A 41,389-nucleotide genomic window follows, 5' to 3' on the forward strand; every position below is an offset into this window, starting at 1 on the left:
CCGTGCGGGCTGGCTGAGGAGCGGATGCGGCATCGCCTGGCCACGGTAGCGGGCCCGTTCTGGCGGCACGGCCTGAAGACAATCGCGGGTGAATGGCCTGTTTTTGTTGATACTTCGTCATGAACGGTAAGCGACGGGTTTCAGACTCGAAACCAAATCCCGACCCGCTCCTGCCTGCCGCCGGCAGTCGCTCCTGCTACAATCTGGCGCCCTCACCCCCGAGCCCGTGCCGTGACCAACGCCTTTTCCTCCCTGCCACTGCCCGCCTCGATGCTGGCCAACCTCGATGACCTCGGTTATCGCGAGATGACGCCGATCCAGGCCAGCAGCCTGCCGTTGATCCTCAAGGGGCGCGACCTGATCGCCCAGGCCAAAACGGGCAGCGGCAAGACAGCGGCCTTCGCGATCGGTCTGCTCAAGCCGATCAACCCACGCTTCTTCGGCTGCCAGGCGCTGGTACTGTGCCCGACCCGGGAACTGGCCGACCAGGTCGCCAAGGAGATTCGCCGCCTGGCCCGCGCCGAAGCCAACATCAAGGTGCTCACCCTGTGCGGTGGCGTGCCCTTCGGCCCGCAGATCGGCTCGCTGGAGCACGGTGCGCATATCATCGTCGGCACACCGGGGCGGGTGCAGGAGCATCAGAACAAGGGCACGCTGAAGCTCGACGGCCTCAACACCCTGGTCCTCGACGAAGCCGACCGGATGCTCGACATGGGCTTCATCGACAGCATCGCCGCGATCATCGAGCGCACCCCGGGTCGCCGCCAGACCCTGCTGTTCTCCGCCACCTACCCGGACGCCATCGAGCAGCTCGCCGCCCGTTTCCTGCGCGATCCCGAGCGAGTCGAAGTAGAGAGCGTGCATGACGAGGGCCAGATCAAGCAGCGCTTCTACGAGATCGACGGCAAGCAGCGCGAGGAAGCGGTGATCGCCCTGCTGCGCCATTTCCGCAGCCAGCCGACCGTCGCCTTCTGCGCCACCCGTCAACAATGCGACGAAATCGCGGCCCGCCTGGAAGCCGAGAAGATTTCCGCCGCGGCGCTGCACGGTGACCTGGAGCAACGCGAGCGCGATCAGGTGCTGACACTATTCGCCAACCGCAGCCTGAGCGTGCTGGTGGCCACCGACGTGGCCGCCCGTGGCCTGGATATCGCAGGCCTGGAGGCAGTGATCAACGTCGAGCTCAGCCGCGACCCGCAGGTCCACGTGCACCGCATCGGCCGTAGCGGCCGGGCCGGGGCCAAAGGCCTGGCGCTGTCGCTGGTCGCCCCAGCCGAGGCATCCCGCGCCCAGGCCATCGAAACCCAGCAGGGCGCGCCGCTGAGCTGGCACCTGCTCAACGAACTGCAGCCCCATGCGCAGGCCCTGTTGCCACCGATGCGCACCCTGTGCATCGGCGCCGGGCGCAAGGACAAGCTGCGCCCCGGCGATATTCTCGGTGCGCTCACGGGCGAAGGCGGCATCAGCGGTGCACAGGTCGGGAAAATCGCAATTTTCGATCATCAGGCCTATGTTGCAGTGGATCGGGAAGTGGCCAGCCAGGCATTGCAATGCCTGACCCGAGGCAGGATCAAAGGACGCGGTCTCAAGGTACGAGCCGTATAGATAGATGACCTTCTCCATCGGAAACGGTCGGATTTGACGCAGGATGGGTGAATCTTCCAGCAATGCTGTGCCATGATCGCCCCGAGTTTTGGAGACCCCCGTGCGCAACATTCTCGTTGTCGAAGACAGCCCCCTGGTGTTGAAGATCCTGGAGCATCTGTTTCGCCAGGAACCGACCCTGCAACCGTTGTTCTGCGCTTCGCTGGCCGAGGCGCAGGTGATGCTGGAAACCTCGCGGGAACTGTTCTTCGCCGCCATCGTCGACCTCAACCTGCCCGATGCGCCGAATGGCGAGGTCGTCGATGTGGTGATGCGCGCCAAGGTGCCCTGCATCGTGCTTACCGGTTCCTATGACGAGCATCGCCGCGACGAATTGCTGCTCAAGGGCGTGGTCGACTACGTGCTCAAGGAAAGCCAGCACTCCTACGAGTACGCCTTCCGCCTGATCCATCGCCTGGAAAGCAACTGCAACGTGAAGATCCTGGTCGCCGAGGACTCGGACGCGACCCGCCACTTCATCCGCCGCGTGCTCACCCCGCACCTGTACCAGATAATCGACGCCTGCGACGGCGACGAGGCGCTGCGTATTCTCCAGGAGCAACCGGACATCGACCTGTTCCTGGTCGATCACAGCATGCCGGGCATCAGTGGCTTCGAGCTGGTCAAGTTGCTGCGCCAGAAGATGCGCCGCAACGAACTGATCATCCTCGGCCTGTCCGCCGACGCCAAGGGCTCGCTCAGCGCCCTGTTCATCAAGCATGGCGCCGATGACTTCCTGCGCAAGCCGTTCTGTTCGGAAGAGCTGAATTGCCGGGTCATGTCGACCCTCGAGCGGCGCGACATGTTGCGCGCGCTGAAGCAGGCGGCCCTGTTCGACTCGCTCACCGGGCTGCTCAATCGCCGGGCCTTCTACGAGCAGGGCGTGCAGCAGTTCCGCCTGGCCCAGCGCGGCCAGCAGGCCCTGAGCGTGGCCATGCTCGACCTCGATTTCTTCAAGACCATCAACGATGAGCATGGCCACGCCAGCGGCGATGCCGCCCTGGTGGCCTTCGCCCGCAGCCTGCGCGCGGCATTGCCGGATGCCCTCATCGGCCGCCTGGGCGGTGAGGAGTTCGCCCTGGTCAGCCAGATGGATGCCGCCAGGCTCGGAGAGGCGCTGGATACGCTGCGAATCGAACTGGCCAGCCTGCGCTATGCCGGTAACGCCCCGCCCCTGTCCTTCAGCGCCGGCATCTTCCACGCGCCCGCCGAAGACCTGGAATCCTTCCTCCACGAAGCCGACCATCGCCTCTACCAGGCCAAGCGCAGCGGGCGCAGCAAGACAGTGGCGGCATAAGGCCGCGCCAGACCTGGCGCGATGCGCTTCGCCTTGCGGCTCGTGACTGTGGCCGCTATTGCGTGGGGGTCAGCCCATGCTGCTCATAGATGCGCAAATAGGTGCCATCGGCCTTCATCGCGGCGATTTCGCGGTCGAAGTCAGCGACTATCCGCTCGCAGTCGGGCAGGCTGCGCCTCACCAAGATATGCAGGCCATTGCTTTTCAGCAGCACCGGCAGGAAGACCAGGTCATCCTTGATGGTGCGCGTGTCGAGCTTGAGATAATGCTCAGCCACCAGCTCATCCTCCAGCACCAGCCTGACCCGGCCGGCAGCCAGCATCCGCGAGGCCATGGTGAAATCCATGACCGGCACCTTGTGCAGACTTTCATTGCCATCGAATGCGGCCGAGTAACTGTAGCCACGCACGACGGCGATGCTGTAGGGCAGCATGTCGGCCATGCTGTCGATGCGTATCGGCTCGTCGGCACGCCGCTGCAGCAAGCGGATGCGGTTGAACAGGTAGGGCTGCGAGAACAGGCCGTAAAGGGCCCGTTCATCGCTGTACCAGGCGCTGACGATCACGTCGTAGTCACCCTGTTGCAGGCCACGCAGTGCCCTGGCCCAGGGCACCTCTATATAACGCGAGTCGTGTCCGCCGCGCCTCAGGGCCGTAGCGACCAGGTCAGTGGCCAGCCCACCGTTGAGCAGGCCCTGGTCGGTAAACGGCGCCCACGGGTTGGCGACCAGGCGCAACGGCTCGGCACGGGCGTAGAGACTTGAGCAAAAGACCCAGGCCAACAGTGCCCACGGAACAACAGCCTTCATTCCCTCTCCAATCCGCGTACCTCAAGAGTACTGTCGCTATGGGTAGAACGCGCACGTAGCCGCGCCATCGCCCGGCCGTTCGGTAATAGAACAGGAGCGCTAGGGTCTGTTGCCGTTTCGTCGCGACCGCGCCGGAGCCAGTTTTTACACGAGGCGAGGCGCGAGATGCGAAGTTTAGTGGGCTAAATGAGCCATCGAGTAACGCTGCATCGTGTAAAAACTGGCCCGGCCCTGCGGGTTGTGCGAGAAATAACCCCCGCTGTCGTTGCAGGACTTGCCAAGGGAATGACCATTGCCTGCGTCCTGCGCCTAACCGGGGGTTATTTCTCGCGACAACGCGGCTTGCGCCGAAACGGCAACAGACCCTAGATACCTGTCTGTAACCTTCATCGCTTCGCTTGCTAAGATCGTGCCTTATTCGGTATTCGTGCCGTCTCCCGCTCACCACATTCGCATCGACGGGTAGCCTTCGCCCCATGTCGTCAACCTTCAGCAATACCCTGCGGCGCCTGTGGGCGCGCGAGAAGTTCACCTACGGCATCCGGGTGCTGATATCCCTGTCCGGCTCGATGGCCCTGTGCTGGCTGCTGGACCAGATCGAGTTCGTGATCCCGCTGTTCCTCGGCTGCATCGCAGCGGCCCTGGCCGAGAGTGACGATCACTGGCGCGGTCGCCTGCAGGCACTGCTGGTGACCCTGGTGTGCTTCGCGGCGACAGCCGTTTCCGTGCAATTGCTGTTTCCCTACCCCTGGCTGTTCGTCATCGGCCTGGCCCTGGCGGCATTCAGCATGACCCTGCTCGGCGGCATCGGCGAGCGCTATGCCGCCGTGGCCCAGGCCACGCTGATCCTGGCGATCTACACGGCCATCGGCCTGGAGCACCGTGGTGGGGAAATCGGCAGTTTCTGGCAGGAACCCCTGCTGCTGATCTCCGGCGCGGCCTGGTATGGCGTGCTGGCAGTAGTCTGGAGCCTGCTGTTCAGCCAGCAGCCGGTACAGCAGGCGCTGTCCAGGGTGTTCTTGGAGCTGGGTAGCTACCTGCGCCTGAAATCGTCGCTCTTTGAACCGCTACGTCATCTCGATGTGGAACAGCGTCGCCTGGAACTGGCCCGGCAGAACGGCAAGGTGGTCACGGCGCTGAACCTGGCCAAGGAAATCATCCTCAGCCGCATGAGCCGCAAGCGCAGCGGGCAGAAGACCAATCGCTACCTGAAGCTGTACTTCATCGCCCAGGATATCCACGAGCGCGCCAGTTCCTCGCACTACCCGTACAACGCCCTGGCGGAAGCCTTCTTCCACAGTGACGTGATGTTCCGCTGCCAGCGCCTGCTCAGCCAGCAGGGCAAGGCCTGCCAGGGACTGAGCCGGGCGATCCGCATGCGCCAGCCGTTCGACTACAGCGAAAACAGCGAGGCGATGACCGACCTCGATGCCTCGTTGAACTACCTGCGCGAACAGAACAACCCCAACTGGCGGCGCCTGCTGCGCTCGCTGGCGGCGCTGACCGGCAACCTGGCGACGCTGGAGCACAAGCTGGCCAGCGCCAGCAATCCCGACGCCCTGGCCGACGAGCAGGACAGCGCCCTGCTCGACCGCTCGCCGCAGACCTGGCGCGAAGCCTTCGACCGCCTGCGCCAGCACTTCTCGGTAACCTCGCTGGTGTTCCGTCACGCCCTGCGCCTGTCCATCGCCCTGGCCGCCGGCTACGGCCTGCTGCACCTGATCCATCCCAAGCAGGGCTACTGGATTCTGCTCACCACCCTGTTCGTCTGCCGCCCCAGCTATGGCGCCACGCGCCTGCGCCTGATGCAGCGGATCAGCGGCACCCTGGTCGGGCTGGTGGCCGGCTGGGCGCTGATCAGCCTGTTTCCCGACCCGCGCCTGCAATCGCTGTTCGCGGTGCTGGCCGGGGTGGCCTTCTTCATCAACCGGGTCGACCGCTATACCCTGGCGACCACTGCCATGACCCTGGTGGTGGTGCTGTGCTTCAACCAGGTCGGCGACGGCTATGCGCTGATCCTGCCGCGCCTGGTGGATACCGTGCTGGGCACGCTGATCGCCGGCCTGGCGGTGTTCTTCATCCTGCCGGACTGGCAGGGCCGCAAGCTCAACCAGGTGCTGAGCAACACCCTGGCGTGCAACAGCCGCTACCTGGTGCAGATCATGCAGCAGTACGAATCCGGCAAGCGCGACGACCTCAGCTACCGCATCGCCCGGCGCAACGCGCACAACGCCGATGCGGCGCTGTCGACCACCCTGTCGAACATGCTTCTGGAGCCCGGCCAGTTCCGCAAGGATGCCGAGACAGGCTTCCGCTTCCTGGTCCTGTCGCACACCCTGCTCAGCTACCTGTCCGGTCTCGGTGCGCACCGCGAGGCACTGGTCGAAGATGCCAGCGATGCACTTCACGAGCGCGCCGCCGAGCACATCGCCCGCAGCCTCGACGAGATCGCCGCCTGCCTGCGCGACAACCGACCGGTCGAGGTCTACGACGAACTCGATCAATCCCTGTCCGAGGAACTGGAACAACTTCCGGATGAAATAGACGAAGGCCATCGCCTCGTTCAAGTGCAACTCAGCCTGATCTGCCGCCAATTGGCGCCACTGCGCACCCTGGTGGCGCATTTGCAGAAGAGCCATGCGGAAGAGCCAGCGGCGGCTTGAGGCAAGGTCAGCAAGGAGGCAACTGCGGACATTCGTTATTCCTCCGTCATTCCCGCGAAGGCGGGAACCCAAATAAAAAAGCGCTTCTGGGTTCCCGCCTTCGCGGGAATGACGGCTAAACACACCGTGCAAGAGCGATAATCGCGTGTACGTCCGTTTTTGCCTCACAGCAGCCCATCGCCTCATCACAAGCACTGCTCGCCTAAGCGCCCCGGCAACCCTAGAATGCGCGCCTTTCCCGTCATCCAGAGGTCCATGCCGTGGCGTTCTTCCCGGTCATCATCATTGGCGCCGGCGCCGCAGGCCTGATGTGCGCGGCGCAGGCCGGTGCCCGTGGGCGCCAGGTCTTGTTGCTGGACCACGCCAACAAGCCGGGCAAGAAGATCCTCATGTCCGGTGGCGGACGCTGCAACTTCACCAACCTCTATGTCGAGCCAGCCAACTTCCTGTCGCAGAACCCGCACTTCTGCAAATCGGCCCTGGCCCGCTACACCCAGTGGGATTTCATCGGCCTGGTCGCCGCCCATGGCGTGCCCTACCACGAGAAAAAACTCGGCCAGCTGTTCTGCGACAACAAGGCCAGCGACATCCTCGACATGCTGCTGAGCGAATGCGCGAGCGCTGGCGTCGACCTGCGCATGGACACCCGCATCGAGACCATCGAAAAGACCGATGACGGCTATCGCCTGGCCAGCAGCGCCGGCGCCTTCACCTGCCAGTCCCTGGTGATCGCCACCGGCGGCCTGTCGATCCCGACCCTCGGCGCAACGGGCTTCGGCTACCAGGTCGCCCGCCAATTCGGCCACGACCTGCTGCCCACCCGCGCCGCCCTGGTGCCCTTCACCGTCACCGATCCACAGCTCAAGGCGTTGTGCACGGAATTGTCCGGCACCTCGGTGGAAGACTGCGTGGTGAGCTGCAATGGCCAACGCTTCAAAGAAAACATCCTGTTCACCCATCGCGGCCTGTCTGGTCCGGCGATCCTGCAGATATCCTCGTACTGGCATCCCGGCGATGCCATCCATATCGACCTGCTGCCGCACCTCGACCTGCCCGAGTGGCTGCTCGACCAGCAACGCGAACGGCCCAACAGCGAACTGAAGACACTGCTCGGCGAACTGTTCACCAGGAAAATGGCGGCGCTGCTGGCCGAGCACTGGTTCGCCTGCAAACCCCTGAAGCAGTACACCCCCGCCGAATTGAAGGCCATCGCCGAAACGCTGTCGAACTGGACGCTGGTGCCGGCCGGCACCGAAGGCTACCGCACCGCCGAAGTCACCCTGGGCGGCGTAGACACCCGCGAAGTGTCGTCCAAGACCATGGAGTCGCTGAAATCCTCCGGGCTGTACTTCATCGGCGAGGTGCTCGACGTCAGCGGCCACCTGGGCGGCTTCAACTTCCAATGGGCCTGGGCTTCGGCCCATGCGGCCGCGCAATACGTGTGACGCGCCAGCAGGCCGGGCGGTAACACTATGGTTATCTGAAGCAGACAGCATGAGGCGCGTTTAGCTGCCATATTGACAAGCATTCTGCCACTATATGCCGCGTGCGCCGGGGAAGGCGCCTGTTCGCTGAGTTTACGAATGTCCAGCCTGCTTAAATCGGTAGGGTCGCGTCTCGTTGCGATCCTGGCCTTCTTCGTGCTGTCCTGCTCATTGCTGGCATTGCCCGGCCATGCGGCCGTGCGCGTCGATCAGGAGCAGGCGCTGGACCTGCTCGGCCATGCCGACTACCTGATCGATCCCACCCAGGAACTCGACCTGCAGACCCTGATCGCCAATCCGCAACGCTTTCATAGCAGTGCCGGGCTGCACGACCTGAGCTTCGGCTATCTGCGTGGCGCCGTGTGGCTGCGCCTGGAAGTGACCTCCGCCGAGGCGAGCCCGGCGACCTGGCTGCTGGAAGTGGACTATCCCTCGCTGGACCACGCCCAGTTGTTCGACGTCGGTGCCGATGGCGTACGCCACGGCGAGGCTGGCGATATGGTCGCCCTGAACCAGCGTAGCGTCAGCCATCGCAACCCCTTGTTCAAGGTGCGCTTGCAGCCAGGCGAGAGCCGTACCCTGTACCTGCACGCCACTTCCGAAGGCAGCATGACGCTCAGTGGCAAACTGTGGCCAGACGCCGCCTTCGAGCAGCACAGCCAGAATGGCTACGCGGTGCACTCGGCCTACAGCGGTATCCTCTTCGCCCTGGTCTGCTACAACCTGCTGCTTTTCATCGTCCTGCGCGAGCGGCCATTTCTCTATTACGTGCTGTTCGTCGCCGCCTTCGGCACCGGCGTGCTTTCACTCAACGGCCTCGGCCCGCAATACCTGTGGAGCGGAGCTGGCTGGTGGACCAACCGCGCCTTGCCGATCGGTTTCAGCGTGTCCGCGGCGATCGCCATCCTGTTCACCCGCAGCTTCCTCGACACCCACCGCTGGGTGCCGCACTGGGATCGCTGGCTGCGGCGCGTGTTCTTCGTCCTCGCCATCGCCGCCATTGCCACGGTGCTGCTGCCGGTCCAGCGCGCCCTGCAGACCATGTCCCTGGTCGGCATCATCGGCACGCTGGTGCTGCTCAGCGCCGGTTTCGTCTGCGTACGCCACCGAGTACCGGGGGCCAGTCTGTTCGTGCTGGCCTGGGGCTTGCTGCTGCTCGGCGTATCGCTGCTGGCCCTGCGCAACTTCGCCGTGCTGCCGTCGAACTTTTTCACCCTGCACGCCATGCAGATTGGCTCGGCCCTGGAAATGATCCTGTTGTCGTTCGCCCTGGCCGCTCGCTTCAACCAGCACAAGCGCCTGCGCGAGGAAGAGCTGCAAGAGCATGAGCGTGAGCTCGAACAGCGGGTGGCCGAGCGCACCGAGGCGCTCGAAGCGGCCAATCAGCGTCTGCGCGCAATGGCCATGAAAGACCCGCTGACCAGCCTGCCCAATCGCAACTCGCTGCAACGACAGATGGACATGGCCCTGCGCCGTGCCCAGCGCCGCCAGGAGTTGCTCGGCGTGATGCTGATCGACCTCGACGGTTTCAAACCGATCAACGACCAGCTCGGCCATGCCGCTGGCGACCTGGTACTGGTCGAAGTCGCCCGGCGCATCCAGTCCTGCTCGCGGGAAACCGATACCCCGGCGCGCCTGGGCGGCGATGAGTTCGTTCTGGTCTGCGAAACCATCGCCAGCAGCGAAGATGCCCATTATCTGGCCGAACGCATGCGCGAGGTCATCAGCCGCCCCATCGAGCTGGAAGATGGCCAACCGGTAACGGTCGGCGCCAGCATCGGGGTGGCCCTCACCCTTGGCGAAGAAGACAGCAAATCCCTCATGCGCCGGGCCGACGAAGCCATGTATGCCGCCAAGTCCGCCGGGCGCAACCGCGTGCATGTCGAGCAACCGTAGCGAGGACTGCGGCCGTGGCGCTACCATCTCGCTCCCCCTTTTCAACACACGCCGATGAACATCACCTGGACCTTCAAGCATAACCACGACCTCGACAAACACGAGTTGTACGCGGTACTGGCCCTGCGAACAGCAGTCTTCGTCGTCGAACAGAACTGCCCTTACCAGGAAGTCGACGGCAAGGATCTGGAAGGTGATACCTGCCACTTGATGGCCTGGCGCGATGGCGAACTGATCGCCTACCTGCGCCTGCTCGACCCGCAGCGACACGCGGGCCAGGCCACCATTGGCCGGGTCGCCACCGCAGCCAACGCACGCGGCCTCGGACTGGGCCATCGACTGATGGAGCGCGCCGTGGCGATCTGCGCCGAGCGCTGGCCCGGCGCCGGCTTGTATCTGTCAGCCCAGGCGCACCTGCAGAACTACTACGGCCGTCATGGTTTCCAGGCGGTGACCGAGGCCTATCTGGAAGACGGGATTCCTCATGTCGGCATGCGCCGTGACTGACAAGCTGCTCTTGCAACGCCAGGTCATCGAACGCCTGGAAGCCGACCTGGCCAATGCCATCGCCGCTGCCGACAGCGCTCGCCAGGCCGCGACCAATGAAGAGAGCAAGGCCGAGAACAAATACGACACGCGCGGCCTGGAAGCCTCCTACCTGGCTGCCGGGCAGTCACGACGGGTCGAGGAAATCCGCCAATCCCTGCAAGCATGGCGTGCCCTGAAAATGCGCGACTACGATGAAGGCCTGGGTATCCAGCTCGGCGCCCTGGTCTGGCTGGAAAACGACCAGGGCCAGCAGCAATGCCTCCTGCTCGGCCCGGACGGCGCGGGAATCAAGCTCGTCCATGGCCAGCAGAGCCTCATGCTCATCACGCCACAGGCACCTCTCGGCCAGCAACTGATTGGCCAAGGCATTGGAGACAGGGTCAACAGTGGCAACGCAGCCTGGGAAATCCTCGACATCCGCTGATCGTTATCCAACCGCCAGCCTGCACGATCTTTCGATTCAACGACTTACGCACCTTTAGCGTGGACCAACCTGTGGATAACGAGGGGACGGATGGCTGTATCCCGGTCTGCACGTGCCTTGCGGGCAATTGCCTGTTTTTCGAGCTAAAAGCCTCTGCCCTGCATTTATCGGGTCTTTAAAAGTTATTCAGGATCAGTCACTTACACACACAGGGCGGGGATCACTCTGTGGATAAAACGGGGATTAAGCGCTACAAGCCAGGCAAGATGAGGCCCGCAGGCAATCGATCACTTTTCGTACAACCGCCAGGTTTTCCCAACTATCCACTGGCAGGATAAAAAATCCATGGAGATCAGATAATTACACACAAATGCCGGGGATCGATCTGTGGGTAACACGGGGATGGATAGCGATAAGCGAGGCACACCGGGCCTCTGCGCACTGTGATCATTTTTCCGGCAGTTCACGCCAGGTCAGATAGACCCGCAGGTCGAACTCCAGTTGCTGATAACCCGGCAGCATGTATTCACAGAGCTGATAGAAGGCCTTGTTGTGGTCCGGTTCCTTCAGGTGCGCCAGCTCGTGCACCACGATCATCTGCAGGAATTGCGGCGCGGCGTCACGAAACAGCGAGGCGACACGGATCTCCTTCTTCGCCTTGAGCCTAGCGCCCTGCACCCGCGATACCGCCGTATGCAAACCCAGGGCCCGATGCGTCAGGTCGAGGCGATTGTCATACAGCACCTTGTCGATGGCCGGCGCATTGCGCAGGTGCTCCTGCTTGAGCTGGCAGACATAGGCGTACAGGGCCTTGTCGCTCTGAATGCCATGACGCTCGGGATAACGCCGCTGCAGATAGTCGCCGATACGACCACTGTCGATGAGCTGGCGAACCTGCTCCTGCAACGCAGCGGGATAGGCCTGGAGATACTTCAAGCGACTCATGGCTGGAGCAGACGCCTTGGCAGTGGCAAAAGGGATTCAGGCTGTGGCAGATGCGCAGCAGCCGTGCGCCTGGCATTACAACGCAAAAGCGCGCCTCTCGGCGCGCTCCTGCTTGTAGCGTGAAGCTCAGCGCAGCATCAATTGATCTTCGGGTCCAGCTCGCCGCGCGCATAACGGGCGAACATCGCGTCCAGCGAGATCGGCTTGATCTTCGAAGCATTGCCAGCGGTGCCGAAGGCTTCGTAACGGGCGATGCACACGTCGCGCATGGCCGTGACGGTCTTGGCCAGGTATTTGCGCGGGTCGAACTCGCTGCGGTTCTTGGCCATGAACTCACGGATCGCGCCGGTGGAAGCCAGACGCAAGTCGGTGTCGATGTTGACCTTGCGCACGCCGTGCTTGATGCCTTCGACGATTTCCTCGACCGGCACGCCGTAGGTTTCCTTGATGTCGCCGCCGTACTCGTTGATGATTTTCAGCCATTCCTGCGGAACGGACGACGAACCGTGCATCACCAGGTGGGTGTTGGGGATGCGCTTGTGGATCGCCTTGATCTGCTCGATCGCCAGGATGTCGCCGGTAGGCGGCTTGGTGAACTTGTAGGCGCCGTGGCTGGTGCCGATGGCGATGGCCAGGGCGTCGACCTGGGTCTTCTTGACGAAATCGGCGGCCTCTTCCGGGTCGGTCAGCATCTGGCTGTGGTCGAGCACGCCTTCGGCGCCGACGCCGTCTTCTTCACCGGCCAGGCCGGTCTCCAGGGAGCCGAGCACACCCAGCTCGCCCTCCACGGAAACGCCACAGGCATGGGCGAAGGACACCACGCGGCGGGTCACTTCGACGTTGTACTCGTAGGAGGTCGGGGTCTTGCCGTCCTCACCCAGCGAGCCGTCCATCATCACCGAGCTGAAGCCCAGCTGGATCGAGCGCTGGCAGATGTCCGGGCTGGTGCCGTGGTCCTGGTGCATCACCACCGGGATGTGCGGGAATTCTTCCACCGCAGCCAGGATCAGGTGACGCAGGAACGGCGCGCCGGCGTATTTGCGGGCACCAGCGGAGGCCTGCACGATGACCGGCGAATCGGTCTTGTCGGCGGCTTCCATGATCGCGCGCATCTGCTCAAGGTTGTTGACGTTGAAGGCCGGCACGCCGTAGCCGAATTCGGCGGCGTGGTCGAGCATCTGGCGCATGCTGATAAGTGCCATTGGTTTCCTGTCTCCCGCTGTGGAGTTCGTTGATTCGCAAGCCTGCCGAAGCGGCAGGCGATATTCAAGCCAGGCGGCCAAAAGCCGCCAGCGGCACCACCAGGCGGCACCGCGTTTACTGCATTCCTGTCTCCGACCACAGCCTGAGCTGTCCGTTTAACGCTGCCGCGTGAATCGCGCGTTACTGACTCATTTCAGCGTGCGCATCACGGACAATGCTGCTGCCCCGCGTCGCGGCGCGCGGTCGGGTCACCACTGCTCTGCGCCTCGACCCGCTGGTCATCCTGCGTGGTCGGCAGGATCACCTCGGACGGAGTGAAAATCTCGCACGCATCGGGACCGCCCCCGTCGCTACTGCAACCGGCCAGGCCGGCACATACCAACATCATAATCACTGGATTACGCATGGCTCGACTCCTTCCTCTGTGTGTCCTCTTGGAGCCGGTTTACGCTCTGTTAGTCCCGTAGGGTGGACAACGCTTTTTTGTCCACCATTTCGATCGCAGAACGGTGGACGGATAGAGCGTCGTCCACCCTACGAACCACTTTGCTGCTATCTCAATAAACGGGTCGCCTAAAGAGCGTGAACAGGTTCTTTGCAAAAGACCATGCAGATGAAGGAATCGTTTAGACCAAAGCGTTACTTCGCCGCGCGCTGCTCCAGCACCTCAACGGCAGGCAGCACCTTGCCTTCGACGAATTCGAGGAACGCGCCGCCACCGGTGGAAATGTAGGAGATACGCTCGGCCACAGCATATTTATCGATGGCCGCCAGGGTATCGCCCCCACCGGCGATGGAGAATGCCGAACTGTCGGCGATGGCTTCGGCCAGCACCTTGGTGCCGTTGCCGAACTGGTCGAACTCGAACACGCCGACCGGGCCGTTCCACAGGATGGTCTTCGACGACTTCAGCAGTTCGGCGAACTGGGCAGCGGTCTGCGGGCCGATATCGAGGATCATGTCGTCGTCGGCAACGTCGGCGATGGCCTTGACCGTGGCTTCGGCGTCTTCGGCGAAGGCCTTGGCCACCACCACGTCGACCGGCAGCGGCACGCTGACCTTGGCCGCGATGGCCTTGGCGGTATCGACCAGATCGGCTTCATACAGTGACTTGCCAACCTTGTGCCCAGCCGCCGCGAGGAAAGTGTTGGCGATGCCGCCACCGACGATCAACTGGTCACAGATCTGCGCCAGGCTGTTGAGCACGTCGAGCTTGGTCGACACCTTGGAGCCGGCGACGATGGCCGCCAGCGGACGCTGCGGGTTGTCCAGGGCCTTGCCCAGGGCATCCAGCTCGGCCGCCAGCAGCGGGCCGGCAGCGGCGACGGCGGCGAACTTGGCCACGCCATGGGTCGAGCCTTCGGCACGGTGGGCGGTGCCGAAGGCGTCCATCACGAACACGTCGCACAGGGCCGCGTATTGCTTGGCCAGCTCGTCGGCGTTCTTCTTCTCGCCCTTGTTGAAACGCACGTTCTCGAACAGCACCAGGTCGCCGGCCTGCAGCTCGACGCCAGCGAGGTAGTCGCTGACCAGCGGCACGTCACGGCCCAGGGCCTTGCCCAGGTACTCGGCGACCGGCTTGAGGCTGTTCTCTTCGCTGAACTCGCCTTCGGTGGGACGCCCCAGGTGCGAGCAGACCATCACCGCCGCGCCTTTTTCCAGGGCCAGCTTGATGGTCGGCAGGGAGGCGAGAATACGTGCATCGCTCTTCACCACGCCGTCTTTCACCGGCACGTTCAGGTCCTCGCGGATCAATACGCGCTTACCCTTGAGGTCGAGGTCGGTCATTTTCAAAACGGTCATGCTGTCAGTCCTTTAAAAAGGCCGGTTGATGGTTTTTTGTTCAGTGCAAACGCCAAGAAAATGCCCGGCGACATCGAGCATCCGGTTGGCGAACCCCCATTCGTTGTCGAACCAGGCCAGCAGGTTGACCAGGCGCGGGCCGGAAACCCGGGTCTGGCTGCCGTCGACGATGGCCGAATGGGCATCATGGTTGAAGTCGCAGCTGGCGTGCGGCAATTCCGTGTAAGCCAGCAAACCTTGCAGCGGGCCCGCCTCGGCGGCGCCTCTCAGGATCCGGTTGATTGCCTCGGCCGAGGTATCGCGCGCGGTCTGCAAGGTGATGTCCAGGCAGGAGACGTTCACCGTCGGCACCCGAATGGCTTTGGCCTGGATTCGTCCGCCAAGTTCCGGAAGCAGCCGCTCTATACCGCGCGCCAGCCCCGTGGAAACCGGAATCACCGACTGGAAGGCCGAGCGCGTGCGGCGCAGGTCTTCGTGATGATAGGCGTCGATCACCGGCTGGTCGTTCATTGCCGAGTGGATGGTGGTGATGGAGATGTATTCCAGCCCCACCGCCTCGTTCAGCAGCTTGAGCAGCGGCACGCTGCAATTGGTGGTGCAGGAGGCGTTCGACAGCAGCCGCTCGCTGCCGTCGAGTACCTGCTGGTTGACGCCGTAGACCACGGTAGCATCGATATCCGCTTCGCTGGCCATCGGCTGGGAAAACAGCACCCGTGGCGCGCCAGCGGCGAGGAAACGCTCGCCATCGGCGCGTGTGTGGTAGACGCCGGAGCATTCCAGCACCAGATCGATATCCAGGCCGCGCCAATCGACCGACTCCGGCTGGGCTTCGCGCAGCACCTGCACGCACCTGCCGTTGAGATGCAGGCAATCGCCATCGACCCGCACCTCGCCGGGGAAACGGCCGTGGGTGGAGTCGAAACGGGTCAGGTATTCGATGCTGGCCTGGTCGGCCAGGTCGTTGAGCGCGACGATTTCCAGCCCAGCCGCCGCCCCACGCTCATGCAGCGCGCGCAACACGCAACGACCGATCCGGCCGTAGCCGTTGAGGGCGACTCTATAGGGGCGTTTGGCCATGGCGGTCTCGATGGAGAGCATGCATAGACGCAGGGCGGGTCGGGCCTGCGATACCCATCGATGGGTATCGCTTCGCTCAACCCATCCTACGCGTCCAGCAGCTCTTCGGCGGTGTCGACGACGTTATCGAGCGTGAAGCCAAAGTGCTCGAACAGGGCACTGGCCGGGGCGGATTCGCCGTAGCTGTCCATGCCGATCACCCGGCCTTCGAGGCCGACGTACTTGAACCAGAAGTCCGCATGCGCGGCTTCGATGGCGATACGCGCGGTGACCTGCAACGGCAGTACCGATTGCTTGTAGCCGGCATCCTGCTGGTCGAACACGTTGGTCGACGGCATCGACACCACCCGCACCTTGCGCCCGGCAGCAGTCAGTTTGTCCGCCGCCTGGACCGCCAGGCCGATTTCGGAGCCGGTGGCGATCAGGATCAGCTCGGGCTCGCCGGCGCAGTCCTTGAGCACGTAGCCGCCACGGGCGATGGCCGCTTCGGTCTCGTGGTCACGCAGGTTATGCGGCAGGTTCTGGCGCGAGAAGATCAGCGCGCTCGGGCCGTCCTTGCGCTCGATGGCATGTTTCCAGGCCACCGCAGCTTCGACGGTATCGGCCGGGCGCCAGGTGTCCAGGTTCGGCGTGGTGCGCAGGCTGGTCAGTTGCTCGACCGGCTGGTGGGTCGGGCCGTCTTCGCCCAGGCCGATGGAGTCGTGGGTGAACACGTACAGCACGCGCTGTTTCATCAGCGCGGACATGCGCACCGCGTTGCGCGCGTATTCCATGAACATCAGGAAGGTCGCGCCGTAGGGCACCAGGCCGCCGTGCAGGGCCACGCCGTTCATGATCGCGCTCATGCCGAACTCACGCACGCCGTAGTGCATGTAGTTGCCCGAGGCATCCTCGGCGGTCACGGCCTTGCAGCCTTTCCACAGGGTCAGGTTGGAACCGGCGAGGTCGGCCGAGCCGCCGAACAGCTCGGGCAGCAGCGGGCCGAAGGCATTCAGGCAGTTCTGGCTGGCCTTGCGGCTGGCGATGGTCTCACCCTTTTCAGCGACGCTGCGGATGAACTCGCTGGCCTTGGCCGAGAAGTCGGCCGGCAGCTCGCCAGCCATGCGGCGCTTGAACTCGGAGGCCAGTTCCGGATGGGCGATCTGGTAGGCGGAGAACCGCTGGTTCCACTCGGACTCGGCGTTGATGCCAACCTTCTTCGCGTCCCACTCGGCATAGATGTCGGCGGGGATTTCGAACGGCGCGTGGTTCCAGTTCAGGGCCTCGCGGGTCAGGGCGATTTCGGCGTCACCGAGGGCGGCGCCGTGGGATTCTTCCTTGCCCTGCTTGTTCGGCGAGCCGAAGCCGATGATGGTCTTGCAGCAGATCAGGGTCGGCCGCTCGCTGGACTTGCGCGCGGTCTCGATGGCGGTCTTGATCTCTTCGGCGTCATGCCCGTCGACGTTGCGGATCACCTGCCAGCCGTAGGCTTCGAAGCGCGCCGGGGTGTCGTCGGTGAACCAGCCATGGACTTCGCCATCGATGGAGATGCCGTTGTCGTCGTAGAAGGCGATCAGCTTGCCCAGGCCCAGGGTGCCGGCCAGTGAGCAGACTTCGTGGCTGATGCCTTCCATCATGCAGCCGTCGCCGAGGAAGGCGTAGGTGTAGTGGTCGACGATGCGGTGATCTTCGCGGTTGAACTGCGCGGCCATGACCTTTTCCGCCAGGGCGAAGCCCACGGCGTTGGCGATGCCCTGGCCGAGCGGGCCGGTGGTGGTCTCGACGCCTGGCGCGTAGCCGAATTCCGGGTGGCCCGGGGTCTTGCTGTGCAGTTGGCGGAAGTTCTTCAGGTCGTCGATGGACAGTTCGTAGCCGGTCAGGTGCAGCAGCGAGTAGATCAGCATCGAGCCGTGGCCGTTGGACAGCACGAAACGGTCGCGGTCAGCCCACTGCGGGTTGGTCGGGTTGTGCTTCAGGTAGTCGCGCCACAGCACTTCGGCGATGTCCGCCATGCCCATGGGGGCGCCGGGGTGGCCGCTGTTGGCCTTTTGCACGGCATCCATGCTGAGGGCACGAATGGCATTGGCTCGCTCACGACGGCTGGGCATCGTTGAATCTCCTGCGGGGGCTGCTTCTGAATGAAAGGGCGAAAAACAGGCTGTGTGAAAACGTAGCGAGCGACGGTCAGGCAAGGCAAAAACCGGCGAAAAAGCGCAGTTTACGCGTTGTAAATGAGCATTTTGAGCCGGCTTTTAACGCCGTATGACCGAGCGCAGTAGTTTTCACACAACCTGAAAAGGCGCGCATTTTCGCCCAGCAGGCGCCGCCGGGGCAATGACAGATGATAACTGGCTATCAGTCAGTGGACAGAACACCCCTGGCCGGCATCGCCGAACCGCCCAGGCAAGGCGCGCGAAACAGTTCGCCATGCCAGACGCCAAGCAGGGTGCGCTGCAGCACCAGCAGCCAGATCGCCATCAGCAACAGGCCCAAGCCGCTACCGATCAGAGCAAAGAAATTCAGCCCGGTCAGCCGTCCCAGCTCGAGGCTGGCGAGAACGAATACCCCCAGCGGGAAGGTGAATCCCCACCAACCCAGGTTGAAGGTCATGTCGTCGTGCAGGTAGCGACGCGTGAATAGCAGGGCGATCACCAGCCACCACAATCCGGCGCCCCACAGCATCAGCCCGCCGACCAGGCCGAGGCCGTGGGCGTTCTCGGCAAGCGCGGCCAAGGGCGTGCCGGCAAACGCCGCCGGCGCCTGCTGGCCCATGCCCAGCAGCCCCAGGCAACCGGTGGCCAATGGGCCGAGCGGCAACCAACTGGTGGCGGCAAAGTCGGTATCCGGCAATTTGTGCAGGGCCAGGCGCAGCAGCACCAGCGTGATCAAAGAGAACGCCAGGGCCAGCGACATGCCCCAGAGCAGCAAGCCGACCACCAGCACCTGCCGTGCCGCCTCGCCATGCAGATGGGGCAGGAGCAGGCTGGAGGTGGCGGACGCCACTTCCGGAGCGACGATGGGCAGCAGCCAGACCGCCGTGAGCTTGTCCAGCGCGTGGTTCTGGCGGGTGAACATCAGATACGGCACCCACAGCGCACTGAACAGTGCCAGCCCGGCATCCAGCCACCACAAGCCATGGGCCAGTCGCACGACGCCCTCGCCCCAGCGCGGCAGGCCGAACAGCAACAGGCCGCTGATCTGCATGGCCAGGGCCATGGGGATCGCGCCGAGGAACATCGACTGCACCGGGTGCTCCAGCAGCGGCCCCACGCTGTCCCGGAAAATCAGCACGCGCGCCAGGAACAGGACACTGAACAAGCCGAACAGGCCAAGGCCGAACCACCACAGCGCCTCGGCCAGGGCCAACTTGCCAGGCAACGCCCAGGGCCAGTGAGCGACGACCAGGGCGAGCACGCCGGTGCCCATGTTCACCGCGAACCAGTTGGGCGTGAAATGGCGAACGAAGGCCCAGGGTTCGGGCAAGCGGCTGAAAGGACAAGGCATGACGGCTCCGGTCGGGTGATCCCGTTACTGAGGCACCCAGGCTACGAAGGCGCTTGCCATATTAAAAATACATATTCAGCATGCTTTGAATACTTTTTATCTATGTCAATACACCATGAACCTGCACCACCTGAAAGTCTTTCTCGCCGTCGCCCAGGCCGGCAGCATCAGCGCCGGAGCCGAGCGCCTGCATATCAGCCAGCCAGCGGTGACCCGGGAAATCCGTGAGCTGGAGAACAACCTCGGCCTGGCGCTGTTCGACCGTCGGCCACGCGGAGTGACGCCAACGGAAAGCGGCCTGCGCCTGGTTCAATTCGCCGAGCGCATCTTCGCCCTGGAACAGGCTGCCGAACGCGAGTTGCGCAGCCTGGCCAACCTTGACCAGGGCGAATTGCTGATCGGTGCCAGTGCCACCCTCGGCAGTTATTGGCTGCCGGCCTTGCTCGACGACTTCCGCGTCCGCTACCCGAACATCCTGGTCAGCCTGCAGGTGAGCAACACCCGGGACGTGCTGCAGCAACTGGACGATGCACGTATCGGCCTGGGTTTTGTCGAGGGCGCCTTTCCCACGGAAGATTATGCCCACCACTACCTGGCGACAGACCGGCTGCTGCCAGTCGTCGGCAGCGGCCACCCGCTCGCCCAACGGCAGAACCTCAAGGCCAGCGACCTGCTGGCGCATGACCTGTACCTGCGCGAACCCGGCTCGGGCACCCGCGCCAGCGTCGAGCACGCCTATCAGGCGCATGGCCTGGGCGTGCAACCACGCATGGCCGTGGGCAGCACCGAAGCGCTCAAGCGGCTGATCGCAGGCGGCAATGGCATTGCCTGGTTGTCGCAGCAGGCGGTTGGCGACGAGTTGGGCGTAGGCCGATTGATAGCCCTCGACCTCGCCGACCTGAAGATCGAACGCAGCCTGCACATGCTCTGGCGCAATGACAGCCAGCTCAGCCCGGCACCGGCGGCGTTTCGTGCGCTCACACGCCAGCGCTACGATGGGCACGCGGCGGCAGCCTTTTCAGCCAGTGCCCAGTCTTCATCGCCAGCCAATATCAAAAAACTTTGATATTGATCTTCCAGGCATCTAGACTGCGCAACCTATGAACATGCGCGCCCCTCAACTCGACTTCGAGCCCGCTGACGATCTGGCCGTCCTGTGCAAGGCTGGCGGCGACCCGCTGCGCCTGAATGTATTGCGCGCCCTGGCCAACGACTCGTTCGGCGTGCTGGAGCTGGCGCAGATATTCGCCATCGGCCAGTCGGGTATCAGCCATCACCTCAAGGTGCTGGCCCAGGCCGGGCTGGTGGCGACACGGCGCGAAGGCAACGCGATCTTCTATCGCCGCGCCCTGCCCCACGGCGCCCTGCATGCCGCGCTGTTGCAGGATGTCGACGCGCGGGCGCTGCCCGCCGAAGTCCAGGTGCGCATCAGCGCGGTGCATGGGCAACGCGCCCAGGCCAGCCGGATGTTCTTCGACAAGGCGACGGACAAGCTCCGCGCCCAGCAGGACCTGATCGCAGGACTGCCGCAATACCGTGACAGCGTGCTGGCCCTGCTCGATGCCCTGCGTTTCGAGACAGGCGCCAGCGCGCTGGAAGTGGGGCCGGGTGATGGCGGTTTCTTGCCCGAACTGGCGCGGCGCTTCGCCCGCGTCACCGCCCTGGACAACAGCACCGCCATGCTCGAACTGGCTCGCGAACGTTGCCGACAGGACCACCTGGACAACGTCGAACTGCGCCTCGCCGACGCCCTCGGCGCCGATGACATCGAGGCCGCCGACTGCGTGGTGGTGAACATGGTCCTGCACCATTTCGCCGCACCGGCCGAGGCCTTGAAACAACTGGCGCGCCGGGTGAAACACGGCGGCAGCCTGCTGATCACCGAGCTGTGCAGCCACGACCAGGGCTGGGCGCGGGACGCCTGCGGCGACCTGTGGCTCGGCTTCGAGCAGGAAGACCTGGCCCATTGGGCCGAAGCCGCGGGCCTTGCCCTCGGCGAAAGTCTCTACATCGGCTTGCGCAACGGCTTTCAGATTCAGGTACGGCACTTCGCCAGACCGGATGCGAAGCAAGCACCCTCAGGAATAGATAGGAACCCGCAATGAGCGAATACGCGCTGTTTACCTCCGAGTCCGTGTCCGAAGGCCATCCGGACAAGATCGCCGACCAGATTTCCGATGCCGTCCTCGACGCCATCATCACCCAGGACAAGCACGCCCGCGTGGCCGTGGAAACCCTGGTCAAGACCGGCGTGGCGATCATCGCCGGCGAAGTCACCACCAGCGCCTGGGTCGACCTCGAACAGATCGTCCGCGACGTGATCTGCAATATCGGCTACACCAGCTCCGACGTCGGCTTCGACGGCGCCACCTGCGGCGTGATGAACATCATCGGCAAGCAGTCCCCGGACATCAACCAGGGGGTCGACCGCGCCAGGCCGGAAGACCAGGGCGCCGGCGACCAGGGCCTGATGTTCGGCTATGCCAGCAACGAGACCGACGTGCTGATGCCGGCGCCGATCCGCTTTTCCCATGCCCTGGTCGAGCGCCAGGCCGAAGCACGCAAGTCCGGCCTGCTGCCATGGCTGCGCCCGGACGCCAAGAGCCAGGTCACCTGCCGCTATGAAAACGGCAAGGTGGTCGGCATCGACGCCGTGGTGCTGTCCACCCAGCACAACCCGGAGGTCAGCCTGAGCGACCTGCGCGAAGCCGTGATGGAACTGGTGATCAAGCACACCCTGCCGGCCGAACTGCTGCACAAGGACACCCAGTTCCACATCAACCCGACCGGCAACTTCGTCATTGGCGGCCCGGTGGGCGACTGCGGCCTGACCGGGCGCAAGATCATCGTCGACAGCTACGGCGGCATGGCCCGCCACGGCGGCGGTGCGTTCTCCGGCAAGGACCCGTCCAAGGTCGACCGCTCGGCGGCCTACGCCGGTCGCTACGTAGCCAAGAACATCGTCGCCGCCGGCCTCGCCGAGCGCTGCGAGATCCAGGTGTCCTACGCCATCGGCGTGGCCCTGCCGACCTCCATCTCGATCAACACCTTCGGCACCAACAAGGTGCCGGAAGCCACCATCATCAAGCTGGTGCGCGAAGTATTCGACCTGCGCCCGTACGCCATCACCAAGATGCTCGACCTGCTGCACCCGATGTACCTGCCGACCGCCGCCTACGGCCACTTCGGCCGCGAGCCGCGGCAACTGACCGTTGGCGACGACAGCTTCACCAGCTTCACCTGGGAGAAGACCGACAAGGTCGCCGACCTGCGCGCCGCTGCCGGCCTGTAAGCCAGAGCGTTGCAGACGAAGCCCCGCCCGAGCGATCCGGCGGGGCTTTTTCGTTGCCGCGCGCCAGCTTGCGAAGCGTGCCTCGTTTCCTGGCGCCGACGTTCGCTAGTCTGCGCGGCACATGAATCGAGCAAGGACGCTCTGTATGAAACGCCGGACCGCGTTACCCCTTCTATTCGCCTGCCTGATCGAAACCAGCCTGGCCTGTCCCCGCTGGTCGCCCACGCAGGCCGGGCAGGAACTTGCGGCGCTGGGCACCCAGCTCGCCGCCTGGGACGACAGCTATCAGCGCCTCGGCCAGTCGCCGGTCAACGATGAACTCTACGACCAGGCCCAGAATCGCCTGCAGCAATGGCGCAACTGTTTTCCCGGCCAGGCAGCGGCGGCTGAAATACCAGGCTCCAGCGTCGGCGCCCAGCTCGAACATCCCGTGCGCCATCCGGTCCCGCAGACCGGCCTGGGCAAGTTGCCTGACGAACGCGCGGCGAGTGAGTGGATCGCCAGGCGCGACGAAGTATGGATTCAGCCCAAGGTCGATGGCGTGGCTGTCACCCTGGTCTATCGCGACGGGCAACTGGTACAGGCGATCAGCCGTGGCGACGGCCGCAGCGGCGAAGACTGGACCGACAAGCTGCGCCAGTTGCCAGCCATTCCCCGGACGCTATCGCGCCGCGATGAACTGATCCTGCAAGGCGAGCTTTACTGGCGCCTGCCACAGCACGTCCAGGCGGAAAAAGGTGGCCTTGGCGCGCGTGGCAAGGTCGCCGGGCTGCTGAACCGAAATGCGCCGCCAGCCACGGACGCGGCGGAAATCGGCCTGTTCGTCTGGGACTGGCCGAACGGTCCATCGACACTCCCCGAGCGCCTGGCCGGACTGAGCGAGATGGGCTTCAGCGATCCACAGACGTACAGCCAGCCAATCACCACGCTGACCGACGCCAAGCGCTGGCGTGAGCACTGGTATCGCTCGCCCCTGCCTTTCGCCAGCGACGGCGTGGTTCTGCGCCAGAGCACGCGCTTGCCCGCCTCGCGCTGGAAGGCCGAAGCGCCGAATTGGGCCATCGCCTGGAAGTACCCGCTCGCCCAGGCCCTGGCCGAAGTGCGCACGGTCGAGTTCACGGTCGGCCGCACCGGCAGGATCACGCCCCTGCTGATGCTGCACCCCGTGCGCCTCGACGAGCGCACCATCACCCGCGTCAGCGCCGGATCGCTGCGCCGCTGGCAAGCGCTGGATATCCGTCCCGGCGACCAGGTCGCCATCGCCCTGGCCGGGCAAACCATCCCACGCCTGGATGAGGTGATCTGGCGCAACCGGCAACGTGTGCCACTGACGGTGCCTTCCGCCAGCGATTACCACCCGCTCAGTTGCTGGCGGGCGACCCCAGGTTGCGCAAGCCAGTTCCATGCGCGCCTGCAATGGCTCAGCGGCAAGCAGGGGCTGGCGATGAGCGGGGTCGGCCCCGGGACCTGGGCTCGGCTGCAACGGGCCGGCAAGCTGGATGGGCTGCTCGACTGGCTGGCCCTGGATGCGCGCGAGATCGCTACGGTTCCCGGCTTCGCTTCGCGCAGCGCGGGGCAACTCGCCGAGCGCTTCGCCAGCGCGCGCCAACAGCCATTCAGTCGCTGGTTGAAAGCACTGGGCATGCCGCCAAGCGGTTCCGCGCCCCTGCCGCAGGATTGGCAGGTGTTGGCGCAGCGCAGCCAGGACGATTGGAAGGCGTTACCCGGCGTTGGCGCGAAACGCGCGCGCCAGTTGGTCGAGTTCTTCAACCACCCCGAAGTGGCAGGCCTGGCCCAGCGGCTCGCGCAGCACGGCGTCGCCGGCTTCACTGCGCTGCTGGCGGAAAATCAATAGGCGCGAAATTCGCGGTGGCAGGCCTCGCAGGCATTCTCGACAGCCCGCACCAAGGGCTCTGCCGTCTCGGCGTTCAGGGGCTGGGCAGGCGTGGCCAACGCGGCGGTCGCCTCTTCGAGCTGCCTCGCCAGAAGCTGGAAACGTGCCTGCTGCTGCCAGACCTCGGTTCGCGCCTCGCCCTGCTTGCCGTCGCTCGGCTCGGGAAAATACTGCCAGGGTTGCCGCGACAGTTCATCGAGCCGGGTCGCTCCGGCGTTGAAGCGCACGCTGTCGAACGCGATGCGCCCGCGCAGCATGCCACCCAGGTCTTCACTCTCGTGCAGCATCTGCTTGAAGATTGCCTCGCGCCTGCCCTGCGGCGAATTCGGATCGACGCCACCGCAACCGGCCAGAACGACGGCAAGGAAGAACAACAGGGTGATACGGCGGATCATGGCGACCATCACGGCAATCGGAACGCCGGCCAGTATCCGCTCATGGCCGGCGAATGCCAGATGGGGCGACAGTTTGTCGCCCCGAACGGGCTCAGATCTCGTCCTTGAACTGATCCTTGATGTAGGTGATCTCGGTCTTGCCATGCGGCGCCGGCAGGCCATCCTCGCCCATGTTGACGAACACCATCTTGTCGATGGTCAGGATGCTCTTGCGGGTGATCTTGTTGCGCACTTCACAGCGCATGGTGATCGAACTGCGGCCGAAATCGGTCGCGGTGATACCCAGTTCGATGACGTCGCCCTGGCGAGCGGAGCTGACGAAGTTGATCTCGGAGATCAGCTTGGTCACCACACGCTGGCTGCCGAGCTGGACGATGGCGTAGATCGCCGCCTCTTCGTCGATCCACTTCAGCAGGCTGCCACCGAACAGCGTCCCGTTGGGGTTGAGGTCTTCCGGCTTCACCCATTTGCGTGTGTGGAAGTTCATGCGTACTCCTTGTCCATCGCTAACGTTCGGCCAGCATGATCGCAGACGAGAGCGGCGCTGTCGCGGCACGCGGGTCAATAAGGTTTATCAATTCCGTACATGGTCAGTGCAGGCTTTTGATACGGCGTCCCCACGAACAGCTGCTACGAGGCAATTGCGGACGTTCCACGAACACCCGGTCCACACTCAATCGTCATTCCCGCGAAGGCGGGAATCCAGAAGCGCCTTTTTGGGTTCCCGCCTTCGCGGGAATGACGAGGATATAAACCGATCATCGGACAAGTGTCCGCAATTACCTTACTACTGCCCTCAAGCCGAGGCCACGAACAGGCTGACGATGATGCCCAATCCGGCGAACCACACCAGCGAGCGCAACGTCGCCCAGTCGAGCACATAGCAGATCAGGTACAGCACGCGGCTGATGACGAATGCCACGGCCAGGGCATCCACCGTCGATTGCGCGGCACCGCCGGCCAGGTGGGCGATGATGACCGCGGCGAAGAACGCCGGGTTGGTCTCGAAACCGTTGAGCTGGGCACTGTTGGCTCGTGCGGCGCGCCCTTCGAGCCCCGCGAGGAAGGCTCGCGGATGATGGTTATGCTGCGGCGCCAGGCCACCGGCGATGGCCTTGGCCGTCAGCGTGGCGACGTAGGGCAGGAAGATAGCGATCAGCACACACCAATATGCGAGGGTCATGACAGCTCCATTGCATGGGAAAAAGGGGCCTGTAGCCTGCCGGTAACCGCGGACAAATACCATCCATGACACGACGGAAAACCTTGGGCTCGTGGCGCGGCGCGGCTATAATCGCCGGGCTTCACGCGAGCGGCACTGTCCGCTCGTGCCCGCCACCTGTCCGAGGGGCGCTGCAGCAGGTAGACATTGTTTTGGATCTCGACAGCCAAGGAACCTTTCCTTCGCACCGCTGCAGATCCAAATCGGATTTCACCTGTCAGGCTCGGATGGGGCGTTACCCAAACGCATCAACGGCGCCCAATCGGACTGCGTGAAAACGTAGCGAGCGCTGGCCAGCAGGCCAGGCGCACCGGTTTTCATACAGACGATCGCAGACCAACGAATGGAGAGTTCCTGCATGAGCGCTGCCTTTACCGACTACAAGGTCGCTGATATTTCCCTGGCCGACTGGGGCCGCAAAGAGCTGATCATCGCCGAGTCCGAAATGCCGGCACTGATGGGCCTGCGCCGCAAATACGTCGGCGAGCAACCGCTGAAAGGCGCGAGAATCCTCGGCTGCATCCACATGACCATCCAGACCGGCGTACTCATCGAGACGCTGACCGCCCTGGGCGCCGAAGTGCGCTGGTCGTCGTGCAACATCTTTTCCACCCAGGACCAGGCCGCCGCGGCCATCGCCGCCGCCGGCATCCCGGTATTCGCCTGGAAAGGCGAGACCGAAGCCGAGTACGAGTGGTGCATCGAGCAGACCATCCTCAAGGACGGCCAGCCGTGGGACGCCAATATGGTCCTCGACGACGGCGGCGACCTGACCCAGATCCTGCACGAGAAATACCCGCAGGTACTGGCCAACGTCCACGGCATCACCGAGGAAACCACCACTGGCGTGCACCGCTTGCTCGACATGCTCAAGGCCGGCACCCTGAAAGTCCCGGCGATCAACGTCAACGACGCGGTCACCAAGAGCAAGAACGACAACAAGTACGGCTGCCGCCACAGCCTCAACGACGCCATCAAGCGCGGCACCGACCACCTGCTGTCGGGCAAGCAGGCGCTGGTCATCGGCTACGGCGACGTGGGCAAGGGCTCGGCCGCTTCGCTGCGCCAGGAAGGCATGATCGTCAAGGTCTCCGAGATCGACCCGATCTGCGCCATGCAGGCCTGCATGGACGGCTACGAAGTGGTCTCGCCGTACACCAACGGCCTGAATGACGGCACCGACGCCAGCATCGACAAAGCCCTGCTCGGCAAGATCGACCTGATCGTCACCACCACCGGCAACGCCAACGTCTGCGACGCCGGCATGCTCAAGGCCCTGAAAGCCCGCGCCGTGGTGTGCAACATCGGTCACTTCGACAACGAGATCGACACCGCCTTCATGCGCAAGAACTGGGCCTGGGAAGAGGTCAAGCCGCAGGTGCACAAGATCCACCGCACCGGCGCCGGCAGCTTCGACCCGCGCAACGACGACTACCTGATCCTGCTGGCCGAAGGTCGCCTGGTGAACCTGGGCAATGCCACCGGCCACCCGAGCCGGATCATGGACGGCTCGTTCGCCAACCAGGTGCTGGCGCAGATATTCCTGTTCGAGCAGAAGTTCGCCACCCTCTCCGCCGAGAAGAAAGCCGAGCGCCTGACCGTCGAAGTGCTGCCGAAGAAACTCGACGAAGAAGTGGCCCTGGAAATGGTGAAAGGCTTTGGCGGCGTGGTCACTCAACTGACCACCAAGCAGGCCGAGTACATCGGCGTGGCCGTCGAAGGCCCGTTCAAGCCGGACACCTACCGCTACTAATGACCGCGCGCCGCGGGCAGGCGAAGACCTGCTCGCGGTGCCTGGCTGCAAGCTCGGGTATAAAAAATGACCACTGCAAGAAAAACCTCCGTCAGCTTCGAGTTCTTCCCGACGAAGACCGATGCCGGGCAGGAAAAACTGATCAACGTCGCCCGCGAACTGGCCCAGCACAAGCCGGACTTCTTCTCGTGCACCTATGGCGCCGGTGGCTCGACCCGCGACCGCACCATGAACACCGTGCTGCAACTCGACGGCGAAGTGAAGGTCCCGACCGCCCCTCACCTCTCCTGCGTGGGCGACAACAAGGCTGAATTGCGCAGCCTGCTCAACCAGTACAAGCACTCAGGCATCAAGCGCATCGTCGCCCTGCGCGGCGACCTGCCCTCGGGCATGGGCCTGGCCAGTGGCGAGCTGCGCTATGCCAATGAACTGGTGGAGTTCATCCGCGAAGAGAGCGGCGAACACTTCCACATCGAGGTCGCCGCCTACCCGGAAGTCCATCCGCAGGCGCGCAACTTCGAATACGACCTGGCCAACTTCGTACGCAAGGCCCAGGCCGGCGCCAACAGCGCGATCACCCAGTACTTCTTCAACGCCGACAGCTACTTCTACTTCGTCGAGCGGGTGCGCAAGGCCGGTGTCGATATCCCGATCATCCCGGGCATCATGCCGATCACCAACTACAGCAAGCTGGCGCGTTTCTCCGATGCCTGCGGCGCGGAAATGCCACGCTGGGTGCGCAAGCAACTGGAAGCCTACGGCGACGACCTGGAAAGCATCCGTGCCTTCGGTGAGCAGGTGGTCACACAAATGTGCGAGCGCCTGTTGCAAGGTGGCGCCCCCGGCTTGCACTTCTACACCCTGAACCAGACCGAACCGAGCCTGGGCATCTGGAAAAACCTCGACATCAACCGCTGACCAGGAAGGAGCCGCCCAGCGGCTCCCGACTCAAGGATGAGAGCATGAACCTTCGCAAGAGCCTGATCGCCCTCTCTATCGTTGCCGGCCTGCAAGCAGGCAGCGCCCACGCCAGCACCGACATGACCTGCAGCCCGGACTGGACGCTGACCGCCGACCGACTGTCGGGTTGCAGCAACCTGGCGTTCCTCAGCCCCGGCAACGACAGCCGGGTCAACCTGCAACTGCTGCTGGCCGACAAAGGCCGCATCACGCTGCCGACGGAGCTGAAGAGCGACGACTACGAGTCCGGCTACGCCCAGGTGCCGTTCAGCGTCGGCATGCTCGACCCGCAACACGGCGCGGACGAAGAAGAGAACGAGCCGCCTGCCGACAACGTGCCCAGCCTGAGCACGCTGCTCGAAAAACTCGGGGTCCAAAGCGGCGCAGGCGCGATCGTCACGCAGTCCTTCGCGGATGGCGAAGGTAACCGTTGCCGCAGCAATGACCTGCACAACGCACAGACCTTCATCGAGCAGATCGCCGACAATACGGCGCTGAGCGACGCAGAGCGCACCACCCTGGCCCGCGAGCGGATCAACCTGCTTACCACGTGCGACATCGGAGAGGTCCCGGCCGAAGACGAAAGCCTGTCCGAGGACAAACTCGCCCTAACCTCCGCCACGGCCAAGGCCTACGGCCGCTACCTGATTGCCGCCGAAGCGTTTTATCTGGGCAACTTCGCCAAGGCCCACGAACACTTCGCCAGCCTGATCGACAGCGATCAGCCGTGGCTGAAGGAAACAGCGCTGTACATGCAAGGGCGTGTCGCGCTGAATCAGGCTCAGCAGAATGCCTTCGACGAGTGGGGCATGCCTGATCTGGAAAAAGTCGACCGCATCAATCTCGATGCCAGCGCCGCCGGCTTCAAGGCCTACCTCCAGGCTTATCCGAACGGCCGATATTTCGCCTCGGCCCGCGGCCTGCTGCGCAAGGTCTACTGGCTGCGGGGCGACAACGCCAAGTTCATCGACGAGTTCGCCTGGCAGTTCGCCCAGGGCGAGGGCGGCAAACGCAATGTCAGCAGCCAGGAGCTGATCGAAGAGCTCGACAGCAAGCTGCAACCGACCCTCAAGCCGGATGACATCGAAGACCCGCTGTTGCTGGCGATGCTCGACCTGACCTACCTGCGCAAACCCTATGGCGATGCGTCGACGAAGATCACCCTCGAACAATTGCAGGCACAGAAAGGTCGCTTCGCCGCCGAGCCCGATCTGCATACCTACCTGCTTGCAGCCTGGCATTTCTATCGCGACACGGATGCCGACAAGACCCTCGCCGCCCTGCCCAAGCCGACCACGTCCGGCCCGCTGACCTTTATCGCGTTCAGCCAGGAAACCCTGCGCGGCCTGGCCTTGGAAGCCAAGGGCGACCTGGCTGCCGCCCAGTCTCACTGGCAGGCACTTCACGCGCGCAGCGACAACCCATTGCAGCGCGCGCAACTCGAACTCGCCCTGGCGCTCAACTACGAGAGCGATGGCAAGCTGGCCAAGGTCTTCGCCAGCGACTCGCCGATCAAGACTGCGCCGATCCGCCAGATTCTCCTGCGTAACGTCGCCAACCCCGAACTGCTGCGCCAGCAGGCAGACAACGACGCGGTGGCCCAGGCCGAACGTGACACTGCGCTTTACACCTTGCTCTACAAGGACCTCGTCTACGGCCAGTACGCCACCTTCCTCGACGACCTCAAGCGCCTGCCGCAACCAGCGCCCGCAGCCCGTAACGGTATAGACCTGGGCCTCTTCGCCTGGGCCGGCGGCAGCGATGCCGGCTACGCCTGCCCGGCACTCCACGAAATCGCCGGGCGCCTGGCCAAGAACGGTGGCGATGCCCAGGCCGCCAACTGCCTGGGCGACTTCATTCGCGTCAACGGACTGGATTACGCCACCAACCAGGAGCGCCCGGCCGCCAACCTGCTCGGCGGCACGCCCAGCCTGTTCGAAGGCTCGAACTACTCGCGCCTGGCCGGCTACATCAAGCTGATCGACGAGCCCAATAGCAGTGCCGACGACAAGGCCTACGCCCTGTTTCGCGCGATCAACTGCTACGCGCCGAGCGGCTACAACAGCTGCGACGCCCAGGACATCGCCAAGAGCCAGCGCAAGCAGTGGTTCCAGACGCTGAAGACGCGCTACGCCAAGACCCAGTGGGCGCAGGACCTGAAGTACTACTGGTAAGCGAATTGCGCACGCTCATGCTGCTCGCCCTGCTCTGCCTTCACGGGCAGGCCTGGGCCGACACCGTGGACGCCAGCGACTACGACGCCTTCTGGCTATGGAGCGGCGTGCGCCCGCAGCCGGCCTTGGCCAACGCGAAAACCCTGTACATCATCCAGGGCCAGGTCGACGGTCCGCGTCGTGCCGGTGATCCCCAGGCCCGCATGATCGCGCAAGGCATGGCGATACCTCGCCTGTCGAGCGGCGAAGTGTGGGTGACCTACCGCGCCCACACCCTCGACTGGAGCGAGGACATTTACGCCATCCTCCTCGCCCAGCTGGAACGCTGGCGGCGCGCCGGCAACCCGGTGGTCGGCGTCCAGATCGACTTCGATGCGCAGACCCGCCACCTGGATCGCTACGCCGCCTTTCTCGCAGACCTGCGCCAGCGCCTGCCACGGCACTATCGCCTGAGCATCACCGGCCTGCTCGACTGGGGCAGCAATGGCGACCCCGCCGCCCTCAACCGGCTCAAGGACGTGATCGACGAAGTGGTGATGCAAACCTACCAGGGCCGTCGCAGCATCGCGGAACACCATCGCTACCTGCCGGGCATCAGCCGCCTGCAACTGCCCTATCGCATCGGCCTGGTGCAGGGCGGTGAATGGCAGGCCGCGAAATATCTCGAAGACAGCCCATGGTTTCGTGGCTATGTGGTATTTCTGCTCAACCCGCAATCGTGAGGCTGTGGATTGAGTGAGCTGGAACGACCGTTCAACACGACGGCGCTGAGTTAGAAGCAAACATTGAGATTATTCAACGTCACTCCCGCGAAGACGGGAGCCCAGATACAAAGACGCTTCTGGCTTCCCGCTTTCGCAGGAATGACAGCTATATGCACCGATCACCCGACTAATGTCTGCTCCTCAGCCCCGGAACAGGAACAGCCCCTAACTTCAAGCGAACCATCCAGCCCACAACGGGTCGCAAGACATCCCGAGCGAAGACTCGAACGACATTTTCAAAGCCCGCCGCAGGACACCTGCCGGGCCTTCTACCGCAAGCGCCCATGGCGCCCGGCACTGCCAATCAGGAAGACAGTTCATGGTCAAACGGCACACCACCAATGCCTCGGTATCGCCCAAGGGCAGCCTGGAAACCCTCTCCCAACGCGAAGTGCAGCAGTTGCGCGAAACCGGTTCGGGCAGTATCTACGCGCTGTTCCGCCAATGCGCCCTGGCGATCCTCAACACCGGCTCGCACAGCGACAACGCCAAGACCATCCTCGAGGCCTACCCTAACTTCGAAATCCACATCCACCAGCAGGATCGCGGCATCCGCCTGGAACTGCTGAATGCCCCGGCCGACGCCTTCGTCGACGGCGAGATGATCGCCAGCACCCGCGAAATGCTGTTCAGCGCCTTGCGCGACATTGTCTACACCCAGAGCGAACTGGAAAACCAGCGCATCGACTTCGACAGTTCGCAAGGCATCACCGACTACGTCTTCCACCTGCTGCGCAACGCCCACACCCTGCGCGCCGGCGTCGAGCCGAAGATGGTAGTGTGCTGGGGCGGCCACTCGATCAGCACCGAGGAATACAAGTACACCAAGCGCGTCGGCCACGAACTCGGCCTGCGCGGCCTGGACATCTGCACCGGCTGCGGCCCGGGCGTGATGAAGGGGCCGATGAAGGGCGCGACCATTTCCCACACCAAGCAGCGCATCGTCGGCGGCCGTTACCTGGGCCTGACCGAACCGGGCATCATCGCCGCCGAGGCGCCGAACCCGATCGTCAACGAACTGGTGATCCTGCCGGACATCGAGAAACGCCTGGAGGCCTTCGTGCGGGTCGGCCACGGCATCATCATCTTTCCCGGTGGCGCCGGCACGGCCGAGGAATTCCTCTACCTGCTCGGCATCCTCATGCACCCGGAAAACGCCGAGCTGCCCTTCCCGCTGGCGCTCACCGGGCCGAAGGACGCCGAGCCTTACCTGAGGCAGTTGCATGCCTTCATCGGCGCCACCCTGGGCGAGCAAGCGCAGAAACGCTACGTACTGATTCCCAACGATCCCGCCGAAGTGGCACGGCACATGGCGGCCGGCATGGCCGAGGTCAAGCGCTTCCGCCGTGAACGCAACGATGCCTTCCACTTCAACTGGCTGTTGAAGATCGACGAAAGTTTCCAGCACCCGTTCGAGCCGACCCATGAGGCCATGGCCAGCCTCAACCTGACCCGCGAGCAGCCGGTACACCAGCTCGCCGCCAACCTGCGTCGCGCCTTCTCCGGCATCGTCGCCGGCAACGTCAAGGCCCACGGCATCCGCCTGATCGAAGAACACGGCCCGTACGAACTGCGTGGCGAGAAAAGCATCATGCAACCGCTGGATCGCCTGCTGCAGGCCTTCGTCGAGCAACACCGCATGAAGCTGCCGGGTGGCTCGGCCTATGTGCCGTGTTATCGGGTGGTGAGCTGAAGCGAGGGATCAGGGCGGCTGGTGCAACCCTGATCCACGCCAGATCACGCCGCTACAAGCCTCAGAACTCATACTTGACCGTCAACTCGGTACTGCGAGGCTGCTGGCGATAGACCTGCATGGCATCCTCGGTCAGCCCGTAGTACTTCTTGTCCAGCACATTGTTCACGTTGAGCTGTGCCGACCATTGCTTATCCAGCTGATAGCGCGCCATCAGGTCCACCAACCAATAAGCGTCCTGCTCCAGCTTGGGCGTCAGCGCCTGCTGGGCATAGGTCTCGCTCTGCCAGCGCACGCCACCGCCGACGGTCAAGCCATGCAGCGCTCCGGGCAGGCGATAGCTGGTGAACAGGTTGAACTGCTTGCGCGGGATCAGGGAATTGACGTCGTCACCGTTGCCATCCTTGGCCTTGAACCTGGAATAGCCGGTGCTGACGTTCCAGTCCGGCATCACTTCACCGACGACCTCGATTTCGAAGCCCCGGCTTTCCACGCCCTTCACTTCCACGTAGGCCGTTTGCAATGGCGACACGTTGTCGATGAAACCATTGGCCTTGGCTACGTTGTCTTGCTGGATCCTGAAGATGGACAGGCTGGCATTCAGGCGATTGTCGAAGAACGCCCCCTTCAGCCCATATTCGCGGGTGTTTCCTTCGATGGGCGAAAGCAACTTGTTGCTGGCGCTGCGCTGTTTCTGCGGCTCGAAGATGCTTGCGTAACTGGCATAGGCGGAGATGTTCGAGGTGATGTCCAGCACCAGGCCGGCATAGGGAATCACCTCGTTGTCGAGCTTGAAATCATTGCCGGAATCATTGAAGTCGACCACACGGTAATCGACCATGCGCGCGCCGAGGATCAGCTTGAGCGGCTCGGCCAGGGAAAAACGCCCGGCCGCGTAGAGCGCCTCCTGGGTGATCTTGTTGTGCTGGTAGTTCTGCCGCGGGATGTAACTCGGCTCGACGACATGGCCGTTCCAGTCGAAGATGCTGGGCACCTGATCGGCATCGATATTGGCTGGCGCGCCATCGGCCTCGAAGCGCTCGGTCTCGTGATCGTAGCCGAACGCCAGCTCGTGGCTGAGCCCGAGCAACTCGAACTTGCCCTCCAGTTGTACGTCGACGTTCTCCTTGTCGTTGTCGACGAAATACATGCCGCCGTAGCCACTGGTGGGCAGGGCATAGATGAAGCCGCCGAAGTCGAAATAGAGGTAGGAATGGCCGTCCTGCGGGTTGATCGGATAGAAGTAGTTGTCGATCAGCTTGGACTCGGACTGGCGGTCGCCGCGCGAATAGCCCAACTTGAGCCGCCAGTCGTCGCCCAGCCCCTGTTCGGCGTTGATGAACCAGTTGGTGTATTGCGTATTCCAGTACGACCAGGCGGCCGAGGTGGTCTTGCTGCGCCCCCAGTCGGCGCGCGTGGCGTCGTATGGGCTGCTGGCGATCCAGGCGGGCATGCCGCCCCAGGTCGGGCTGCCGGTGTGGTTCTCCTGGTGGTTGATCCCCGCCGACAGCAACGTGCTGTCACCGATATCCTGCTCCAGTGTGGCATAGAGAATATGCTGGCGGTTCTTGCGCAGGTCCATGTAATGGTCGCCCTCGTCATAGTTCGCCACCACCCGCGCCCGGGTCGTGCCGCTGGGCGTCAGCGGGCTGCCGACATCGACGGTGGTGCCGCGCTGCGACCAGCTCCCCGCGTCGACCGCCACACTGCCGGTCAGCGTCTTGCTGTCGGCCCGCTTGCGCACCAGGTTGATGACCGCGGAAGGGTTGCCAACGCCGGTCATGAGGCCATCCGAGCCGCGCAGGATTTCCACGTGGTCATACACCACCGTATTGCTGAACAGCTCGCCAGCGCTCCACTGTTCATTGATCGTCGTTGGCGAACCATCGATGAGGTAGTTATTGATGTTGAAGCCACGCGAAAAAATGCTGCTGCGATTGCTCTCGTAGCGGTTGATCGAGAGACCGGTGCTGTTCTCGATCACATCGGCCAGGTTCTTGATCTTCTTGTCTTCGATCATCTGCTCGCTGATGACGCTGATCGACTGCGGGGTATCGCGCAGCGACATATTGAAGGGCAAGGCGGTCTTGGCCGTGCTTGCGCCGTACAGGCCACTGCCCTCGGTGGTTGTGCCCTGTGCGTTGACCGATAGCGCGGAGAGTTCGAGGGCGCCATCGCTGCCGCTGCCCGCCTCGCTGCGCACGACGACATAGACGCCATCGCCCTGGCTCACGGCTTGCAGCCCAGAACCTGCGAGCAATGTCGCCAGTCCTTCTTCCGCACTGTACTCCCCGCGCAAGCCTGATGAGGCCCGCCCCTCTGTCAGGTCCGGCGAGAATTGCACGGTGATCCCGGCCTCGGCGGCGAAACGATTCAATGCCTGGGTCAGGCTGCCAGCCTGGATCTGGTAGTGAGCGGCCGGTGCGGCCAGGGCTGGCAGCGGCTGTGCGCCCAGCGCGGCAGCCAGCAGGGAAAGCGCCAGGACCTGGCGGGCTCCTTGGGTGGTTCTCATCGAATCGACATCCTGTGTTATGGGCAGATTTCCCTGTTCAGGACTGATGAGCGAGAAAAAAGGGCCAGGCATTTTCAACGCGCTTGAGTCAACGCCCGTGCACCGTCACCCAATAGTTCGTGCGCCGAGTCACTACCACGGGCAGGGTCGCCGGCAGTGCGGCAAGGATTGCGTCGCTGTTATCGAGCTGGAAAGTGCCGCTGATGCGCAGGCCTTCCACTTCAGGCGCGCAACGCAGCCAACCGGCCCGGTAGCGATCGAGCTCGGCAAGGAACTCGCGTAACGGCATGCCATCGGCGATCAATTGGCCACGGCTCCAACCGGCGGCATCCTCCGTCACGGCTGAAAGCACGCCACGGCTCTCCTGGCTGAAACGCAATTGCTGGCCCGCGCTGATGGTAACGCTGTCGCCATGAAATGGACTGGCGCGTACCGCCCCGTCGAACACCGCAAGATGGGTCAGTGCCCGGTCGTCAAGGCGCCGCACCGAGAAGCGCGTGCCGAGGGCCTGCATCATGCCCTGCGCGGTCTCCACTCGCAGCGGCCGGCTGGCGAAAGCAGGGTCTTTGCCACTGTCGATCAGCAACTCACCGCGACGCAGTACGATCAGACGCTGCCGCTCATCGAAACGCACGTCGATGGCACTGTCGCTGTTGAGCTGGATGCGGCTGCCATCGGCCAGCACCAGGCTGCGGCGCTCGCCAATTGCCGTGCGCTGGTCGGCCAGCCATTGCTGGCGCTCGCCCAAGCGGTACGCCGTGTAACCCAGCGGGGCGACGATGGCGAGCACCAGCAACGTCTTGAAGGCATTACGCCGCTCGCGACCGAGGGTGCTCATCGCCATGCCCGGCGGCAGCAGGCCGAATTTTTCCTGGACCTGGCGTACGCGCTGCCAGGCCCGCTCATGCTCAGGATCGGCCAGGCGCCAACGCTCGCAGTCGTACAACTGCCTTTCGTCAGCCTCGCCGCTGTGCAGCAGCATCAGCCAATGGGCGGCCTGGCGGGCAACCTCACGGTCGATGTTGGTGTCCACTCTTCACTCCACATACAACACGCAGGCTTCGAAAGCCTGGGCCATGTAGCGTTTTACCGAGCGCTCGCCGATCTCCAGTTGCCTGGCTATCTGCACATAATTCAAACCTTCGAACTGCGACAGCAGGAACACCTGGCGAACCAGCGGACGCATGCCACTGAGCAGGCGATCGACCTGCTCCAGGGTTTCGTGGATCAACGTGAGCTCCTCGGCGGACAGGGCCACCTCGGCGGGCATTGCGGCCAGCGCCTCGAGATAGGCCCGCTCGAGGGATTGCCGGCGGAAGTGGTCATGCACCAGATGACGACCAACGGTCGCCAGGTAGGCCCTGGGTCTTTCCAGGTCAGGCAAGCGCCCGTTCTTGTGTTGCACGCCGAGCAGGCGCACGAAAACGTCCTGGGCAAAATCGGCGGCCTGGCTGGAACTGCCAACGCGGCGATACAACCAGCCCTGCAACCAGGAGCCGTGCTCGCGATACAACCCACCCACGATGTCATCCGTCATGACTGCCCTCCTGCGGAAGCGGCAGACATTAAGTGATAATAATTCTCATATCAAGACAAGGTGTCGGGAACGATACTAAAGACAGCAAGGCTGGACGGCCCGCTCTTTTGCCCTGCCTTGCTGCCTGTTCCGCCTGAAATCGACGGCCAGTAATTGACACTATCAACCAATACGACTAAGTTGACACCGTCAACCAAATAGCCGATGAACATGACTGCCCGCTACCTCGCCGATCCACTGCAGCAACTGACCCACGCCTACAAGAGCTACATGCGCCGTGCCATCCAGAAAGCTGGCATCGCACTGCCCATCACCCACGTCAGAGTGCTGCGAGGTATCGCGCATATCCCGAACTGCACCGCGCTTGGCCTTTCCGTACTCATGCGCCGCGACAAGGCGCAGATAACCCGCGTCCTCAACGACCTGCTCGATGCCGCGCTGATCATCAAGCACGACAACCCCCAGGATCGCCGTAGCCAACTGCTGGAGTTGAGCCCTGCCGGGCAAGCCATCCTGCAGCAGGTGATGGCACTGGATTCGCAAGCGACCCAACGCATGAGCGAAGGGCTGCAACCCGAGCAGATGAATACCTTCATCCAGTTGGCCCGCCACATGGCCGACAAGCTGAACGACATTCAGGAGAACTCCATGTCTCGCCCCACCCCAAGAACCCTGCAAGTCCTCGCTTCGCAACCCGTCACCCCACACATGCTCAGGATTACCCTGGGCGGCGCACAGATCGACCAGTTCCCGGCCGACCAGGAAAGCGCCTACATCAAACTGATCTTCCCGGTCGCTGACAGCGACAAGAACCTGATGCGCACCTACACCGTGCGTCATCACCGCGCCGACCAGTTCGACGTCGACTTCGTCCTGCACGAGGATGCCGGCCCGGCCTCGCAGTGGGCCAAGGACGCCAAGCCCGGCGACCAGATCCTGATCGGCGGCCCCGGCCCGAAGAAGCTGGTCGACAACAGCGCCGACTGGTTCCTCATTGTCGGCGACATGACCGCCCTGCCGGCGATCAGCGTCAACCTCGAGCAATTACCCGCCGACGCCCGCGGCCATGCGCTCATCGAGGTTATCGCTGAAAGCGACATCCAGCCGCTGCGGCATCCGGCCGGGGTCGAGCTGCATTGGCTGATCAACCCGCATCCAGGCGAAGACAGTGAGCTACTGGTCGAGCGCGTGCGCGGACTGGACTGGCCAGCGGGACGCCCGAGCGTCTGGGCCGCCTGCGAATTCAACGCCATGCGTGCCTTGCGCAAGCACTTCAAGGAGGAACGCCAGGTCGAGCGCAAGGACCTGTACATCTCCAGCTACTGGAAACTCGGCAGCAGCGAAGACCAGCACAAGGCCGCCAAGCGCGAGGATGCGGAAGCGCAGGGGGAATAAGACGGCTCCAAGCCATCAACTTCAAGCGACAAGCGGGAGCAGGCCAACACCTAGGGTCTGTTGACGTTTCGTCGCGACCGCGCCGGAGCCAGCTTTTACACGAGGCGAGGCGCGAGATGTGAAGTTTAGTGGGCTAAATGAGCCATCGAGTAACGCTGCATCGTGTAAAAACTGGCCCGGCCCTTCGGGTTGTGCGAGAAATAACCCCCGCTGTCGTTGCAGGACTTGGTAAGGGAATGACCATTGCCTGCGTCCTGCGCCTAACCGGGGCTTATTTCTCGCGACAACGCGGCTTGCGCCGAAACGTCAACAGACCCTAGCTCCAGCCTGGAGCTTGAAGCGCCGATTGCCATTTAGCAGAAGATGGCTGCGCAAATCATTTGCAATGTTTATACTCACGTGCATCCCGCCAGGCTTGCGCCCGGATGCTAGGCCACTCTCAGGTCAGCAGCTCCGGTCGGGGTCGCCCCCCACGGGCGATTCGAGCTAGGCACGTTCCCCATCGGGCCCTCGCCCTATACAGACAGGATTACTCATGTCCTTTGTTTCCCTCGGTCTCTCCGAGGCATTGGCCGGTGCTGTTGAAGCTGCCGGCTACGCCCAGCCCACTCCGGTGCAACAGCGGGCCATTCCCGCCGTGTTGCAAGGTCGCGATCTGATGGTCGCCGCCCAGACGGGTACTGGTAAAACCGGCGGCTTCGCACTGCCCGTACTGGAGCGCCTGTTCCCAGGCGGCCATCCGGACAAGGCCCATCGGCGCACGGCCAAGCAGCCACGCGTGCTGGTGCTGACGCCGACCCGCGAGCTGGCGGCCCAGGTCCATGACAGCTTCAAGGTCTACGCCCGTGACCTGCCGATGGTCAGCGCCTGCATCTTCGGCGGCGTCGGCATGAACCCGCAGGTCCAGGCGCTGGCCAAGGGTGTCGATATCCTGGTCGCCTGCCCCGGTCGCCTGCTCGACCACGCAGGGCAGAACACCATCGACCTGTCGGGCGTGGAAATCCTGGTTCTCGACGAAGCCGACCGCATGCTCGACATGGGCTTCATCCATGACGTGAAGAAGGTCCTCGCGCGCCTGCCGGCGCAACGCCAGAACCTGCTGTTCTCGGCGACCTTCTCCAAGGACATCACCGATCTGGCCAGCAAGCTGCTGCAGGATCCCGAGCGCATCGAAGTCACCCCGCCGAACACCACGGTCGAGCGTATCGAGCAACGCATCTTCCGCCTGCCGGCCACGCACAAGCGGGCCCTGCTGGCTCACCTGATCACCCAGGGCGCCTGGGAACAGGTGCTGGTCTTCACCCGCACCAAGCATGGCGCCAACCGCCTCGCCGAGTACCTGGAAAAGCACGCTCTGCCGGCAGCCGCGATCCACGGCAACAAGAGCCAGAACGCGCGCACCAAGGCTCTGGCCGACTTCAAGGCCAACCAGATCCGCATCCTGGTCGCCACCGACATCGCCGCGCGCGGCCTGGACATCGACCAGTTGCCGCACGTGGTCAACTTCGAGCTGCCCAACGTCGAGGAAGACTACGTGCACCGCATCGGCCGTACCGGACGTGCCGGGCGCAGCGGCGAAGCGATCTCCCTGGTCGCTCCCGATGAGGAAAAACTGCTCAAGGCCATCGAGCGCCTGACCAAGCAGAAGATCCCTGATGGCGACGTCATGGGCTTCGACCCGAGCACCATCGAAGCCGAGAAGCCGGAAGTCCGCGCGCCACGCCCGGAGCGCAAACCTCGTGCCGACCGCCCGCAGCGTGAACGCAAGCCAGCCGAAGCCAATGGCACCCAGCCAGCGGCGGAAGGCCAGGAAAAACGCGCGCGCAACCGTCGCGGCGGCAAAGGCAAGGGCAAGCCCGAACAAGGCAAAGGCGTCGATATCAATCTCGCGGCCCGGGCGGCCAAGAACCCGGATATCCTGCCGGCGGAACGCGATCCCGAAGAGTTTCTCGACGACGAGTTCGATAACTTCGGCAACCGGGCGGACTACACGCCGACCCAACCCAAGCCCCAAGGCCGCAACCAGCGCCGTGGTGCCCAGGGCCAAGGCGGCCAACAGCGCCAAGCTCAAGGCCAGAACCAGAATGGCGGTCGCGGCCAGGGCCAGCAGCGCCAAGGCGGCGCCGGCCAGGGCAAACCGCGAAACGGCCAGCCACGCAACGGCCAGCAGGGGCGCAACAACGGCGGTGGACGTCGCATCGACCACGAACATCGCCAGCAGCCTGTCGTTGCCGAACCGCGCGCGAGCAAACAACCGCTGATCATTCGCAAAGGTGAACGCCTGCCGACGGCCGAACAGCTGGAGCAACTGGACAACCAACGCAGCCGTGGTGAAAAACCAGCCCTGCTGATTCGCCGCAACGAAGCGGCAGAGTGATGGTGGTGGCGTAGCCTGCCAGATAAAGAAATGCCCGCGCTGGTCGCGGGCATTTTCTTTTCTGCCAAGATCGGGTAGGAGGCGGGGTCGCCCCCGCCGTCCTCCCACACCACCGTACGTACGGTTCCGTATACGGCGGTTCAGG

The 41,389-nt window shown here is 63.7% G+C and carries 32 protein-coding genes and 1 riboswitch; of the genes, 18 read left to right on the forward strand and 14 right to left on the reverse strand.

What is annotated here, in order from left to right:
* The first annotated feature begins 231 nt into the window (after positions 1–231).
* On the forward strand, positions 232–1,605 hold the full coding sequence (gene dbpA / locus ACSZPK_RS13465; RefSeq protein ID WP_437881972.1) for an ATP-dependent RNA helicase DbpA: 1,374 nt from the start codon (positions 232–234) through the stop codon (positions 1,603–1,605).
* Between the two features lie 100 nt (positions 1,606–1,705).
* A complete protein-coding gene (locus ACSZPK_RS13470; protein ID WP_437881973.1) occupies positions 1,706–2,941 on the forward strand; it encodes a GGDEF domain-containing response regulator in 1,236 nt (411 codons plus the stop codon).
* A gap of 55 nt (positions 2,942–2,996) precedes the next feature.
* On the opposite strand, the gene ACSZPK_RS13475 is transcribed toward ACSZPK_RS13470, so the two are convergent.
* Positions 2,997–3,749 (reverse strand): substrate-binding periplasmic protein, encoded by a 753-nt coding sequence (locus ACSZPK_RS13475; RefSeq protein ID WP_437881974.1) that lies wholly within the window; start codon positions 3,747–3,749, stop codon positions 2,997–2,999.
* 476 nt (positions 3,750–4,225) lie between these two features.
* Between ACSZPK_RS13475 and yccS the strand changes: the two genes are divergently transcribed.
* The 5 genes from yccS to ACSZPK_RS13500 all read left to right on the forward strand — a co-directional run bounded on the left by yccS (position 4,226) and on the right by ACSZPK_RS13500 (position 10,765).
* Complete coding sequence (gene yccS / locus ACSZPK_RS13480) at positions 4,226–6,412, forward strand: YccS family putative transporter (RefSeq protein WP_437881975.1); 2,187 nt, start codon at positions 4,226–4,228, stop codon at positions 6,410–6,412.
* A gap of 308 nt (positions 6,413–6,720) precedes the next feature.
* A complete protein-coding gene (locus tag ACSZPK_RS13485; protein ID WP_437882016.1) occupies positions 6,721–7,857 on the forward strand; it encodes an NAD(P)/FAD-dependent oxidoreductase in 1,137 nt (378 codons plus the stop codon).
* A 138-nt stretch (positions 7,858–7,995) separates the two neighbouring features.
* The gene (locus tag ACSZPK_RS13490; protein ID WP_437881976.1) at positions 7,996–9,792 is read left to right on the forward strand and encodes a 7TM diverse intracellular signaling domain-containing protein; all 1,797 of its coding nucleotides are present in this window, start codon (positions 7,996–7,998) and stop codon (positions 9,790–9,792) included.
* A 54-nt stretch (positions 9,793–9,846) separates the two neighbouring features.
* On the forward strand, positions 9,847–10,299 hold the full coding sequence (locus ACSZPK_RS13495; protein ID WP_437881977.1) for a GNAT family N-acetyltransferase: 453 nt from the start codon (positions 9,847–9,849) through the stop codon (positions 10,297–10,299).
* Positions 10,277–10,765 (forward strand): GreA/GreB family elongation factor, encoded by a 489-nt coding sequence (locus tag ACSZPK_RS13500; protein WP_437881978.1) that lies wholly within the window; start codon positions 10,277–10,279, stop codon positions 10,763–10,765. The genes ACSZPK_RS13495 and ACSZPK_RS13500 overlap by 23 nt, the downstream gene beginning before the upstream one ends.
* 447 nt (positions 10,766–11,212) lie before the next feature.
* Here ACSZPK_RS13500 and ACSZPK_RS13505 read toward each other — a convergent pair whose 3' ends face one another.
* From ACSZPK_RS13505 to ACSZPK_RS13535, 7 genes are all read right to left on the reverse strand, one after another.
* Complete coding sequence (locus tag ACSZPK_RS13505; protein ID WP_437881979.1) at positions 11,213–11,710, reverse strand: M48 metallopeptidase family protein; 498 nt, start codon at positions 11,708–11,710, stop codon at positions 11,213–11,215.
* Positions 11,711–11,847: 137 nt separating this feature from the next.
* Positions 11,848–12,912 (reverse strand): class II fructose-bisphosphate aldolase, encoded by a 1,065-nt coding sequence (fba, locus tag ACSZPK_RS13510; RefSeq protein WP_437881980.1) that lies wholly within the window; start codon positions 12,910–12,912, stop codon positions 11,848–11,850.
* A gap of 206 nt (positions 12,913–13,118) precedes the next feature.
* Entirely contained in the window at positions 13,119–13,319 is a 201-nt protein-coding gene (locus tag ACSZPK_RS13515; protein WP_437881981.1) for a hypothetical protein, read from the reverse strand.
* Positions 13,320–13,552: 233 nt separating this feature from the next.
* Positions 13,553–14,716, reverse strand: a complete 1,164-nt coding sequence (locus tag ACSZPK_RS13520) for a phosphoglycerate kinase (protein WP_437881982.1) — start codon at positions 14,714–14,716, stop codon at positions 13,553–13,555.
* A 12-nt stretch (positions 14,717–14,728) separates the two neighbouring features.
* The gene (epd, locus tag ACSZPK_RS13525) at positions 14,729–15,793 is read right to left on the reverse strand and encodes an erythrose-4-phosphate dehydrogenase (protein ID WP_437881983.1); all 1,065 of its coding nucleotides are present in this window, start codon (positions 15,791–15,793) and stop codon (positions 14,729–14,731) included.
* 86 nt (positions 15,794–15,879) lie between these two features.
* The gene (gene tkt / locus ACSZPK_RS13530; protein WP_437881984.1) at positions 15,880–17,880 is read right to left on the reverse strand and encodes a transketolase; all 2,001 of its coding nucleotides are present in this window, start codon (positions 17,878–17,880) and stop codon (positions 15,880–15,882) included.
* A gap of 247 nt (positions 17,881–18,127) precedes the next feature.
* Positions 18,128–19,276 (reverse strand): TDT family transporter, encoded by a 1,149-nt coding sequence (locus tag ACSZPK_RS13535; RefSeq protein ID WP_437881985.1) that lies wholly within the window; start codon positions 19,274–19,276, stop codon positions 18,128–18,130.
* 115 nt (positions 19,277–19,391) lie between these two features.
* Here ACSZPK_RS13535 and ACSZPK_RS13540 point away from each other — a divergent pair, with 115 nt between their 5' ends.
* The 4 genes from ACSZPK_RS13540 to ligB all read left to right on the forward strand — a co-directional run bounded on the left by ACSZPK_RS13540 (position 19,392) and on the right by ligB (position 24,423).
* Positions 19,392–20,342, forward strand: coding sequence for a LysR family transcriptional regulator (locus ACSZPK_RS13540; RefSeq protein WP_437881986.1), 951 nt, complete (start codon positions 19,392–19,394; stop codon positions 20,340–20,342).
* A gap of 34 nt (positions 20,343–20,376) precedes the next feature.
* Positions 20,377–21,381, forward strand: a complete 1,005-nt coding sequence (locus ACSZPK_RS13545; RefSeq protein ID WP_437881987.1) for an ArsR/SmtB family transcription factor — start codon at positions 20,377–20,379, stop codon at positions 21,379–21,381.
* The gene (metK, locus tag ACSZPK_RS13550) at positions 21,378–22,568 is read left to right on the forward strand and encodes a methionine adenosyltransferase (protein ID WP_437881988.1); all 1,191 of its coding nucleotides are present in this window, start codon (positions 21,378–21,380) and stop codon (positions 22,566–22,568) included. Before ACSZPK_RS13545 ends, metK begins: the two co-directional genes overlap by 4 nt.
* Before the next feature lie 145 nt (positions 22,569–22,713).
* Positions 22,714–24,423, forward strand: a complete 1,710-nt coding sequence (ligB, locus tag ACSZPK_RS13555; protein ID WP_437881989.1) for an NAD-dependent DNA ligase LigB — start codon at positions 22,714–22,716, stop codon at positions 24,421–24,423.
* Here ligB and ACSZPK_RS13560 read toward each other — a convergent pair.
* The 3 genes from ACSZPK_RS13560 to ACSZPK_RS13570 all read right to left on the reverse strand — a co-directional run bounded on the left by ACSZPK_RS13560 (position 24,417) and on the right by ACSZPK_RS13570 (position 26,040).
* Positions 24,417–24,857, reverse strand: coding sequence for a c-type cytochrome (locus tag ACSZPK_RS13560; protein ID WP_437881990.1), 441 nt, complete (start codon positions 24,855–24,857; stop codon positions 24,417–24,419). The two genes, ligB and ACSZPK_RS13560, sit on opposite strands and share 7 nt — an antisense overlap.
* Before the next feature lie 91 nt (positions 24,858–24,948).
* Positions 24,949–25,344, reverse strand: a complete 396-nt coding sequence (locus ACSZPK_RS13565; protein WP_437881991.1) for an acyl-CoA thioesterase — start codon at positions 25,342–25,344, stop codon at positions 24,949–24,951.
* A 309-nt stretch (positions 25,345–25,653) separates the two neighbouring features.
* On the reverse strand, positions 25,654–26,040 hold the full coding sequence (locus ACSZPK_RS13570) for an MAPEG family protein (RefSeq protein ID WP_437881992.1): 387 nt from the start codon (positions 26,038–26,040) through the stop codon (positions 25,654–25,656).
* Positions 26,041–26,196: 156 nt separating this feature from the next.
* Positions 26,197–26,346, forward strand: a riboswitch (S-adenosyl-L-homocysteine riboswitch).
* Between the two features lie 76 nt (positions 26,347–26,422).
* On the opposite strand from ACSZPK_RS13570, the gene ahcY reads away from it, so the two are divergent.
* The 5 genes from ahcY (at position 26,423) to ppnN (ending at position 33,423) form a co-directional block, all read left to right on the forward strand.
* Positions 26,423–27,832, forward strand: a complete 1,410-nt coding sequence (ahcY, locus tag ACSZPK_RS13575; RefSeq protein ID WP_437881993.1) for an adenosylhomocysteinase — start codon at positions 26,423–26,425, stop codon at positions 27,830–27,832.
* 66 nt (positions 27,833–27,898) lie between these two features.
* Positions 27,899–28,750, forward strand: coding sequence for a methylenetetrahydrofolate reductase [NAD(P)H] (gene metF, locus ACSZPK_RS13580; protein WP_437881994.1), 852 nt, complete (start codon positions 27,899–27,901; stop codon positions 28,748–28,750).
* A 44-nt stretch (positions 28,751–28,794) separates the two neighbouring features.
* On the forward strand, positions 28,795–30,966 hold the full coding sequence (locus ACSZPK_RS13585) for a hypothetical protein (RefSeq protein ID WP_437881995.1): 2,172 nt from the start codon (positions 28,795–28,797) through the stop codon (positions 30,964–30,966).
* Between the two features lie 17 nt (positions 30,967–30,983).
* Positions 30,984–31,688: a DUF3142 domain-containing protein gene (locus ACSZPK_RS13590; protein ID WP_437882017.1), complete on the forward strand. Its 705-nt coding sequence runs from the start codon at positions 30,984–30,986 to the stop codon at positions 31,686–31,688.
* Between the two features lie 361 nt (positions 31,689–32,049).
* Positions 32,050–33,423, forward strand: a complete 1,374-nt coding sequence (gene ppnN, locus ACSZPK_RS13595; RefSeq protein ID WP_437881996.1) for a nucleotide 5'-monophosphate nucleosidase PpnN — start codon at positions 32,050–32,052, stop codon at positions 33,421–33,423.
* A 61-nt stretch (positions 33,424–33,484) separates the two neighbouring features.
* On the opposite strand, the gene ACSZPK_RS13600 is transcribed toward ppnN, so the two are convergent.
* The 3 genes from ACSZPK_RS13600 to ACSZPK_RS13610 all read right to left on the reverse strand — a co-directional run bounded on the left by ACSZPK_RS13600 (position 33,485) and on the right by ACSZPK_RS13610 (position 37,472).
* Positions 33,485–35,935, reverse strand: a complete 2,451-nt coding sequence (locus tag ACSZPK_RS13600; protein WP_437881997.1) for a TonB-dependent siderophore receptor — start codon at positions 35,933–35,935, stop codon at positions 33,485–33,487.
* An 88-nt stretch (positions 35,936–36,023) separates the two neighbouring features.
* A complete protein-coding gene (locus ACSZPK_RS13605) occupies positions 36,024–36,968 on the reverse strand; it encodes a FecR domain-containing protein (protein WP_437881998.1) in 945 nt (314 codons plus the stop codon).
* Between the two features lie 3 nt (positions 36,969–36,971).
* Positions 36,972–37,472, reverse strand: a complete 501-nt coding sequence (locus ACSZPK_RS13610; protein ID WP_437881999.1) for a sigma-70 family RNA polymerase sigma factor — start codon at positions 37,470–37,472, stop codon at positions 36,972–36,974.
* Positions 37,473–37,676: 204 nt separating this feature from the next.
* Here ACSZPK_RS13610 and ACSZPK_RS13615 point away from each other — a divergent pair, with 204 nt between their 5' ends.
* Both ACSZPK_RS13615 and ACSZPK_RS13620 read left to right on the forward strand, forming a co-directional pair.
* On the forward strand, positions 37,677–38,867 hold the full coding sequence (locus ACSZPK_RS13615; RefSeq protein ID WP_437882000.1) for an SIP domain-containing protein: 1,191 nt from the start codon (positions 37,677–37,679) through the stop codon (positions 38,865–38,867).
* Between the two features lie 535 nt (positions 38,868–39,402).
* Positions 39,403–41,244 (forward strand): DEAD/DEAH box helicase, encoded by a 1,842-nt coding sequence (locus tag ACSZPK_RS13620; RefSeq protein ID WP_437882001.1) that lies wholly within the window; start codon positions 39,403–39,405, stop codon positions 41,242–41,244.
* The last annotated feature ends 145 nt before the right edge of the window (positions 41,245–41,389 follow it).

Origin of the sequence: Pseudomonas sp. LRF_L74 (assembly GCF_965644255.1) — a bacterium.
Classification (GTDB): Bacteria; Pseudomonadota; Gammaproteobacteria; order Pseudomonadales; family Pseudomonadaceae; genus Aquipseudomonas.

Coding starts and splice junctions, on each gene's coding strand:
- ACSZPK_RS13485 (WP_437882016.1), top strand. CDS start 6,721: ATGTGCGCGGCGCAGGCCGGTGCCCGTGGGCGCCAGGTCTTGTTGCTG.
- ACSZPK_RS13500 (WP_437881978.1), top strand. CDS start 10,277: ATGTCGGCATGCGCCGTGACTGACAAGCTGCTCTTGCAACGCCAGGTC.
- ACSZPK_RS13615 (WP_437882000.1), top strand. CDS start 37,677: ATGAACATGACTGCCCGCTACCTCGCCGATCCACTGCAGCAACTGACC.
- tkt (WP_437881984.1), bottom strand. CDS start 17,880: ATGCCCAGCCGTCGTGAGCGAGCCAATGCCATTCGTGCCCTCAGCATG.
- ACSZPK_RS13495 (WP_437881977.1), top strand. CDS start 9,847: ATGAACATCACCTGGACCTTCAAGCATAACCACGACCTCGACAAACAC.
- ACSZPK_RS13600 (WP_437881997.1), bottom strand. CDS start 35,935: ATGAGAACCACCCAAGGAGCCCGCCAGGTCCTGGCGCTTTCCCTGCTG.
- ACSZPK_RS13475 (WP_437881974.1), bottom strand. CDS start 3,749: ATGAAGGCTGTTGTTCCGTGGGCACTGTTGGCCTGGGTCTTTTGCTCA.
- ACSZPK_RS13570 (WP_437881992.1), bottom strand. CDS start 26,040: ATGACCCTCGCATATTGGTGTGTGCTGATCGCTATCTTCCTGCCCTAC.
- ACSZPK_RS13585 (WP_437881995.1), top strand. CDS start 28,795: ATGAACCTTCGCAAGAGCCTGATCGCCCTCTCTATCGTTGCCGGCCTG.
- ACSZPK_RS13490 (WP_437881976.1), top strand. CDS start 7,996: ATGTCCAGCCTGCTTAAATCGGTAGGGTCGCGTCTCGTTGCGATCCTG.
- ppnN (WP_437881996.1), top strand. CDS start 32,050: ATGGTCAAACGGCACACCACCAATGCCTCGGTATCGCCCAAGGGCAGC.
- yccS (WP_437881975.1), top strand. CDS start 4,226: ATGTCGTCAACCTTCAGCAATACCCTGCGGCGCCTGTGGGCGCGCGAG.
- metF (WP_437881994.1), top strand. CDS start 27,899: ATGACCACTGCAAGAAAAACCTCCGTCAGCTTCGAGTTCTTCCCGACG.
- ACSZPK_RS13535 (WP_437881985.1), bottom strand. CDS start 19,276: ATGCCTTGTCCTTTCAGCCGCTTGCCCGAACCCTGGGCCTTCGTTCGC.
- ACSZPK_RS13515 (WP_437881981.1), bottom strand. CDS start 13,319: ATGCGTAATCCAGTGATTATGATGTTGGTATGTGCCGGCCTGGCCGGT.
- fba (WP_437881980.1), bottom strand. CDS start 12,912: ATGGCACTTATCAGCATGCGCCAGATGCTCGACCACGCCGCCGAATTC.
- ACSZPK_RS13590 (WP_437882017.1), top strand. CDS start 30,984: ATGCTGCTCGCCCTGCTCTGCCTTCACGGGCAGGCCTGGGCCGACACC.
- ACSZPK_RS13620 (WP_437882001.1), top strand. CDS start 39,403: ATGTCCTTTGTTTCCCTCGGTCTCTCCGAGGCATTGGCCGGTGCTGTT.
- ahcY (WP_437881993.1), top strand. CDS start 26,423: ATGGAGAGTTCCTGCATGAGCGCTGCCTTTACCGACTACAAGGTCGCT.
- ACSZPK_RS13565 (WP_437881991.1), bottom strand. CDS start 25,344: ATGAACTTCCACACACGCAAATGGGTGAAGCCGGAAGACCTCAACCCC.
- ACSZPK_RS13560 (WP_437881990.1), bottom strand. CDS start 24,857: ATGATCCGCCGTATCACCCTGTTGTTCTTCCTTGCCGTCGTTCTGGCC.
- epd (WP_437881983.1), bottom strand. CDS start 15,793: ATGGCCAAACGCCCCTATAGAGTCGCCCTCAACGGCTACGGCCGGATC.
- ACSZPK_RS13540 (WP_437881986.1), top strand. CDS start 19,392: ATGAACCTGCACCACCTGAAAGTCTTTCTCGCCGTCGCCCAGGCCGGC.
- ACSZPK_RS13520 (WP_437881982.1), bottom strand. CDS start 14,716: ATGACCGTTTTGAAAATGACCGACCTCGACCTCAAGGGTAAGCGCGTA.
- ACSZPK_RS13505 (WP_437881979.1), bottom strand. CDS start 11,710: ATGAGTCGCTTGAAGTATCTCCAGGCCTATCCCGCTGCGTTGCAGGAG.
- ACSZPK_RS13610 (WP_437881999.1), bottom strand. CDS start 37,472: ATGACGGATGACATCGTGGGTGGGTTGTATCGCGAGCACGGCTCCTGG.
- ligB (WP_437881989.1), top strand. CDS start 22,714: ATGAAACGCCGGACCGCGTTACCCCTTCTATTCGCCTGCCTGATCGAA.
- ACSZPK_RS13545 (WP_437881987.1), top strand. CDS start 20,377: ATGAACATGCGCGCCCCTCAACTCGACTTCGAGCCCGCTGACGATCTG.
- metK (WP_437881988.1), top strand. CDS start 21,378: ATGAGCGAATACGCGCTGTTTACCTCCGAGTCCGTGTCCGAAGGCCAT.